Below are 44,864 nucleotides of genomic sequence, written 5' to 3'. Positions count from 1 at the left end.
CACGATCCACGGCCGCGACTGACGCTTCCCCACGACCCGACCAACGAGCAGACAAGCCGATAGTCACTTGATCAACAACTTCTGTTAGGACCCCTTAGTGCCACCGCCTGCCTGCTCCGCGGACGCGTCGACGTCTGCCTGGGGGATCGTGTACGAACCGTCGCAGGTCGTGTGCTCGACGGGTGCGAGTGTCGTCTCGTCACAGGTGACGGGGCTGATTCGGTCGTCCTGTACCTGCACGTCGTGCAGGTTGAAGGTGCCTGTGTTGGTGACGGTCGAGCTGCGGGAACGGCCGGAAGGTTTGACGACGACGTTGCGGATGAGGTGGACGTCGGTGAACAGTCCCGTCGAGGCTGAGAAGCCGAACTTGGAGGTGTCGGGTACGGGTGTCGGCGCGGGCGTGCTGAGCACCTGCTGGGAACCGCGTCCGTCGTTGAAGTCGATGGACACGGTGAGCTGAGGGTCAGGTGCCCTGAGTGATCTCGACGTGCACCCGACGGCGCGACGGTTCGAGGGCGTTCTGCGCCTGCTCGGGGGTGAGGCCCGGCGACAGCTCGGCCAGGGACCGGCAGGCCGTGCGCGGTCAGGGCGGCACGCGACCGGGCCTCGCCGGGGCGAACCCGTCGCACACGAGTGGCAGCATCCCGCACTCAGTGGGCCAGGACGCGGATCAGCCCGCCGCGGGAACCCCGAGTGCCGAGCAAGACCAGGGCTGCCAGCGCGTCCGTCCTGCCAGGCAGCACCTTGAGGCCACGACACCTCCCTGCCCCATCGGCTGCGGCGGGGGCGCCTGGCGCGGGGACCGTTCGGTGTCAGAATGAATGAAGGGAGTGCAGGTGAGTTCATGACCGACGCAGACGGCCCTAAGACCGCCCTGGGGCTGAACGACCAACTGCTGGAAGCACTGCTCGCCGATGTCCACGCGATCATCCCCTACCGGCTGCCCGGCCTGCTGGACCGCTGTGCCCGGGCGATGGGACTGGGGGGCGCCACCATCTACCTGGTCGACCTGCAGCAACGCGTCCTGGTCCCCGTTGAGGACCAAGACGCCCGGCTGCCGGTGGACGGCAGCATGGCCGGATGGGCCTACCGCACCACGTCGGTGCGCATCGAGGACGCCCAGGACGAGCTGGTGGTGTGGGTCCCCCTGGTCGACAGCGCCGAACGTCTGGGCGTGCTGGGCGTACGAGCCGCCACGATGGACGCTGCGCGGCTGCGCCGATGCCGGATGCTGGCTCACACACTCGCGATGGTGGTCACCTCCAAGCGCACCTACAGCGACTGGTTCGTGGCCCGTACCCGCACCCAGACCATGCGCACGCACACCGAGATGCTGCGGGCCTTCCTGCCACCACGCAGCGTCGGCACCACTTCGGTGATCTCGACCGGGGTGCTGGAACCGGCCTACGAACTCGGGGGTGACGCCTTCGACCACTCACTCACCCGCAACATCCTGCACACGGCCATCTTCGACTCCATGGGCCACAACCTCGCTTCCGGGCTGACCACCGCGGTGGCCCTGGCCTGCTGCCGCAACGCCCGTCGTTCCAGCGCCGACCTGCCCTACTTGATCAACGACGTTGACCAGGAGCTCGCCCAGTGGCTGCCCGACCAGTTCTGCACCGGTGTGGTCTGCCAACTGGACATCGACACGGGCGTGCTGCGCTGGTGCAACTGCGGGCACCCCGCACCCCTGCTGATCCGCAACCAGCGCGTTCTCGACAAGGCACTCGAACGCCCCGTGCAGCCGCCGATGGGGCTGCCCTCCCTGCTCGGCCCAGGCACCGAACGCCAAGTGCACCGGACGATCCTGGAACCCGGCGACCGGGTCCTGCTCTACACAGACGGCGTCACGGAGGCCCGGCGGGGCGGTGACGAGTTCGGCCTCGCCCGATTCACCGACTTCATCATCCGCTCCGCCGCGGCCGGACAGCAGCCCGCCGAGATCCTCCGGCTGCTCATCCACGACATCCTCGACCACCACGGCAACAAGCTGAACGACGACGCCACCATTCTCCTGGTCGAATGGCGCCCTCACGGCCGGACGCCGACCTGACGATGACGCCTTGTCAAACGGACAGCAGCCAGTGCGCGGCAGCCCGTCGAACACCGGTCACGATCGCGCGGTCGGAAAGGGCGCGAGGCCCGCAGCGCGGCGAGCGCCGCAGTGGCAGCCGTGGAAGTAGGTGATGCCGTGGGTGCGACGGTAAGTCGCCGGCAACCGCTCCGGATTCGACCGGGGAGCCCGGCATGATCCCGCGGTCGGGCGGATGCCGAGCGGGCCGAACTCGTCCAGGGCGAACGCCCGGTCCGGCCGCTCGGTGAGCGCGAACTCGATCCTCGAGCTTGGCGTCGAAGTTCGGGTCCGGAGGCTCCTTCCAGGTCTTGGTGCGCTGGAAGGAGGTCCCGCGGCGGAGCAGGAGGCAGCGCAGGGCCTCCCTGCCGATCCTCACCAGGCGGGCGGTGTCGCGCCGCAGGTGCTCGGCGAGCTTGCGGATTGACCAGCGGGTGAAGGGCTTGCCCAGCGCCGTGGGCCGGGTGGTGGCCGTCTCGAGGACGAAGTCTTCGTCCTCGATGTTCAGCAGGCGGGGACGGACTCCCGCCCGCTGAGGGTCCAGACAGGTCCACCCGATCTCGTTGAACCGGTGGATCACGCGACATCGTCACCCCCGCCCTGGCCGGCTCCCCGGCTACCGTCCACACCCAGCGCCTGGCCCGGGTAGCCCAGATCAACACCCTGCTGGAGGCCCACGGCGCACACGCACCCCGCGGCGGAAACCGGCAGCGCAAATGCGCCATGTTCCTCCCCGCCTTCGCCTGCATGAACGCCGGCATAGAGGCACCCCCGGGCGCTGACGCGCCCATGAAAAACCTGGGGGATTCGCGAGGAGGGGATGATCACCACTCAGGCCACCGGGGTCGCCGGAGCTTCCGGAGCCATGGAAGTCCGTCCGGACTCACGCGCAGTCGACACCGTGCGCCACGATCGGCGTCCCAGTGGGGAGTCGGGACCACGCGGATGGGGAATTGAGCCGTGCCGAATCCGCCAATGGCGGGAATTGAATGTTCGTCGACAATGAGTGATCAGTGAAGGGTGGACTCTTGAAAGATGCTTGCCCACTGCGGGAATATCTATGACAAGTAATGTTCAGCCGTAGTCGATCCCGGTTACTCAGGCAGGTGGGGCTGGCATGCTGATCAGCGGGACTACCCTGCGCGCCGCACGGGTGGAGGCAGGGATTTCGATGCGGGGAATGGCCCGACGTATTGGAATTTCCTACAGTCATCTGTCCAATGTGGAGCGTGGTGATCGCGCGGTCACTCCGGCGGTGGTGGAAGCGTACCGGCGGGCGCTGGCGGACAAGGGCCGGATCGTGGATACCGGGCGCGAGGATGTGCAACGCTGCGCGGTGTCGGAACTGCTGCGCGGTGCCGGTCTGCTGGGTGCGGTTCCCGCGCTGACGGCCGTCGAGGCGGTCCGCGCCGGTCTGCACAATGCGGTCAGCGGTCGTTCCCGCGCCGAGTGGTGGCGGCAGGCGATAGCCGACTATGGAGCCAGCCACTACCTGACGCCGCCCACCGAGGTGTTGCGTGATCTGCTCACCGACGCTGCCCTGCTCGAAAAGCACCTTGCCGAGATTCCTGCTGCCGATCGGCGGGGCCTGTTGCGTTCCGCGGGACATCTGGCCGGGGTCACCGCGTTGACCTGGTCGAATCTGGGCGAGCGCCGGCTGGCCCGGCGCTGGTGGCAGACCGCCATTGATGCCGCAGACCAGTCCGAGGACCCGGCAGTGCAGGTGTGGGTGCGTGCGTGGGCGGTGATGAACGGGCCGAGCATCGGCCGCCGTTCCTCCGAGATCCTCGCCTTGGCTCAGGAGCGGCTTGGCGAGCGGCTTGCGCCGGACAGCGGGTCGTGCGCGTTGTTGGGCGGGCTCGCTCAGACCCAGGCCGACCTCGGCGACCCGGCGGCCGTGACGACCTTGCGGCGACTGGCGGAGCTGACCGAGCGAGTTCCCGGTGAGGTTGCGGCCGATCGCGGGTCGTTGTTCGGCTGGCCGGAGGTGCGGCTTCGGTATACCGAGTCCTACATACACACCGCCCTTCGCGACACGGCCGCCGCCTATGCCGCTCAGGACCGCGCCCTGGAACTCTACGGCACCGATCTGTCCCGTGATCGGGTCAAGATGTTGCTGCACCGTGCCCGTTGCCTGATCGTCGACGGCGACATCACCGGCGGCGCCACCTACGCCACCGACGTGCTCGACAACCTGGATGCCACCGTGCGGTTCGAGAGCGTCGACGCGTCCGCCCGCGCAGTGCTCGCTGCCGTCCCTCCCCAGGGCCGCAAGCTGGCCGCCGTCTGCGCCCTGCGTGGCCTGTTGACTGCCAAGTGACCACAGAGGACCTCGCACGCGGCGGGCGGGCCGACTCGCACCGGCAGCATGAGCGGTTGCCGACCGGCTACCGCGAGAGGCCGGCGCCGACCGTGCGCGTGATCCGTCTTCCAGCGCGCCCCGCGATGGCGATCGCCTTCAGGGACTCACTCCTCCTTGGCGGGTGCGGGTGAGGCAGGCGCGGAGCGGTCCGCCAGGGAGCCGACCACACGACGACGTCACCGACGAGGTAGTCGGTGCTGTCCTGCGCGTTGCCCGGCTTCGGCCGCGAGGACGTTGCCGGTCGCGGCGCGTGGCCCTCGAAGACGTACTGCGCCAATCCGGAACCGGGCGGAGCCGGCGGTGGTGTCTTGGCACCGTTGTGCGTTGGGCGTGGGCGGTGACGGCAGCCCACGCCCGACGTCAGTTGCTGATCGAGGGATGACCGTCAGGCGCCGCTGGTGCCCAGGTTGAGCGTCCACGAGTCGATGAACCCGGCCACACCCTGTTTGGCCATGTCACGCGCGACCAGCTTCCAAGTGCCGTTGACCGTCTCACCCGACAGGTTGAGCGTGTAGACCCGGTCGATGTCGACGACGTTGAGGCCCCCACGGTTGTGCAGCGTGTACACCGTTCCCTTGGGTGAGACCAGGGTGATGTCCAGGTCGCTGATCTCCCCGTGCTTGATGTGCACGTCGACCGTGCTCGCCCCGAGTGTCCCCGTGCAGCCGGAGACGGTCACCGGGCTCTGCACGGCCGGCTGGCTGCTTCCTTCGGCGATCGGTACATCGGTTCCGTTGGTCGCCGAGCAACCCGGACGGGGGGTGACGGTGAAGGTGAACGTGGCGTTCTGGGCGTGGGGGGTGCCGATGCCGATGACGGTGACCTTGTACGTGCCCGGTGCCGTCGCCGACGTGGTCGCGATGGTCAGCGTGGAGTTCGCCCCGGAGGTGACCGTGGGCGGGCTGAAGCTCGCTGTCGCGCCGGTCGGAAGACCGGCGACCGACAGTGCGACGGGCTCGGCGGCGCCGGCGGTCGTGGTGGTGCTCACGGTCGTCGACAGCGTGCCGCCGATGCCGACCGTGCCGGATCCCGGCGTCACCTTCATGGCGAAGTCCTGCGAAGGCCGCTGAACGTTGCTGACGTTGAGCAGACTGTTCGGGGAGCCGGGGCCGGGGTCGGTGATCTTGTTGTAGGTCGCGGTGTTGACGGCGAGTTTGTCGCGCACCTGCTGCGGGGTGAAGCCGGGATTGGCGACCAGGGCGAGGGCGGCGGCTCCCGTCACGTGCGGTGTGGCCATCGATGTGCCGCTGATGGTGCTGGTGGCGCTGTTCGAACCGGTCCACGCCGACGTGATGTCGCTCCCGGGCGCGAAGACGTCCACGCAGGGGCCGTAACTGGAGTACGAGGCGCGCGCGTCGGTGTTCGTGGTCGCACCCACGGTGATCGCAGCGCGTGCGCTGGCAGGGGAGAACTCGCAGGCGTTGCCTTGGTAGTTGGTAGCCGCGACGGTGAAGACCACGCCGTCGTCGATCGCGCCGGTGATCGCGTCGTTCAGTGCCTGGGAGAACGGGCCGCCGAGGCTCACGTTCGCGACGGCCGGCGCGCCGGCGGCATGGTCGGCGGCGACCCAGTCGACGCCGGCGATGACGTCCCCGTACGCGCCCGCTCCCATGCAATTCATGACGCGAACGCCTACGAGGGTGACGTCTTTGGCCACCCCGTAGGAGGAACCGCCCACGGTCCCCGCGACGTGGGTGCCGTGCCCGTGGCAGTCGGTGGCGGGGCTGCCCTGGGCCAGGATGTTGATTCCCGAGATCGCACGCCCGCCGAAGTCCTGGTGGCTGAAGTTGATGCCGGTGTCGATGATGTACGCCTTCACGCCCGCGCCGTTGTTCCCGTACGTGTAGGAGTTGTCCAGCGGCAGGGCCCGCTGGTCGATCCGGTCCAGACCCCACGACGGGGTCGGCGACTGCGTTCCCTCGATCGATATCGTCCGGTCCTGTTCCACATAGGCCACGGCCGGATCCGCCGCGAGCCGTTGGGCGGCGTTCTCCGACATGCCGGCGGAGAAGCCGTGCAACGCGCTGTCATAGGTCCGTTCGACACTCCCGCCGTACCGGGTGGCGAGGCCTCTGGCCGTCGAGGCGACGGCATTCACGCCGACCGTGTCCTTGAGGACCACGATGTACGAACCGGCAATCGCGGTCGCGTCACCGGCATGCTGGATCCGGCCGCTCGGCTCGGCCTGCACGGCCTCGGCGGCCTGGCCGAACGTGGTCACGGAAGCAAGCACGGCGGTGAACGCGGTGACCGCGGTGACCGCCAACCTGGGTAGTAAGCGCTTGGGTGCCATGTCACTCCTAGGGTGCGCGTGCCGCACCGCCGTGGTCCGACGCCTGCGTTGCGGTGTGGCAGCGGCCGGATATTCCGGCGGATGTGGTCGGGTCCACGAAGAGTCGGACCGACCATGCGCGAGGTCAAGGGCCCCCATCCCGCTCCCCGGCCCTCCTCGGGAATGCTCCCGCAGCTCAGCAGGGTGAATACGGCTGAATACGGGCCGCCGTCGAGAACGGTCCACATGGGCCCGGAGGGTCGATAGCCTCTCCGCCGATCGACCACCCGTGCGACCACTGGCGACGTCCCGGCGGCAAAACCTCAGCCGTGTGGGCGCCGTGAGGCCACGAAGGAGAGGACGACAATGAGATTGGGCATAGGAGCGAAAGCCGCCGGCGCGTTATTCGTCGCCTGCGGTTTCGCCATCACCCTCACCGTTCCGGTCGCGGCGAAACCCGCCCCGCCGAACACCCCGGCGGCTGTCCTCGCCGACAAACCGGCTTTCCTGCACGCGAGCGCGTACGACCGCTTCAGGCAGCGCTCGGCAACCGACTTCGAAGGCAGGACGTACACGGCCTACGACCGGACCTACAAGGGCCTGCCGGTCGTCGGCGGCCAGTTCGTGCTCGTCACCGACCGCGACAACAAGGTGATCGACGAATCGGTCGCGCAGACCAGGAGCATCGGCGAACTCCCGGTCACGCCGAAACTCGGCGCGGCCGACGCCGAAAAGGCCGCCAAACGTCAGCTGACCTCGGTGAGCAAGGTCGAGGACACGAAGCTGGCCGTCAGCGCTCTCGGTGACACGGCCCGGCTCGTGTGGCAGACCACCGTCACCGGGACCGGTACCCAAGGCCCCAGCAGCCTCACCGTCCAGGTCGACGCGCTGACCGGCGCGGTCCTCGACAAGCAGGAGAACATCCACTACGGCACCGGCAACTCCGGCTGGAACGGCAAGGTCTCCCTCGACACGAAGCTGTCGGGCGGCGTCTACAGCATGGACTCGCCGAACACCAAGAACATGCCCTGCCAGCAGTCGTACGCCGACACCACGTGGTCGGGTCCCGACAACGTGTTCGGCAACGGCGACCCCGCCGACCTGGAAACCGGGTGCGTGGACGCGTTGTACGGAGCCCAGGGCGAAATGCGGATGCTGAAGGAGTGGCTCGGCCGCGACGGCATGGACGGCATCGGCGGCGCCGTCCCGATCCGCGTCGGCCTCAATATGGTCAACGCCTTCTACCAGGACGGGAAACAGGTCCAGATCGGGCACAACAAACTGAACGGGCAGTGGATCGGTGACATCGACGTCATCGCCCACGAACTCGGCCACGGGGTCGACTACAAGACCGGCGGCGGCCTGTCCGCCTGGGGAACCGCGGAGTTCATCGGCGACGCGTTCGGCGCTGCCACCGAGACGTACCTGCGGGGCAAGACGGACTGGCTCGTCGGCGACAAAGTCAACCTCAAAGGCGACGGCGCTCCCATCCGCAGCATGTACGACCCGCCACTGAAGTGCTATGACGGCGGGTACTACGAGGAGCACTACGCCGCAGGTGTCGGCAACCACTGGTTGTACCTGCTGTCCGAGGGATCCAACCCGAGCAACGGCGGCCCGGTCAGCCCGACCTGCAACGGCACCACCACCACCTCCGGGATCGGCATCAAGAACGCCCTCAAGATCATCTACGGGGCGATGCTGTCGAACGCCTGGAAGTCCAACTACATGACCTACCGCGCCGGGACCGTCAAGTCGGCCAAGGCCCTCGACCCGACAGGGAACCTGTGCCGCGCGACCAAGGCCGCATGGGACGCGGTCTCCGTCCCGGTCCAGCCAAAGGAGGACACCTGTTGAACACCTCTGGAGCGGCCCCGGGAGGGGCCGCCCCACGGTGCGCGAAGCACCCATGGCGGACGCCTGGAAGGAGCCGGACGATGACAAGCTCGCGAGCACGACGAGCCGGCCTCCCGGCCGTACGCGCGGCGATCGTCGCCGCCGCTTCGACCACCCCGGCCCTGGTGGCACCCGCCGCGGGAGTGATCCTCGGCGCCGGTGACGCCACCGTGATCGGCGGATCCTGCATCGTCGTGCTGCGCGATTCGGCCGTCACCGCCGACACCGTGCCGGCCAAGGCCCATTGCCTTGCCCACCGCTGCGGCGGAACCATCGGCGGGCCGGGGGCTTTCACGGGTGGCCCCCCAGACGGCGCCAGTGCTATGACCGCATAGGTTCGCCGGGTTGGCGGTCGTAGCAGTTGGATGTGCGGTGACTTCCGATCCGACCACTGGAGGCGCGGTGGCCGAGCCCGTCCGTGTGCGCTGACCGACCGACCAGGAGGGCCAGAAGCTGCAGCAGCCCGTGCGCCGGGGCAGCACCAGCCCGGTTCGCCACCGGCGGGCGATGAGGCTGCTGGCCCCGGCCGGCGGGAACCGAGTGCCGGTGATTGCCCAGCTGCAGGCGGGGGCCTCACCGAACGAGGAGTCCCGAGGCTGGCGCTCCGGCCTCCCTCTGGCGGCAGTCGTGGTGCACGCAGACCTGCCCCTCGTCGAACTGCTTCTCAGGCACGGGGCCGATCCGCTCCTCCGGAATGAGGGCGGCAGTACGGCCCTTGATCGGGCGCGAGGGTCGGACGAGGATCTCGCCGCGCACCGGGCGGTCGAGGAACTGCTCATGGCGTCCCGCAGGCCCAGCTCCTTCTTGTAGTCGCCGAGGGCGACCGGCGCCGTTCTAATCCCTGAAATCCATCGTGCACTACAGGAACAGGAATCATGCAGCGCTGATCAACTGGGTTGCCTTCAGAACAGACAGAGTTTCCATCGCCATGTCAGCTTCACGCAGGAGACGAAACCAGTGTATCGGCAGCATTCACCAGGCGTGGTGGGCCGTCGCCTCGCCAGCCTCTTCCTGGCATTTGCCATAGCCCTCGGTTTGGTGCAAGCCGCATCAACGTCGGCACACGCCGACCCGAGCGGGTCGCTCACGAAATTCGACTGGGAGATCGGCTCTCTGGTCTATGGTGGCACTGATGCTCATAATGAGTACTGGGCCTTCATCGACCGCCTCCACCAGACCAGTGGCCATGACATCCCGAACCACCCCGAGGTCGCCAGCACTCTGGACGAGACCACCCTGCTGCCGACCCGGCTGCTCGAAGCGCGCGTAGTCGAGGACGGGGAGTACTGGGGATCACTGTACTTCTGGGCGGACAACCTGTACCTCGCCGGCTTCTACCAGCCCGGCTACACCGCGAACGGGGTCACTCACCCGGGCAGGCACTATGCCTTCCCGGACGTCTGGCCGACCGAGTTCCAGCAGGTCCTGGGCGTTTCATCGGTCACCCGGCTCCCTTGGAACGGCAACTACGCCAACCTGCCGGGCGGAAGCACCGACGCCCGGGCCGCACGGGCCATCACCCAGAACAACATCGCCGACGCCCTGGAGGCCATACGGCGCGCACCCGACCGCCTCGCCCAAGACTCGAACGCTTTCGGAAGGCAGCTTGTGCTCCTCATCCAAGCCACCTCCGAGGCGGCGCGTTTCGGCCGCATCTTCGACAACATCAGGGGCAATATCCGCGATTACACGTCCAACCCCATGACCGCCCAGAACGTCGCCCTGCAGCAGCAGTGGGACAGCCTTTCCAGCTGGGTGTACAGGCGGCTGGGCGGCAGCAACGAGCCCTACACCATCAACAACATCGCCTTCCAGACGCTGGCGGCCTGGCTCGCGTATGTGGGCTATATGGAGCTGCACGCCAAGGTGCCCCGCTGAGCACCGTCCTGGAACTGCCGGGCGTGTTCAGGTGATCTTGTGGTGGCTGGTGTGACCACGGTGTCGGAGCCGTCCTGGACGGCCCTGCGCACCGGGTTGAGCCCGCGGCGGTTCGGCGAACTGATCACCTGATCGAGCGGCTGCTGCCGCCCTGGTCGGAGCGGTCCCCGGGGCCACGACCGGGGTGGCGGATCGGCTCTGCCGCGGCCAACGTCGATTGGCAGGACCACTAGCCCGAGGGGTGCGCGCACCGCGGCAGCGCCGGGTGGTCCTTCGTCCGGACGGCGGGGAGCCAGGCCGTCGCCGTGGGGACCGCCCGGGGCACGCGAATCCGGAACCAGAGGGTGGACCGGTGGTCCTCCTCGTCGATGATGACCTGGCCGCCGGGCAGTTGACACTGCGCTTCGAGGACGTCGCCGTGCCACACCCGGGTCGGTACGACGTTCTCCGCCGTGTACGGACGGAACGGGTCGACCGCCAGGCCGAGGCTGCACTGCCGGTCGCGGTCGGCGCGGCCCTGGCAGCCCCGCTCGGCGTTGAACACCCGAATGCGGGTCGGGCCTTCGGCGGCTCCCGGTGCCGGGCCGCCACGGGATCCGTCGCCTCCCGTGTGCGACCAGAGCGCGACGCCCGCGGCCGCGCAGACGGCGACGGCGACGGCGAGGAGGGCGGGGTACGGGCGGATCCGCCGGCGCGCGGGACGCCCGGACTCGTGGGCCCGGATCCGTTCGAGCAGGCGTTCGGCGGTGTGCGGGGCGCGGGCGGCGTGGGTGGGGGCGAGACAATCGGCGGCCAGGGTCCGCCAGAACTCCGGCACGGCCTGGTCCATCCGTAAGGACGCGCGCCCCTGCGCGTACTCCTGCACGGCGGCCCCGCGCGCCGCCGGGGTGGCCCCGGGGAAGGGGGAGACACCGGCCGCGAACACCTCGTGGATCACGATCCCCAGGGCCCAGATGTCGGCGGTCGGCCGGACCACCACGCCCCGCTCCCCGAGGGGCTCCCTCCACCGTTCGGGCGGGAGGTAGTCCAGGGTGCCCATCGGGGCCGTGTAGCCGTGGGTGCCGGTCAGTTCGATGGCGAACCCGAAGTCCGAGAGCCGCACCTCGCCGTCGCGGCTGATGAGGATGTTCTCGGGCTTGAGGTCGGTGTGCACCCAGCCGGCGGTGTGCAACCGGGCGAGCCCCTCGCAGATCCCGGCGATCAGCCGGCCGCCCTCCGCCTCATCGACTCCGCTGTCGAGGAGGTCACGGAGGCTGCACCGGGCCCGCTCCATGACGAGGACGATCGCCCCGTCGAGGGCCGGCTGGTCCGGTGCGGTGAGCACTGTCGAGTCGAGGAGCCGGATCAGCCTGGGGTGCCGCGTCCTGCGCCCCAGCTCGACCTCGCGCCGGGCCGCCTCGGCCACGTGGCGGGCCTGGCGCGGCGCGAGGCCGGCGGTCGGCATCACCTTGAGGGCGACCTCTTCCGCGTCCGTACCGTCGGCCGGCCGGCCGGCGTAGACGGTCGCCCAGCCACCGGCACCGATCGGCTCCTCGACGATCCAGTCGCCGATCCGGTGGCCTCGGGGCAGTGGTTGCGGCCGACCGCTGCCCCAGGCGACGGCCCGGTCGTGCGCCTCTCCCACGCCTCCTACCTCCCGTGCCCGGCCGGGTCGGTCCGCGGCGGCAACAGGGCGAGATGCTCCTCCCGCACGATGCCGAACTTCAGGGCGAGGCCGACCACGGCCTCCCGCTTGCCGTTCCTCCGGTCCGCCCGGCCGGCCTCGTCCGGGCCGGGGACACCGATCCGCAGTTTCTCGTCGGCCAGGTAGTCGATGTGCGAACTGACCGCGCGAGCCGTCAGCCTGGCACAGGCCGCGTGGGCGCGGAGCCGCTCCACGACCTGGGGCGTGGTCGGCACGGCGACCGGCGAACGGTCCCGCAGCCATGGTTCGCAGAGCGCGACGAGCACGAGGAAGTAGGTGGCGGTCTCGTCCAGGGAGTACGCGCTCAGGGTGCGGCTCTCCCAGGAGCCGCCCAGGGGGTGCGGGTCCAGATAGATGTGGTCGGGCGCGAACACCTGGAAGAACACCGGCGTGTCACGGCGCGTGGGCAGCACCACCCGGGAGAACTCGAACGGAATGGGCGCGCCGACCCGGCGCGGCGGCACCCGCAGGTACTCGCCCGCCCCTTCCGGGTTCTCCACCAGATAGCCATGGGCGGTGCTGAGGTTGCTCAGCTGCCAGTGGTCATCGGTCGCGCGGATCTCCCCCGCCAGGCGGGAGACCGCCTCGTCGGCGAGGCGGAGTTCGACCGGGGTGCCCGGCGCCCCGCGACCGAACCGTGCGCGTTCCCCCGGACCGAGCCGCAGGGTCACCGCGTCGCCGCCGCTCCCCTCCGGCACGTGGACGACAATCCCGCTCACCGTACCCCCGTTCCGACCGATGCCCGACACCCCGAACGTTACCGCTTGCACATGGTGATTCACCGCGTGTACGGGTCACTTGGGGGTGGATCAGGGGGTCGGGCCGCGGGTCGGCAGCGGGAAGCCGGGCGCATCCGCACCCCGGTCGAAGCGTCCCCCCGCCGGGCGGGGTGACTACGACGATCCGGGCGGCGCCGTTCGTCGGCGGCAGAGGTCCGCCGGTCCGCGGCGGCTCCCTGCCGGAGTGCCGACGACCGGCCGGCCGGTTGAACGGGCAGGCGGAGGGGGAGCCTCCCGGCCGGGCAGGGGGCGGGGCCGGCCGGGCGGGTTCAGAGGGCGACCGCGCCTGAGAGGAGCGCGGCCACCGGGCGGTCGCCGAACGCGGTCCAGGGCCGCCAGCCGCCGCCCGGCCGCAGCTGCACGCGGGTGCGTACCCGGCCGTCGGTGGTGACGGCGAAGACGTGCACACGGCCCGTGGCGTCGGCCGCGGCCGACGGCGCGGCGGCGAGCACGACACCCGGCTCGCCGAAGTCCTCGCCGGCGTCCCAGCCACCGCCCGGCGCGACCTGCCGGCGGTGGGCGAGCCGGTCGCCGCCCGGGGAGAGCGCGAACGCCTCCAGGCGGCCGTCCGCGCCGGGGACGAGCAGCGGGGCCGCGGCCGACCAGCCGAACAGCGGCTGCCAGTCGTCCCAGCCGCCGCTGGGCGCCGACTGGCGCCGGTGGAAGGCCGCCACCCCGGAAGGGGCGATCGCGGCGACAGTGAGCCGTCCGCTGCCGTCGCGGGTCACCCGGGGCGCGGCACCGGCCGCGGTGCCGAAGCCGCTCCACGGGCCCCAGGCACCGCCCGGCGCCTCCTGCCACCGGTGGTGGATCGCGGTACCGCCGGGGGCGAGGACGAACACCTCCAGCCGGCCGTCGGCGTTGACCGCGACGACCGGCGGCGCTCCCACGGGACCGCCGAAACCGGCGTCCCAGGGGTCCCACGTCAAGGCTCCCGGCGACGACTGCCGCCGCCGGGCGATGACGGTACCGCCGGGGTTCGGCGCGAAGACCTCAAGCCGGCCGTGCGCGTCGCGGGCGACGGCGGGGGCGGCTCCGGCCGGGCCGCCGAACTCCTCCCAGTCGTACCAGCCGCCGTCGGGTCGCTGCACCCTGTGGTGCAGGTTGGCTCCGCCGGGGGCGAGCGAGAACACCTCCAGCGCGCCGTCGGTGTCGCGGCCGAGCGTGGGAGCCGCCCCCGCCGGGCCGCCGAACGGCTCCCAGTCGGACCACGTGTCGGCGTCCGGGTCGAGCTGGACGCGCCGCAGCATGGAACGGTCCCCGGCGTCGAGGGCGAACAGGGTCAGCCGGCCCCGGACGTCCAGGGCGGCGACCGGGTGGTCCGGGCTCTGCCAAGGGGGTGGTGTGTCCTGCCAGTTCAGCGGTGCCAGGTACAGGCCGCGCCGGAACCAGCCCGCGGCGCTCGCGTACCACCGCTGTCCGTCGGTGACCGGCTCGACGGCGTGTCCGGGCACGTGGCCGGCGTAGCCGTCGAGGGTGAAGCGGAAGGGGTCCCGGGAGGCGAGGACGTCGGTGCCGTCGTAGCCGCCGCGGGGCCCGAGGAACAGGTGGTACCAGCCGTCCCGTTCGACGACGAAGGGCGACTCGGTGACGGAGACGCCGGTCTGCTCGGTGGACTCGTCGGCGTACGCGATGCCGGGTTCGCTCCAGTGCAGCAGGTCGGCGGACCGGCGGTAGCAGACCAGGTGGCGGCCGTCGACGGCAGACGACTCGGTGTAGTACACGACCCACTCGCCGCCGATCCGCACGACCATCGGATCGCGCGCCGCACGCCCGCGGAACAGCGGTCCTGACGGCACACGGGTCCAGGTGAACAGGTCGGTGGAGGTGGCCAGGTTGATCGCGGCCCCGCCGCTGCCGCCGGCGGCGTAGAACATCCAGTACGTGCCGCCCGCCTCGATGACGTGCGGCGCCCACAGGTGCTGCTCACCGTGGTAGGCCGGGTCGACGGTGAGCGCGTCGGCGTGGGCGGTCCACGGGCCGTACGGGTCGGGCGCGGACGCGTGGGTGAGGGAGATCTCTCGGGCGCTGTCGGGGGCCTGACCGGGCGCGGCGCTGTCACCGACGATGCCGAACAGGTGCCACCGGCCGTTCGCGGTGATCAGGGTGTGGTCGTTGAGGTAGCGCCGCCGGCCGGGGAGGGACGGGTCGTGGACGTGGGTGAAGGGACCGGCGCCGATCCACCGGTGGGACGGGACGTCCCCCGGGGACCCGCCGACGGCGGACGCGGACGCGGACGCGGTACGGTCCCGGAGCGGGAGCGCGAACGCTCCCGCTCCGGCCGCACGCAGCAGGGACCGCCTGCTGATCGGATGCATGACTCTTCTCCGCGGGGACCCCGAGGGGTCAGTCGACGGCGGGACCGGCGGTGTTGTTGAGCCAGGTCCATTCGGACCAGGTGGCGAATCCGGTCTGCCATTTGTGGTGGATACCGGCGTGGCTGGTGCCGAAGACTTCGATGCGGCCGTCGGCGTTGGCCGTGGCGGTGATCTCGGTTCCGGGGCCGCCGAAGGTGTCCCATGGGCCGTAGGGGGCGTTGACGCCGGTCTGCCAGAGGTGCTGGGCGACGCTGCCGTTGATCGCGAACACCTCGACCCGGCCGTCGGGCGAGCGTTCGCTGGTGAGCTGGGAGCCGGCCGGGCCGCCGGTGGGCTCCCAGCCGGACCAGTTGGTCGGGCTGGTCTGGTATTTGTGGTAGACGCCGGTGGGTCCGGAGGCGAAGACTTCGAGTCGTCCGTCCTGGTTGTGGTCGACGGTGAGGTCGTGTCCGCCGCCGCCGAAGGTTTCCCACGGTGACCAGCCGCCGTTGACGGCTGTCTGGTAGAGGTGTTGGAAGGTGTCGCCGTTGAGGGCGAAGACTTCCAGGCGTCCGTCGTTGGACTTCTCCATCTCGATGGTGCTGTCGGCGGGTCCGCCGCCGGCTGGTTCCCACTGCGACCAGTTGCTGTTCGCGGCGGTCTGGTATTTGTGGTAGACGCCGACGGGTCCGGAGGCGAAGACTTCGAGTCGTCCGTCGCCGTTGGCGCCCACCGCGATGTCGTGGCCGCCGCCGCCGAAGGGTTCCCAGCCGGACCAGGCGCCGGATGGTGCGAGTTGGTAGCGGTGCTGGAGGATGTTTCCGTTGATCGCGAAGACTTCGAGGCGTCCGTCGGCGTTGGGTCCGATCGCCAATTGCGCGCCTGTGGGTCCGCCCAGGGGTTCCCAGTCCGACCAGCCGCTGTTGACGCCTGTCTGCCAGGCGTGGTGGATACCGTCGGGCCCGGCGGCGAAGACCTCCAGCCGTCCGTCCGCGGAACGTGCCGACACCACCCGGCCGGACTCCGCCGGATACACCAGCGGGGCGGGTCCGGGCTCGTGGTGGCCGAGACGGTTGACCGCGGCCTGCGCCTCGTCCATGTGCCGCCAGTGCATGCCCTGGTTGTACGTGGACCAGGGCTGCCAGTTCGTGCCCCCGGAGGAGATCTCGAAGGCCGCGTTCGCGTTGCACCGGGCGTCGTAGGCGCAGGCGTCGTCGACCTCGGGGTGCCAGTAGTCGTTGATCTGCCACAGACCACGATCGCGGGAAGGGGGCGTGTTGTTCTGGACGTTGGTCGCCGACGGATCGCAGGAGGACTCCGCGAGGGCGACGGCGACGGCGGTCACCAGGCTGTCCCCGCGGAAGCCGGCGTCGTACCCGACCTGGGCGCACAGGTCGCTCGGGGCGGCGTACGCGGGCGAGGCACCGGCGAGGACACCTGCGGCGAGGAGCAGGGAGGCGAGCGACGAAAGGATGACGCGATGGGGCGCTCCACGGGAGCGGGAGCGCTGAGCGGTTCTCACCTGCTGTCTCCTCAACCGACGGCGGGACCGGCGGTGTTGTTGAGCCAGGTCCATTCGGACCAGGTGGCGAATCCGGTCTGCCATTTGTGGTGGACACCGGCGTGGCTGGTGCCGAAGACCTCGATGCGGCCGTCGGCGTTGGCCGTGGCGGTGATCTCGGTTCCGGGGCCGCCGAAGGTGTCCCATGGGCCGTAGGGGGCGTTGACGCCGGTCTGCCAGAGGTGCTGGGCGACGCTGCCGTTGATCGCGAACACCTCGACCCGGCCGTCCGCGGTCCGCTGGCTGGTCAGCTGGGAGGCGGCGGGACCGCCCGTAGCCTCCCACTCGGACCAACTCGTGGTGTTGGTCTGGTATTTGTGGTAGACGCCGGTGGGTCCGGAGGCGAAGACTTCGAGTCGTCCGTCCTGGTTGTGGTCGACGGTGAGGTCGTGTCCGCCGCCGCCGAAGGTTTCCCACGGTGACCAGCCGCCGTTGACGGCTGTCTGGTAGAGGTGTTGGAAGGTGTCGCCGTTGAGGGCGAAGACTTCCAGGCGTCCGTCGTTGGACTTCTCCATCTCGATGGTGCTGTCGGCGGGTCCGCCGCCGGCTGGTTCCCACTCCGACCAGTTGCTGTTCGCGGCGGTCTGGTATTTGTGGTAGACGCCGACGGGTCCGGAGGCGAAGACTTCGAGTCGTCCGTCGCCGTTGGCGCCCACCGCGATGTCGTGGCCGCCGCCGCCGAAGGGTTCCCAGCCGGACCAGGCGCCGGATGGTGCGAGTTGGTAGCGGTGCTGGAGGACGTTTCCGTTGATCGCGAAGACTTCGAGTCGTCCGTCGGCGTTGGGTCCGATCGCCAATTGCGCGCCTGCGGGTCCGCCCAGGGGTTCCCAGTCCGACCAGCCGCTGTTGACGCCCGTCTGCCAGGCGTGGTGGATACCGTCGGGCCCGGCGGCGAAGACCTCCAGCCGTCCGTCCGCGGAACGTGCCGACACCACCCGGCCGGACTCCGCCGGATACACCAGCGGGGCGGGATGCGGGCCGCTGCCCGGCATGCAGGGCATGTCCACACCGCGCTCCGCCAGATAGGGGATCGGGTCGGTGCGCACGCTCGCGCCCGCGTCCCCCCACACCCTCAGGTGCAGGTGCGGGCCGCTGGACTGGCCCTCGCTGCCCATCAGCGCGATCTGCTGGCCGGCCACGACGTGGTCGCCCACCTGAACGTCCCGCTGGTACATGTGGCCGTACTCGGTGATGGTCCCGTCGGGGTGCAGGATGCGGATCCACTGGCCGTAGCCGGATTCGTACCCGGAGATGGTCACCTCGCCGTCGCCCACGGCATGGATCGGGGTGCCGTAGTCGTTGGCGATGTCGATGCCGTTGTGCTCCCAGCTGTAGTGCTGGGAGATGTAGCCGGCCGCCGGGCAGGCGGCGGCGAAACCGGCGGCGGCCCGGGCGGGGGACCCGGCGGGCGCGGAGGAGGCCCGGGCGGGCGCCGCCGCGGCGGCCGGGGAGGTCACCGCCAGGCCGGGCACCAGGACGACGGCCGCCGCGAGCGCCCCGCACAGGGCGCGCCGAGAGAGAGCGAGCAACACGTCAGGCCCCCGTCATGCCTTGCGCAGACGGCCGATGATGCCGTCGATGTCGCGCTGCATCATGTCGCGGCGGATGAAGTGGCCGCCGGGCAGCTCGTACGACTCGTGCGGGATCCCGGCCCCGTCGAGCAGGGAACGGAACTCCCGCTGACCGGCGAGCACCTGGGTCTCGTTGACGGTGTCGAACCAGTTGACCGGGTCCGGGCTGGTGCCGGCGACCAGGAAGACCCGCTTGTTGCGGTAGCTTTCGATCCGCTGCACCGGGTTGTCGGCGCTCACCCGGGCCTCGTCCCAGAACGGCGCCCCGTAGATCGTGCCGCCGTTGAGGTCCAGGGCCGCGGCGGAGGCGTTGGCCCAGTGACCGACGAGCCCGCCGTCGCGGCGCAGGCTGGCCGGACCGGAGTGAGCGCTGACCGAGGCGAAGTGGCCGTAGTACTTGGCCGCGTACTTCAACGCGCCGAAGCCGCCCATGGAGAAGCCGGCCACCGCCCGGCCGTCGTACTCGGCGTACGTCCGGAAGTTCGCCTCGACCCAGGGCAGCAGCTGGTTGATGTGGAAGTGCTCCCAGTTGCGCGGCCCCGCGTTGGAGCTGACGGGGTTGGAGTACCAGCCGGCGTGCCCGCCGTCGGGCATGACCACGATGATCGGCCGGCCGGCGGTCCAGTCGCGGACGCCCTCGCGGTCGAAGGTGATGAAGTCCTGGTCCGTGCCGCCGCCGTGGAAGAGGTACAGGACGGGGTAGGTGCGTCCGCTCCAGTGGTAGTCGTCCGGCAGCAGCACGTTGACGCCGGGGTTCCAGCCGATGGCGTCGGTCTGGAAGCGGTAGTACCACATCCGGCCGTCACTCTCGTTGCGGTCCACGATGCGCAGGCCGAAGCCGTCGCCGGCGGCCGAGGCCGCCGGCGCTTGCGCCAGCACTCCCGCGCCGCCCAGGGCGAGCGCGGCACCGAGGCCGCCGGCGGACTTGAGGATGCTCCTACGGGTGGGGTGGTGCGCGGTCAAGGTGACCTCCTGGGGCGCGTGGCAAGGCCGATCCGGCCGCCGTGAGACGAGCGATTCGGAAAGTAGCGACGCGCGGTCCCGCCGGGGAACCCGGAACCTTACGGACTGACAGATGCCGCGCCCGTGGGCTAGGGGTTTTCCCCTTCCCCGTCCGGTACCGGTCAGCCCGCGGTGATCCGCAGGACGCCGGTCTCCGTGCCCTGGTAGTAGACCCCGCCCGGCGCCGCCGTACCGGCCATCTGCAGGGTGTCGTACAACGCGCCGACGCCCACCCGGTGGCTGCGGATGACCGCGCCGGTCTCCGGGTCGATCTCGGCGTAGCGGTACGGGTCCAGGATCGAGGAGGTGGTGGTGCCCGGGATCACCGGGTCGCGCAGCACGGTGTGCAGCTTGCCATCGGCCGTGGACAGCTTCGGTACGGCGGCCGACCGGGTCTTGTTGTCCCACACCAGGTCGCAGCCGGAGCCGTCGGCCTTGACGTCGACTCTGGTCAGACCACCGATGAAGTCGGCCGAGGACGGCACGCTGGTCCCGGCGTCGTCCGGCAGCGCCGGGTAGGGGTAGCCGTAGGTGCTCGCCACGAAGACGCTCCGGCCCGCCCCGATGGGGGAGTTCTCGCTGCCCGAGCCGCCCGCCAGCAGTACCGGGACGGAGCAGATCTGCCGACCCGTCGAGGTGACGTACACATCGAGGTTCACCTTGCCGTCGGCGTTGTCCACGATGGCCACGTAGTCCGTGCCGTCACCCGGCCCGAAGAAGGTCGGCGTGGAGCCGCTGCCCCAGCTCAACTGGCCCGGCTTGCGCGCCGATCCGCGGTCGTAGGCCTGCCGCCAGGCGACCGTGGGAGTGCCGTCCGCCGAGGCGGTCAGCAGATAGGTGGCGTGGGTGGTGGTGACCAGGGTGCCCTCGGGCGCGGTGGAGATGCTGTTGGCGACCGTCTCGCCGGCCGGGAGACGGAGGGTGCGGACGGTGCCGGTGCGGTCGTCGGCGGTGCCGACCGCCCCGTCATGCGTGGCGAACCAGACCCGCCCCTGATAGTCCGGCGCGATCCCGGTGACCGAGTCGCTCTCGCCGATCACCGAGGTCAGCGACAGGCTCTGGTCGATCGAGAGGGACCAGTCGCCGTCGGCGTCCCGGTGGTGGCCGATCCGCAGCAGCCGGCGGCTGCCGTCGACGACCACCAGCCGGTTGCTCTGGTCCAGGTAGGAGTAGACCCCGCCGAGCAGCGAGCCCTTGGTAAGAGTGAACTCGGCGATCGAGCCGCCGTCGGAAGGGTTGAGCAGATGGACCGTCGGCACCTGGGTGAAGATCGGGGTGCACAGTGCCACCGGGAAGCCGTCGCCACCGACCAGCACGGTCGGGCAGGCCGACGCGAGCGCGATCCGGTTCGAACGCAGGTTCCCGGAACCGGGCCCCGGCAGCGGTGTGGTGTCCGAGGAACCGGAGTCGCCGTGCATGGTGGCGGTGCCGTCGGGGCCGGCGTACGGGTTGTGCGGCTGCTGAGGTGTGAACACCGAGCCGGTGGCACTCGCGGGGGAGGCGGCGCCGAGGGTGGTGAACACCGCGGCGGTGAAGGCGGCGGCGGCCAGCCGGCGCAGTCCGGGGCGGCCGGGAACGGCGAAGGGCATAGGGGGTCCTCGAACGAGAGGGCGGCACGGCGCACATCTGGTGCTGGGGCCGGTGAGCCCTTGTGGTCACAGCGCCAGGGACGCGGGCGCGAGCCGCGGATGGGGGACAGCCGCCGGGCAGGGGACGCGCGGCGGCATTCTTGCCGGGGCGTCCACCGGGAGTGGGGGACGCCGAAGCAGCGGACTCAGGGGGCCGTGCGGGTGCCGGGCGCCCGGACCGGCCGGGGCGCGGCGGACGCGCAGGGCCGGTTACGGCCTACAGAGGCTGGTGGAGAGCCGAACGAAGTCGACGTACCGCCGCGCCGTGAGGAGAGGTCCCGGCTGCATGCCCGAAGAACATCAAGAGGAATGTGCTCATGTCAATATCGGGACCAGCGGATGAGATACCGGTACGGGGCCCGCCGGCCCTCCGAACCGGCAGACGAGACACCCGTACGGAGGCCCACCGGCTCTCGGCCGAGGACCACCGGCCCCTGTCCGGCCGGACCTGGACCGCGAGGCTCTCCACCAGACGCCCAATTAGTGGGCAAGAGCCACGCCGGGTTCAGCCCCAGGTCTTGCCGGCCGGTTCCTTGATGGTGCGGTTGATCCGGTTGAAGAAGTTGGTCAGCGCGATCTCCAGGTTGAGCGCGCCGATCTGCTCCTCGGTGAAATGGGCGTTGACCTCTTCCCAGATCTCGTCGGTGACGCCCGGCGCACCGTCCTGCAGCCGGGTGGCGGCCTCGGCCAGTGCCAGTGCCGCCCGTTCCGCGTCGGTGTAGAACGGCGCCTCACGCCACGCCGCTACGTTGTGCAGCCGCTCGTCGCTGTCACCGGCCTTCTTCCCACCGGCGACACTGGCGTAGACGCACGCCGAGCAGCTGTTGATCTGGCTGGCGCGCAGGTGGACCAGCGCGAGCAGCTTCGGGTCGACACCGCCGGCAGCGATCGCCTTCTGCAGGTGCCGGACCGCGGTCCACACATCGGGGTTGTCCGTGTTCTTGTCCTTGAGCCGGTTTTCCATGCGGGAGTGCTCTCCTTCAACGGGTTACGTTGCGGCGCCTGTGCGCGTCATCCCTATGACGGAACAGCTCCCACGGAGGTAACACCATGACCGGCACCCACCCCGCGGACCCGATCGCCGAAGCCTTCGAGTCCCACCGTGACCGGCTCCGCGCCGTCGCCTACCGCATGCTCGGATCACACGCCGACGCGGAAGACGTGGTCCAGGAAGCTTGGCTGCGTCTGTCCCGCCAGGACACCGGCACCATCGACAACCTCGGCGGCTGGCTGACCACCGTGGTCGGCCGCATCAGCCTCGACACCCTGCGGTCGGGCCGAACGCGCCCAGAAGTCTCCTCCGGCGACCGGCTACCCGAATGCACCGTGACGCTCGACGACGCTCCCACTCCGGAAGACCTCGCGGCACTCGGGGACTCCGTCGGCCTCGCCCTCCTCACGGTCCTCGACTCGCTGCGCCCTGACGAACGACTGGCGTTCGTGCTGCACGACGTGTTCGCCGTGCCCTTCGCGGAGATCGGCACCATTCTCGGCAAATCCGCCGACGCGGCCAAAATGCTCGCCAGCCGCGCCCGCAGGAAGGTACAGGCCGCACAGCAGCCGGTACGCGCCGCACGAGAACAACGCGAGGTGGCGCGAGCCTTCCTGGCCGCAGCACGCGACGGCCGGTTCGAACAGCTGCTGCAGGTCCTCCACCCGGAAGTGAAGTTCACCGTCCACACCACGAACGGCACGTTCGTCACGCTCGGGGCCACCGAAGTCGCCACCCGCGCGCGCGTGGCCGGCAGCGCGGCACGCGGACACGCGGCGATCGTCAACGGCCGCCCCGGCGTCATCTCCTGGAGCGAAGACGGCACCCCGCTGTCCCTCCTCGTCTTCACCGTCGCCGACGGCCGCATCACCGAGATCACCGCCGTGGTCGACCCCGCCGAACTCGCGCTCATGGACCTTCCGGACCCGGTGCGACCCCCTGCCGGCGACGGCCACGCGTAACCGAAGCATTCCGCGCCCGGCCTGCGGAGACGATGAACTCAGCCTCTGAGAAGACCTCACTCGCTCGGAAATTGGATCCACCCGCTGGCGACCGTGCCCGCCACACCCTCACACGGCTATGGCAGCCTTCGTCGCGGGACCTTCTCAACATCGACCTCGGCCACCTCCGCGACGACTTGATGCGCCCGAATTCGGTGGTCGGGCTTGGGCGCCGCGTGATGGCTCACCGCCACCTGGAGTGCGTCGACGCCGCGGCAGCGGCCAGAGCACGCGTGGTCGCCCGTGCACCGAGCAGGTGAGGGTTCCTGCCGGGGCTGCCTGGAGAGTCATCGAGTCGGCCGCTGCTCGTCCATGGGGCAGTGACGCGGTGGCGGTGCGCCCGTAGTCGCGTGAGCAACTGGGGAGAGGTTCGTGTTCCGGGCCGCCGCATCCGGCCGCCTCCACGGGCGGTGGATCGGCGGATCTGTGGAGCCGGCGGGGCCGCACGCCGCGCGGCCTGCGTCGCCGCCGGGTCACGGCCGCCAGGGCCAGGTGTTCTCCGGTCCCACAGGTCGGCACAACCCGAGGTGGAGGCGGGGGGCGCTCCGTGCTGCGTCGTCCTGGATCAGACAGGCGTCGCCCGAGACCAGCTGGCCACTGCGATTCATCCGCCACCGCTGGTCGGGGGCCGTGCTGGCGCATGGCGAGACACGCGGGGACGGCGCGGCGGTCAGACAGCTTCCGTGGACCGTTCTGGACTGCCACCGGCCTGCGCGGAGATGATGCCAGGACTGTTGGGGACTGCCGTTGCAGCGGGCGGTCCGCACGGCGCCTTCTGCCGTCCTCGGCGGCTTGTTCGCAACCTCCAGGCAGAGCTCCGCGCCGCCCGTCTGGGAGATGATCGCGCCGCGACGGGCATGCTGCTGGGGGCGGGGGTACTGCCGGTGCACCCAGTTCCGGTATGCGGGGGTGATCGAGGAGAACTCGTTGCAGCGCAGCGGCTCGCAGTGGACCGTGTGCAGGTACGTTTCGAAGATCCGCTGCTTGGCCCGGGCCTGTGCCGGTGCGAGGTTCTCCGGGAGGAGCGCCACAGGGTATCCGCGGTATGCGACGGTGCCGCCTCGCACATGCAGAGTGAAGCCCGCCATCCGGAAGTACCGCGCTGTCACTCCGTGGTCGCTGTGGTCCGCGCCTCGTGTGTGCGGGTGGCCGAAGGAGGCATTGTCAAAGTCCAGGGTACGAATGCGCTCGGTCTTCCACCGCCTGGCCAGACCGGTGATTGTTGCGACGAGAGATCGCTCCGTGTACCGCGCCGGGGAGCCGACCGTGCTGATGCCGGAGATCTCGCCACGGAAAAGTTTCAGGAGACTCTCGTGCCCGGTAGGCGGGGCTTCCTTTCCCTGTCGGAAGCCCGTCGGGCAGCCGGAAGAAGGCAAGTCGAATTTCGGGTCGTTCACGGAAGGAGAAGAAGGTGATGTCGTGGTTGTTGACGGTGATGGTCTTGGCGACGGTGTGCCGCCGGGAACCCGCCATTGCCGCATAGGCGGCGATCACGCCGTATTCGCGACTCTTCGGGTAGGGGTTGCGGCTGAAGGATTGCCCGGCGTCCCCCGCGGTCAGGCAGACCACGTCCAGGGGGCATCTCGCGGTGATGAGCTGCGGGTTGATGAAGAGGAGGTCATCGTCCTCGTGGGCCACACCGATCATTTCCCGCAGGCAGGAGCCCGATGGCTTTCCGTACGCATCACGTAGGGCGGCATCCCCGGAGTGACCGGTTCGTCGAGGCGGTTGAAGGGACGGCACACCGAGAAGGGCCGGCCCTGCGACGAGAATGAGGCATAGGACGGCCGCGGAAAGTGCTGTGGGAGCGGAGACTGCGCTTTCCCGTCCGAGGCTCCTGCCCACGTGTCCACCCTCTCCTGAGCGCGGTCGCCACCGCCGTCTCCGGCCGCCCGTCAAGGATGCTCGGACGGGGCCCTCCTGCTCGCGCGCTCCGCACCGGCTCGAGGCTTGCCGGTCGCGTTGGTGATGTTCTGGACCCTGTAGTAGCGCGCGACGCAGAGCGCCGGCCACGTATCGTGACCATCCTGGCCGAACGGCTCGGTCATCTTTCTGATGGGGAGCCGCCTGTACGGAAGAACCCGGGCCCCCGCTGCGGCCTGGGCCCGCATCCGCGTGTCCTGCTGGTCCCATGCGCGGGCGCGTGCGGCCATGTCGGAGTTCAGGACCGTGAGCGATGCCGCCAGAGCGAGACAGACGACGCAGTACACAACCATTGCTGCGACGAGGGCGGTGGCTACGTGTCGGCCTCGGCGGTGCCACGCGCGGGCGGCCAGCGCACCTGCATAGACGAGGAACAAGACGTACAGCAGCAGATAGTCGTTCCACAGGCGCGTCGATGTCATCACGCCGGTACGGAAGACGGGGTAGGTGATGACGGTGCAGGCGTAGCCGGCGACCAGGAGAACCACGACGCATGAGCGGAGCAGCAGCGCCTCGTTGTTCGCGCGGGTGACACGCTCCGGAGACACGCGCGCGAGGAGGCAGCCCAGGACGAGGCCGCCGGCGAACGCTCCGAGGTACGGCCAGGCCGTGAGACACCTCAAAGTGATGTAGGCGAACCCGTGCCCGGACTCCCAGAGGGACGCGGGGTCAAGCATGGTCGAGGCGTTCTTCGTCTGGCGCCGGTGCTGTGCACCGGGCGACGTGTAGAGGATCAGCGTTCCGATCACGAGGCCGGCGATCGCGACCGCGCACCACAAGCGGACGAAGCGCCGCCGCGCGGCGGGGACGGCACGGCCGCTGATCACCAGCGTGCACCCGAGGGCGACCAGTGCGACCACGGTGGTTTCCTCCGACAGCATCCCCAGTGCTGTTCCCGTCGCGCCGGCGATGCACAGGGCGAAGGCGCGGCCCCGCAGTGAGGTCGCCCTCATGACCGGGACGATGGCTGCACAGGCGAACACCGGGGGCAGCGTGTGGGAGACGGATGCCGCCGGCCAGTAGAACGTCTTGTAGGTGTTCAGGGAGCCGAAGAGGAAGACGGCGGTCACCGTGGCCGCCGTGAACAACGCTGTTCCGCGCGGCAGCCTTCCTTCCGTGGCAGGCAGCGCGGCGGCGCAGAACGCCCACAGCAGAAGAAGAGTCAGCACTCCGCTGGCCGGCGCGAACCACTGCTGTCCGTCGATGCCGAAGCGCGCGTAAGCCCATACGAGCACGGCGTTGACGACACGCCCGTTGTCCTTGAGATAGAACTTGTCCACCATGGCGGACAGCCCGCCGTCACGGACCACGGGCAGGAAGCACCAGTCGTCCCCGCTGGGCCGCACCCAACGGGCGCTCCAAGCCGCGTAGGCGAGCAGAGCCAGCGGCATGACACAGAGCAATACCGGCCACCAGCGTCCCCGCTGCACCGGCGTTTCCGCGTCCAGGGCACCTCTGGCCCGCTGCCCCCGGACAGTTCTTCCGGGTAGGCGTTCCACGCCCACGCCCGTTCTCCCTTCCGACGGGTATCGCACGTGACGCCCGTTCACCGGCACTTCCGGAGCGTTGCAGGAAAAGAGGAGGAGTGCGGCAGGGAAACGCCTGGTGCATCCAGCCTGCCACTCGGCGCTGGGAAGCGCAGCCCACTGTGGCACACGGGTGAAATGGACAGACAATTCATCCGCTCGGCCCCGAGGAGTCGCTGGGCGGCTCGGAGGAGTGCATGGTCGTTTACGGCAATGTGACTTTTACGAGGCAGGTCTTCGCTCGAGACGTGGACGGGGCGCAGGAATCGGTCTTGAGGCTGCCCCGACTCGCCGGGAATCCGTATGCCAGAATGCAACATCTCCATCGTCGTCCCGTGCTACAACGAAGAAGAGGTGATCAACGCATTCCACGCCACCCTGCTGTCCGCCTTGGAGGCGACACAGCAGAACTTCGAGATCTGTTATATCGACGACGGCAGCAGCGATAACACCCTTCGATGCCTTTGCGCCCTCGCCGCCGGGGACCATCGCGTCCGCTACACCTCCTTCAGTCGAAACTTCGGAAAGGAAGCGGCGATCCTCGCCGGACTGCGCATGTCCCGCGGTGAGGCCGTTGTCCTCATGGACGCCGACCTTCAACACCCGCCCAGTCTCGTCCCGTACATGCTGCAACTGCGCCAGTATGGTTACGATCAGGTCGTGGCCCGTCGCGACCGTGCGGGAGACGGCGTGCTACGCAGCCTGCTCAGTTCCGCCTATTACCGGGTGATGGGCCATGGCATGGACGTCGACATCATCGATGGAGAGGGAGACTTCAGGCTGCTGTCGCGATCGGCTGTCGAGGCCGTACTTTCCATGCCGGAGACGAACCGGTTCTCCAAGGGAATCTTCGCCTGGATCGGCTTCGAGACCGTCAGTTTCAGGTATCACAACGTCGATCGCGCAGCCGGCCGGTCTAAATGGGGTGGCAGGCGGCTTCTCAACTACGGGATCGACGGTCTCATTTCGTTCAACAATCGTCCGTTGCGGCTGGCCTTCTACGCCGGTTTCGCGTTGTCTTTCGCTGCGGCCGTCTATGCGCTGTGGACCATCGTGAACGTTGCCCTGCACGGCGTAGAGGTTCCTGGTTACGCCACCCTGCTGACGGTGGTCATCGCGCTCGGCGGAATCCAGCTCGTCACGGCGGGCATCGTCGGGGAGTACGTGGGACGTATCTACTACGAGACGAAAGGCCGCCCACCCTATGTAGTGCGGGCGACGTCCGACGCTCCGCCACCCTCACGGCCCGCCGACGCGACCGTCGTTTCGCGCCCAGGGGCGCACCGGCTGGATGCCCGATATTCACCGGTCGGACCGAGGGGGAGGGGCAGGGCGCGCACGATGCGCCAGTTTCTCACCTTCGCGGCGATTGGAATCGTCAACACGTCCGTATATCTGACCGTCTACATCGCTCTCAACAGCTGGCTGCCGTACCTCGCCGCCCATTCAATCGGTTTCGCGGTGAGCGTGGTCGGATCGTTCTTACTCAACACGTATATCACCCTTCGCATGAGACCGACTTGGCGTGCGTTTGTCCGTTATCCGCTGTCGAGCGTCGTCAATATGCTGGTCAGTGGGTTCCTGCTCTTCCTCGCTGTGGACACGCTGGGATTGAACAAGAACGTCGCCGCGGTGATCGCCGGAATCATTGCCACCCCGCTTTCCTTCTTTCTGGCCCGCTGGGCGATCGTCTCCGGTGCCCGGGGCCGCCGGCCCTTCACCGCACCGTACAACCCCAAGGCCGGCACAGAGCACGAACAGACGGTTGATGCGCAGCACGATTAAAGGCGCGCAGGCCACGGACGGCGACCGGGGTCGCCGCACACCTCGAAGCCGTCGAGCTTCGGCAACAGCACGTCGAGCACGATCACGTCATACGAGCTGCGGATTGGCTTGACGGTGTCGGCACTCCTGGCCTGCTGGCGGCTTGACCGCGATGAGATGACCTTCAGGGCTCCGGGCGGTAGCCGTGTCCCCGCAGGCGTTCAGGATGTGTTCAGGCGGCATCCGACAGGGTCGAACGCCTCGGCGGCCCGCACTCGGCGCGTCGGCCCGGCAGGAACAAATCCAGCAGGCGTGACACCTGCCTCCAGCTGGGTACGCAGCTCGCGGGACAACTCTCCGGTCAGCTGCTGCTCGTGACGCAGCACCGCGCGTGTCCGGTCCAGCAGGGCGTCGAGGGAGGTGCCCAGGGCTGCGAGTTCGGCCGGGTGCTCCGCGGAGCCGAAGCGGTCCATGGCGGTCACCGCACTCCACTGGGCGGCCTGCTCGGTCATGGCCCGCACGGGGTGCAGTGCCCGGCCCACCGAGAGTCGGGTCAACGCATAGGTGCGGATCAGCATCACGGTGTCCAGGCCGAGCGATCCCAGCAGCAGGGTGTCGGCCGAGTTCCGGTACGGGGCGAGGTCCAGGGCCGTGACCACCATGGCGGCCGTTTGGCGGCCGGATACGAGCCGGGAGCACAGGCGGACGGAGCGTGGACGGGCGGCGCGGACGGTCGTGCAGTCACGGCCGCCCTGTGCGGCGAGCCGGGCGGCAGCCCGGGTCAGCGGACTGTCGGCCGCGGCGGAGGCCGGCTGTTCGAGTAGATGCGTGCCGGCGTGGAACCAGACGTCGCTGTCGAGGAACTGGTCGTCTGCGGTCTCCCGCACGCGCGCCCGTGAACCGCTGGTGTCGACGGTCGTGGCCACCGCGTCCGCACGGGTGCGCAGCTCGTCGTCCGCCTGGTGCCGCTCCACCACCGAGTCGAACACCACGGTCAGGACCGTCACCCCGTCTACAACCTGGTAGACGGTCTACAGAACTGTAGACGATCGTGAGGTGAGGATCGTTCCCATGGGCGACACAACGGGCGACCGTCGGCCGGCGGGTGAGCTGGAGGCCGCCGTGATGGCGGCCCTGTGGGCCGCGGACAAGCCGCTCACCCCGACCCAGGTCCAGGCCGAACTCGCCTCCGGCCTGGCCCGGACGACCGTGATGACGATCTTGACCCGCCTATATGAGAAGGGGACGCTGGAGCGGGAGCGGCGGGGCCGCGGCTACACGTACCGGCCCGTACAGGATTCGCACGGTCTGACGGCACTGCGCATGCACGGTGAACTCGCCCGCGACAGCGACCGGGAGACGGTCCTCGCACGCTTCGTCGCCCAGCTCGGCCCGGACGACGAGCAGGTCCTGCGGCGACTGCTGGAGGAGGGCCTATGACGATCACACTCCTGCTGATGCCGCTCGTCCTGCCCCGCCTCGCACCGGCCCTGGCCCGCCGGATCATCGACCACTGCGCGCCGGCGGCCGCCCTGTGGAATCTCACCGTCTCCGCGCTTCTCCTCGTGGGCGGTTCCGTCACGGCACTCGGCACCCTCGCGCTCGGACGTTCGGTCGTGCGCCAGGCCGCGGGTCTGCGCACCGTCCGTTCTCAGGCCGGACACCGGTCCACCGCGGGCGACCTGTGCGTCATCGACTCCCCGCACCCCGACGCCTTCGCCCTGCCCGGCCGCCCGCACCGCATCGTCGTCACCACTGGGATGCTCCGTGCCCTGCGTCCGGACGAACGTGAGGTGCTCTTCGCGCACGAGTGCGCACACAACACCGGTGGCCACCACTACTTCCTCGCCGCGGCGGAACTCGCCGCCCATTGCCACCCCGCCCTGTGACCGGTCCGCGGGGCCGTTCGGCTCGTCGCGGAACGCGCCGCCGCCGACAAAGCCGCGGTCACCGCCGTCGGCGACCGGCGCCTGACCGCCCGCGCCATCGCCCGAGCGGCTCCGGCCGCGCACGCGGCGGACTCGGGTCGCCCCGCGTTCACACCGGCGGCGACCACGGGACCAGTGCCGCAGCGCGTCGCCGCCCTCCTGTCCCCCGCCGGGCGCGCATCGCGCATCATGCCGTGGATCGCCGTTCTCCTGGCCGCGTGCGCGCTGTTGTCCTGCGCCACTGCGGCGACCGGAGCGCTCGGCGTCCACCGGGACATCGAAGCCGCCCAGGGGGAGACGGGCCGCTGACACGGGGGAGCGCCCGCCGGCAACTGCGTCGCTGTCACACTGAACTGACCTCACACATGCGTCGGACCCGCACGCCAACTGGGAACCCCTGACGGGGTCGTGGACCCCGCGACCCGTGCAGCGAGGCATGGCACGGCACCCTCTCCAACGCATCTGTCAGCCAAACCTCCAGCGGGCGCGTGGAAGTGAGCCCTCGTTGGACTGAGTTCATTATTGAACCGAGTATGGTTACTATGGCCTGAGTGGCAGGCCTTCGTGAGCGTAAGAAGCAACAGACCAGGCAGCGGATCGCCGCGGTGGCGTCGCGGTTGTTCGCCGAGCGCGGTTTCGATGCAGTGACGGTCAACGAGATCGCCGAGGCCGCCGAGGTGGCCAAGGCAACGCTCTTCGCGTACTTCCCGACCAAGGAATCACTCGCTCTGGACGGCGTGGGCGGCGACAACCTGGCCGGGATCGTCGCCCGGCGCACGGCTGACCAGAGCTTCCTGGACGCGCTGCGAGCGCACTATCGTGCGTTCGCCGCCGGACGGACATCAGATGCGGGCCTTGACGCGCTGCTCGCCCGCGTGCGTGTGATCCAGGAAAGCCCGGCCCTGCTGAACGCGGCGAACGGCTTGCTGTACCAGCAACGCCAGGCATTGGCACAGGCCTTGACCGACGAGTACGGCCCCACGGCAGCCGCGCTCATGGCCGCCCAGATCGCGGCGTCCCTGCTCACCCTCCAGGAGACATACTTCCGGCGCCTGCTCGGCGGCACCTCCGCCCAGGACGCCGGCCGTGCTCTGGCCCGGGACGTCGAGCTGGCCTTCGACCTGCTGGAACACGGATTCACTCACGCGGAAGGGTACTGACGTTGCGTGCTCGAGGCATCAACTACGACACCGGAACCTTCCCTGGCCGCCTGCTCACCCGAAAGACCTTCGATCCTGAGCAAGTCCGACACGAGATGGCCGCGATCGCCGACAGCCTGCACTGCGACGCCGTGCGCGTCTCCGGCGGCGACGCCGAACGGCTGAGCATCGCAGCCCGGCACGCAGCCGATGCCGGCCTCGAAGTGTGGTTCTCCCCTTTCCCGGCCGACCTTCCCCCGGGGCGGATCCTGCCGTTCTTCGCCGACTGCGCGCAGCGCGCGGAGGCCCTGCGACAGGAGGGCGCCCAGGTGGTGCTCGTCGCCGGCTGCGAGCTCAGCGCCTTCGCCCACGGCTTCCTTCCCGGCGACACCTACCTCGACCGCCTCCATGCCATGGCCACCGCAGACATCCAGTGGTGGGCCTCGCTCGGGCCGGTCCCCGAACGCCTCAACGCCTTCCTCGCCCAAGCCGCGACGACGGTCCGCGCCCACTTCGGCGGGAGGATCACCTACGCGTCCGGCCCCTGGGAGCCCGTCGACTGGGGCCCGTTCGACCTGGTGGGCATCGACGCCTACCGAACCGCGCAGAACGCCGGCACCTTCCGCACCCACCTGCGCGAGGCCCTCTCCCACGGCAAGCCTGTCGCTGTCACCGAGTACGGCACGTGCGCCTACCGCGGCGCGGGCGACCTCGGCGGCATGGCCTGGCAGCCACCGCAAGGAGCGATCCCGGACGAGGACGAACAGGTCCGCTACCTCAACGAACTCCTCGACACCTTCGAGGAAGAGAATGTGGATACCGCGCTGTGGTTCTCCTTCGCCAACTACGACAAGCCGCGCGACCGTGACATCGCCTCCTGCGGTGTCGTGCGCATGCTCGACGAGACCCGCTGGGAACCGAAGAAGGTATTCCATGCCATGAGCGCCAGACATCAACGGCCGAACGGCCGCCCCGACTGACATGACTCTCCGGGACGGGGGACCTCCCTCACCCGATGAACCGCCCTGCGCCGGGGGTCGGCAGCAGAAGCAGGGAACTGAGCCGTCCGGTTGTCGCTCGCTGCGGCTCGGCGGCCCTCTACGATCCGGTCGTGCTGGATCCTGAGCCGCTGGAACGGATCACCGCGCGGCGCGCGGAACCGGATGACACCGGGAGAACCGCAGTTACGCCCGCCGCGCACCACTCCGGGCGAGGCGATGACGTCCCTGGTCGCCGAGGGCCCCTGCCCGCTCGTCCACGAGCGCTGCGGTGATCGTCCTGGCCGTACTGCGTCACGACCGGGGTCTGGCCGACATGCCGTCGCCGGCGTCAGACTCCTGAGCGGAGGATGCGCCGGCAGGCATTCTCCGCCCGCTTCTCCAGGTGCTTCCGCTGGGCGGCGGACCACAGCCCTGTTGCCGGAGCCCACGCGCGCTCATCAACTGATGACGTCGACCTTTCCCTCGCCTTAAGGCGCACGGAATACTGCCTGTACGGTCACCTTCATGGATTGGTCTTTACCTCCCCTAATTTCAGCCTTTTCGATCGGCCCCGCCGCTATCCATATTGCAACATGAACGTAATGACGCCATGGTGTCACGAACATGAGGACACAAAACATCTCCAAAATGGGTCGACTCTGGATGTGCGGAAAGCGCTCAGTACGTATGTTCGGAAAGCGCCCAGTAATGGCGCGTCGAAAAGGTGCAGCAGACCCCAGGAGGACCCATGACCGTTTCCGTCAATCGCACTGCCAAAGTCACCATGCTTACCTGGACCCGGACCGACGACCCGCAGAGCTGCATCGCCCAGGCCGTCGAGAGTGGACACCTGGAAGCCGCCCTGACCGTCCTCGGCCTGCAGGACTACCGCGAGATGGCGAGCCTGCCCAAGGCCCAGCGTGCCGAGTTGCTACGGCATACCGCCGCCCTCGCCGACGCGTTGACCCGGCGTGTACGGCACCTGACCGTCGCCCACCGCCATCACGGCGCGTCCTGGGCGGAACTTGCGTTACTCCTGACGAACGACTCCGAAGCCCACGACACCGCGCGCAGCACCTATGACGCGGGCCTGCAGCAGATGGGCCTCACCAGCGCCGACGCCGGCTCCGCCAACCCCTGATCTTCCGCAAAGCCGGACCTTCGCGGCTCTCGCTGCTCCACTTCGCCCGCCGGGTGGACCTGGGGCTGATCCCTGCCGCCCGTGCCACGCGGCTACGGCCAAGGTTCCGTGCGCTCGTCTCTTGGCTTCGAGGCCCGGATCTCCCTCCTTGATGGCGCGGCGGCGGGCGTCGGCCGCGCGGATGAAGGCGGCGAGCCGGTCCAAATTCTGCGGTGTGCGCGGTTACGTCGCCGGGTCGGTCGTACGGCCCTCCGGGTACTCCTCGTGCATCGCGGCCTGCTGCTGGGTGTGGACGGCGGCCCGCTGTGCCGGGGTGAGGGCTGTGCCCCGGTTCGGGTGGTCGACGGTGTGCGGCGCGGCCGACCGGCTGGTCGGGGTGTTGGTCTTGGTAGTGGCAGTGGCGGACGACGGTCTGGAACAGATCGCTGCCTTCCTGAACTCACCCTGCCGGGCGGCTCATGCGGGGGGTGCGGCCTTCAGGCGGCTCAGTGCGCGCATGGCGTCGTGTTCGATCCGAGAGAGGTCGTCGAGGATCGAGCCGGCCTGGTCGAGGTACTGCGCATCGCCCGTTTCGCCGGCCTTCGCGATCAGTGCCGCCGTGTGCGTCCACAGGCCGGCCGCCTCGGTGTACAGGGTGTGACCGGTGCGCAGGTGGCGGCTGTCGAGCACCTCGGTGCACTCGGCGAGGAAGTCGCGGTAGAGGTTGCGGAACAGGGCCCCTGCCGTGCCGGCCTTCTCCATCAGCGAAGCGGCTCGGGGGAGGTCCCGCTGTGGGTGGTCGGTGCGCTGAAGCCAGGTGCGCACCAGCCGGCCGGCCTTCTCGATGCCGCGGTGACCGAGGTTGGCGATGGGCGGATGCAAGAACGCGTCGGCGCAGGCGGTGATGGCGGGGACGATCTGGCCGTACGGGGTGGGACATCCCGGTGGGACGGTCAGGGTGAAGGAGCGGTTCCGGGCGGTCATAGGGCCCCGCGCCGCCCTGGCCCGGGCGAGGCCGGCCAGGCTGACGGAGACCGCCCCGCCCTGCTGGTCGGTGTCCACCAGGTAGGCCCTTTGGCCGTCGTAGCCGTACATGGCGACGATGTGGCCACCGAAGTGGACCTTCGGGTGGAAGTAGTCCAAGTGGTAGCTGTCCAGCTGGAGCCCCAACGGGCGGCCGGTGTCGAGCGCGGCCGTCACGTGCTCCCATGCCTTGCGCGGGGAGGTGGTCTCCTCGACCAGCAGTTCCAGCCCGAGTCTGCCGGCCAGGTTCCTGGTGAGGTCGAAGGGCTTGACCCGTCCCCCGAGGAAGGGGAAGTCCATGGTCCTGCCGTCCCAGTAGAGGAAGGACAGGCCGGAGCCGAGACCGAACAGCATGGGTTCCGACAGGTCGAGTCCCTGGTGCCTGAGCAGTACCCCAAGGGCCGTCGTCTCGCAGTGCCGCATGCCGCGAGTGTCGATGTCGGTGACCGTGGTCATGCCGTGCTCTCCTCGATGGGGACGATCAGCCGGGTTGTCAGCTCTCCTGGCGGTGCCTGCCCCGGTCCGACGAGGTACGCCTCGCGCACGGGTGCCAGCGGGCGCAGGCCGCGCTCGTGGACGGCGGCAAAGAGTGCGTGGTAGGCGAGGGGCAGTTGGGCGTAGGGCCCGATGTGCAGGGTCTCGGCGACGGGCCCGCCGGGCAGTACCTCGCATTCCGGACCGGGTACGCCGGCCCCCTGCGGCAGCTGTACTCCGACGCCGATCTCCATCCGCTCCTCCAGGTCGAGCGGGTACAGCCCCCACAGCGGTGTCCGCACCGCGATCCCCCTCTCGCCGAGCCCGGTCAGCAGCCGGTCCATGCTCTCCTTCACTGTGGTGCCGATCTGTGCCGTGCTGCACACCGCGCGCACTGTCGCCAGGTGTCGCTCCGGCTCCCTGCCCAGCGTTACCTCGTAGCCGGACCATCCGTCCTGCGCGAGCCGCTCCAGCACCTCGAGCCGGGCCTGGTCCGCACGGATCCGCTCCGCCAGCCGGTCCCGCTCGGCGCCCAGGATCCCCGCCCTGCCCTCGGGTCCGGCAGCCAGCGCCCGGGCGATGACGGCCAGCGGGAGATCCATTTCGCGCAGCAGGGCGATCGTCAGGGCGTCGCGCGCCTGCTCGGGGGCGTAGTAGCGGTAGCCGGAGCCGGCGTCCACGCGGTGGGGAGTCAGCAGCCCCAGGTCGTCGTAGTGCCGCAGCTGCTTCACGCTGAGGCGGCACAGCCGGGCGAACCGCCCGACGGTGAGGAGTCTGTCGTGCATGCCGTCATGGTGGACTCTCCCCCCGTGGGAGAGTCCAGCGCCGAGCCGCGGCGCGGGGCCGCAGCCGGCTCACTGGACTCCATGTCGCCGACCTTCAACGGCGACTGGAACGTCCACGAACATCGGGTGGTCGGCGCCGAGTTCTGCGGCTCGGGACGGACTGCTGGACACCGCCGGTGACTTCACCCGCGCTCGCGTACGCCGCGAGGACGTGGGCGCCTGCTTCGCCAGTGCGGCGCGCGGAGCGCGGCCGTCAGGCGCCGTCCTGCCGCCGCAGGACGGCTCGGGTTCGCCGTTCCGGTGCCGTCGAGCGGCCCTCCGGCTCCCCGCGACGGTGCGGTTCCCCGGCTCCTGGCCGGGTGGGCCACCACACGCGGTCCCCGGCGTCCCGCACGAGCGCCGGGACCAGCAGCGAGCGCACCACCAGGGTGTCCAGCAGCACGCCGAAGGCGACGATGAAGGCGATCTGCACCAGGAAGGCGAGCGGGATCACGCCGAGCGCCGCGAAGGTGGCGGCGAGCACCACACCGGCGGAGGTGATGACCCCGCCGGTGGTGACGAGTCCGCGCCGAACGCCTTCGAGGGTGCCGTGCCGCAGGGTCTCCTCGCGGACCCGGGACATCAGGAAGATGTTGTAGTCGACGCCGAGGGCGACCAGGAAGACGAATCCGTACAACGGGACGGACGGATCGGTGCCGCTGAAGCCGAACAGGTCACGGAAGACCCACGCTGCCACGCCGAGGGTCGCGGTGAAGTTGAGGGCGACGGTGAGCACCAGCAGGACGGGCACGGCGAGGGAGCGCAGCAACAGCACGAGGATGGCCAGGATGACGACGAGCACCACCGGGACGATGACGGTCCGGTCGCGTTCGGCCGCGCGCAGGGTGTCGTACTGCTGCGCGGTGTAGCCGCCGACGAGGGCGTCCGCGCCGGGCAGCGCGTGCAGCGCGGCGCGCAGCCGGGCCACGGTGTCGCGGGCGGCCTGCGCATCGGGCGGCGCGTCCGTGGTCGCCTCGAAGCCGACCCTGCCGTCCACCGCGCGCGGACCGGACGCCGGACGGCCCCGGGCGCCGGTCGGGGTCACCGCCGCGATGCCGGCGGTGCCGCGCAGGGTGCGCTCCACGCGGTCGGCGGAGGCGGCGTCGGCGAGAACCACCACAGGAGTGCCCGCGCCGGCCGGGAAGTGCCGGGCCAGGGTCTGCTGGGCGGTGACGGACGGCACGTGCCGGACGAACGTCTCGTCCAGCGGCACACCCCGCGAGTCCAGGGTGAGCGCCCCCGCGGAACAGGCGAGCAGTCCGGCCAGGGCGAGCGCCCACACCCGCCGCGGCGCCCGGTCGACCAGGCGCGCGACGCGCTGCCACAGCCCGGTGGTGCCGGCCTCACCCGCGGGCCTGGCCGGCCAGTAGGCGCGGTGGCCGAGGACGGACAGGACCGCCGGCAGGAAGGTGAGCGCGCTCAGGGCGGCGCAGGCGATCCCGGCCGCGCCGACCGGCCCTAGGGCCCGGTTGTTGGTGAGGTCGCTCAGCAGCAGGGCGATCAGACCGAGGGCGACGGTGCCGGCGCTGGCGAGGACGGCCGGGGCCGAGCGGCGCAGGGCGGCGCGTGCGGCGGTGTGGCGGTCGCGTCCGGCGGCCAGTTCCTCCCGGCAACGGGCGGTGACCAGCAGCGCGTAGTCCGTCGCGGCGCCGATGACGAGGATGGACAGGATGCCCTGCACCTGCCCGTCGACGCGCACCAGACCGTGGTCGGCCAGGGCGTAGACGACGGCGCACGCCAGCCCGAGGGCGAACACCGCGCCGCTGATGACGACGAGCGGCAGCAGCAGGGAACGGTAGACCAGGAGCAGGATGACCAGGACGGCCGCCAGGGCGACCGCGAGCAGCACCCCGTCGATGCCGGAGAAGGCGTCCGCGAGGTCGGCCCGGGTGGCCGCCGGTCCGCCCAACTGAACCCGGGTGCCGGGCACCGATTCGGCTGCCGTCCGCACCCGTTGCAGTGTGGGTGTGAGCCGGTCGCCCAGATCGGGGCGCAACGGCACCACGGCCTGCAGGGCGGCGCGGTCCTTCGAGAGGAGAGCCGGGGAGGGGGGTCCGGCGGTCCCGGGCGTGCCGGCGAGCGCGGCCATCGCCGCGGTGGCCGCCCGCTGCCGCCCGCTGACGGCACTCCCGCCGTCGCCGGTCCACACCACGATGACCGGCAGGGTCTCGCGCTGCTGGAAGGCGGCCTGTTCGCGCAGGACGCGGGTGGACTCCGCGCTGCGGGGCAGGAAGGCGGCCTGGTCGTTGGTGGCGACTTCACCGAGCCGTCCGGCGAAGGGCCCCAGTAGGGCCCCGACCACCAGCCACACGGCGATCAAGGCGAACGGGACGAGCTTGCGTGCCCGGCGGTGCGGGGGCGTCATGGGACTCCTCGGGGCGAACGGCGGAAGAAAACTCGACCATAAAGAATCTCAATGGTTGAGTAATCGTAGGAGGTACTTCTCCCTCACCGCTTCTTGCCGCGCCGGTGATCCGGATGCGGGTGCCGCCGGGTGCCGCCGCATCCGGACGCCGGACGGCGCCTCAGCGGTCGGCGGGCTCCCCGGGCACCTGGGCCAGGGCGTCGTTCAGCGCGGTCAGGAACCGCAGGGCCACGGTCATCTCGTGGGCGTCGAAGTCCGCGCCGGCCCGGCGCAGGGCGTCGGCGAGGGGACGGAAGTGGGTACGGGCGGCGGCGCGGGCGTCGTCGGCGTAGTGGAGGTGGACCACGCGGCGGTCGGTGTCCTCGCGCACCCGGCGGACATGACCGGCGCGCTCCAGCCGGTCGACGCAGGCGGTGACCGCGCCGGAGGTGAGGCCGAGCATGGCGCGCAGCCTGGTGGGGGTCATCGGCTCGGGGGCGTCGAGGATGGCGGCCAGCGCCTGCACGTCGGTGGCGTGCAGGTTCTGCCGGGCCGCGTACTGCTGGATGACCCGGCCGACCTCGCCGTGCATGCGGCGCAACTGCACCGCGAAGGCGGACAGGTCGCCCGGGAAGGCGGGCAGGTCACCGGGTCCGGCGGCCACGGTGCGCCGGCCACGGGCGGCAGGGGACGCTTCCTCGGCGGCCCCTCCGCGCCGCCGCGTCGGCTTGCCTCCGCTGGTCTGCGTGTTCACCGGCGCATCGTACCGGGGTGCTCGCGGGTTCTGGCCGGTCGCACCCGCGTACCGGGTGCTGCGGCCGGTCGAGGCCCGCGGTCACTTCCCCCACGAGCGGGCAGCCCCGAAGCGCGTCTACAGGGCGGTCCTGTCCCGGCCGCGTACGAGAAGGCCGCGCTCAACGCCCGCCTGCGGCACCACCTTCGACGGCCGCCTCTCCGCGACCCGCCGGTGACCGCGACCACCCCGGTGACGGCGCTCATCCGACCGACCCCGTCGCGGACGTCTTGTCCGGTCCGCCTGCCGATCCGGACGAAACCCCTCGGCGGCTGCTTCCCGCACTACCGCTCCGTGACGGTGGGGGAGCCGGCACCGCGGTGATGGCGCCGATGACCCGATGAGGGTGTCCACTCCGGCCGTGGTCGGCATCCGCCGCACAGGTCGAGTCACCGTCTTTTCAAACACACGAGTGCACGTTCCCTCGTTGTGGTGGATCGTGGCCCCGGCCCGCATGGTGCCGGTGGTCTTGGCTCATGTCTTGGGCGTGAGCGTGATCCCCCGTATCACCGCGGCCGCCCTGTCCGCTGCGGCCTTCGCGTCGGGGGGATCACCGGACGAGGAAAGGGAGGACAGTACATGGCCACGTACGACACCGAGATCCACACCGGAGGCGGGGGCTGGCAGCGGGACACGCCGTTGACCTTGGCCATCGCCAATCGCGACCAGGCCATCGGCGACGGCGGCGCACCGCCCACCGGTACCACCGTCACCTGGAGCACCCCCCACGCCGGTTCCGGCAGTGTCACCTTCTTCGACGAAGGCACCCGCTTCGAGGGCACCGCCCAATTCCCTGGTGAAGGCCCCGTCGGTTACCGCGGAACCCTCACGAGCTGATTCCCGGTCCGCTCACCAACCGCATCATCGTGCCGGCCGGACAGGGCTCGGGGCCACGTCTGCCGAGTACGGTCACAGGGGCTCGGGGCTCGGGGCTCGGGGCACCGGGCCGGAGCAGTGCCATCCGGGTCGGCGATGACCAGGTGAGAACATGCCCCGGCCGCAGCCATGGCCGCCCGGGTGCGGCCCGCGCCGGACTGTCCGCGCGGGCCGCATGCCGTCGAGCACGCCTTCGCCCCGACACCGGATCCGCCGTCCGGCCCGGTGTCGCGAGTGCGTCTCCCGGCTGTCGCACGGGCCCTCGCTCCCCGGGCGCGGCCGAGGGTGGAACCGTCCGCCGACCTCTCCTGCCTGCGACGAGATCACCGCGAACCCCGCCCGCCACGACGGCGAGGCCGCCGCCGCTGATACACAGCGATGCCCCCGAACAGCAAGCAGGCGTCTGAGCACTTTTTTGGGTGCCCAGGTGGAGGTCACACGGTGAGGGCGCCGCCGACGAAGGTTCGTTCCGGCGGTGACGCCACGAGCTCGACCATGGTGCCGGAGCGGAGGTCATCGCCGGCGACGCGTGTGATCGCGTCGGTGAGCGCGGTGCCGAGGCGCGCGGTGATCCGGGCGGCGTCGGGACGGTCGAAGACGCCGGCGCGGACGCCCAGGATCACCGAGGCGTTGGTGTCCACGGCCTTGCCGCCCTGCGCGAAACGGCCGGCGGGGACCCCGGCCAGGCGGATGCTCACGAGATCGCGGGCCCACTCGCCATAGACGTCGACGATCGCGTCGGTCAGTGCGGCGACCAGCATGGATTCCTTGCCGGTCAGCCTGTTCTCTGGAAGGTGGACGGTCAGGTGCGGCATAGTGGACCTCGTTCCCTTTGAATCCAAAGCCTTTATATTCAAAGGTATCTGGAAGAGGTCACCGATGTCCATGCAATCGGACGGTCCAGCCGTCGAAGAGGCCGTCCGCACCCTGCTGTTGCTCATGCCCCGGCTCGTCGGCCGCGCCAAGCGCCTGCCCGTCCCCGCGGCGCTCCAGGGACTGGACCTGGCACCGAGACATCTCGCGCTGCTGGCCCACTTGGAGTACGACGGTCCCACCGGCGTCAACGACCTGGCCGCCCGGCTGGAGGTGGCCCCGACGACCGTCAGCCTCATGGTCAGCGAGCTGTCACGGCTGGGCGTCCTGCACCGCACCGCCGATCCCGCCGACCGCCGCCGCCGCATCGTCGCCATCGCGCCCGCCTACGCCGCGCCGATCGGGGAATGGCTTTCCGGCAGCGCCTCTGCCTGGGAGTGCGTCATGCGCGCTCTCGCCCCCGCGGAACGCGCCACGGTCATCACCGCCCTGCACGCGTACGAAGCCGCCTTGGAGCAGGTGGGCGACCGGCATCGGAACACGCAGCCGCGTTAGCGAGCGACAGAGCCGGCGCAGCGCGGCCCGCTGCCCAGCCGCTCCCGCTCCCGTTCCCGCTTCACCGGCAACCGGCGCCGTGTCGTGCGTGTAGGGCGACGGATCAGCGGTTGGTCCCGGAGGGAGGAGTTCATTCGGCCATGCGAGTCCCCAGGCGCCGAGCGGGCGTCCCCGTCAGTGTTCAGCCGTGCCGGGCGCATCGACGCCCAGCCTTTCGCGAGCGGGCTCGAGGCCGTCGTTGACGAGTCCGGGAGCGGTCCACTCGACGACGAGGGAGCAGGAGCGGTCGTCCAGCCTCCGCAGGCTCAGCGAGACCGGGCGGCGTTGCGGGGAGACGGGCCGTGGCAGTTGCGGCATTCGGGCCCAGTCCGAATCGTTCAGGGAGAAGGAAATGGGCTTCCCACCCGCCACGGTGGAAGTCACCAGGACAGTCGCCCCGGCGCAGCCGTCGGCCTTGACGGTGCCGCTCCAGCCCAGGATGGAACGGCCGTGCGGGTTGGACGGCAGCAAGAGTGTGTGGCGGGACGATCCCTGAGGAAGCTTCCACGACAAGATGCTCACCCACGCACACACGCCGTCGGGTGGGCAACCCGCTGTGTCGGACCGGGCCCCCGGCTCGTCCCCCGAGTGGTATCTCAACTCGACCTGCGTGCTCTCGGAGTAGGCCATGGAAACCACTCCGAGGCTCCCCAGCGTGGCGCCGATCTGTACCAGACTGGCGAAGACGGGCAAGACCGGTCTCCAGCGTCGCCATGTGTCGTTCCACTCGCCGTAGACCGACCGCGACGGCTTCTTGGTCACTTCGCCGGCCAGTTTCCTCAGGAGCCGCTCGTGCCGGAACTGGTAGACCACTCCCATCTGACGCAGGACACCGAGGTCGTGGGCGTTCTCGAGGAAGGGCAGCGGTCGCATGGGAAGTCGGCCGGTAACCCAGAACCAGAGGCGGGAGACCTGGTACGACCCCCAGGGCGAGCCGAGTAACGTGGCGGCGCCCGCGGCCGCGCCGACGAGCGTGCCGTAATGCCAGGCTGTCGGCGTGTCCGCTCTGAGGACCCTTGACAGCCACAGTGCCGCCGAGGCTCCCGTGCTGCCGGCGGCCGCGAGCGCCGTTGCCGACCCGATGAGCGCGTAGCGGCCTATGAGGGCCTTCGGTCCGTGTACGGCACCCTTCGGTACATAGACCTGCTTCAGTTCGGATCGCACCGCGGCATGGGCCGCCCACCCCCCGAGCCCGGCCAGGGCCCCGGTCAGGATCCCTGTCACCGGGCCGAACAGCGCCTGCATGAACCAGCCCCACGCGGCGCAGAACGCCAGTCCGACCAGTGGCCCGGTCGGTCTCGCGTTGAGCTGCCACCAGGCGAAGTCGACGGTTCCGTCCCGAAACATCTGCCTGGCTATCAGGCGCAAGTAACGCTCGGCCTTTTTGGCCTGGTAGTTACTGGGTGGATCGTCTGTGTAGACGGCCGGAAGGTACCGGTCGAGCAACGTTTCCTCGATGTCCTCCTTGGAGCGTGTCGTCGACACCAGCTCCGTGGGTTCGGTGTGGTGCTGCCGGTAAGTCTCGCGCGTCAGGTACAGCATGAGGGGTGAAGCCATGATCTGGGCCGGTACCGACTCCGGTTCCCTGCGCAGGTGGTCGAAGAGCGTGTCCCAGCGGTCGTCACCGGTCACCCTGAACTGTCTCAGGTAGGTGATCGCGGCTCCTACGCTCACGGTGTCCATTTCCACGACCGCGGCCTTGGTCAAGTGGAAACCGGCCCGGCATACCGCTTCGTACTCGTCACCACGGCAGGTGACCAGAAGCCAGCACCCTTCCGGGACGGCCCCCTCGACTGCCTCGACAGCCTTGGCGCGCAGCGGTTCGGGCAGCTCGTCCAGTCCGTCGAGCACCGGCATCACCATGCCGGCGGTGAACAATTTCGCCGCCTCGGCCCTGAATCGCCAACGGCTGAGGAATCCCGTGCTGTTCTGCCTGATCTGACGGATGATCCACTCCCTCATGGGAATGGCCGGACGCCATGAGGACAGGGGCATGAGTACCGGAATCGGGTCGCCGGGTTCGGGTTTCTCCAGCATTTTCTGAACGAGGTGGATCGCGAGGACGCTCTTGCCTGTCCCGGGATTCCCCAGGACCACCAGCTGATGCCGGGGAAGCCGCCTGCACAGGCCGGGTACCCGGGTCACTGTGCCGCTCAGTTCCTCGGGGACGATGCCAAGCACTTCCGGCGACGGCTGGACAGCAGGACGGCTGCTGCCCTTCCAGGAGATATCGATCAGGGCCGGCTGGTGCAGACCGAGACGGGCCACCGTCTCCTGCACCCGGACGGTGACGCCTTCCCGTAACTGAGCCGCCGCACGGTGCAGGCCGCCGACGGCCCGTTCCCCGCCGGTGACAGGTCCCGGCGCGGTGCTGCCACCGGCGGGCAAAGGGACTTGTTCGAGGTCCAGGGGATTGCCGGCGTCCTGCACGGCACGGGCGAAGCCAGGACGGCCGGCAAGCGTGGCTATGGGCACGGCGACGAGCTGGTCGCCGGAGTAGTACAGCGCCCGGTCTGTCGTCAGGATCCCGGTGAGCAGGTTCCCGCAGAACAGGGCGGCCCCGGACGCCCCGGACCAGGACGACTCCCCGCCGACCGCGCCGGGGGTGGTGGACTGATCGATGTTCGCGGTGATCAGCCCGGACTTCAGACCGCTCAAGGTCTCGATGTGTCCCTGTATGTGCTTGGTGTCGCGTTCCCCGTCCCGTTCCTCGGCCTGTGGGAAGCCCAGCGCGATACAGGGGACGCGGGTGGCACCGGGAGAGATCGCGGGCAGGCGCCCCCAGCGCACGGGGGACGCGGAAGCGGGAGGATGCCACGGGCGGCCGGTGATCAGGAGCAGGGCGGCGTCCGCGTGCGGGTCCTCCTCGAAAGGGGCCGGTTGTTCGGGCCAGAGCACCTTGGCTTCCACCCACCGAGCCTGTTCCTCCCTGTGAAGGGCGAGCCGCCGCACCTCGACCACACGCCCCGGACGGGCTCCGGCTCGCTGGATGTTGTGGAAGGCGGTCAGGACCAGGCGCTCAGCGACGAGATAACCGGTTCCTGCCGTCTTGCCTGCCGGATCCCAGACCTCCACTACCCTTCGCACATCCACCGGCGAATTCCTGTTCCGTGTCTCTCACCAGGCGAGGACTGGGCGGGCGCTAACGAGGGCGTTCGGAGGTGCGAGCGCCGATCCTCTGATCCTTGCCGTGCTCGTCGACGGGCTGCAAAGTGATCTTCAGGCGGGAGGTGGTCCCGGCTGCGTATCCGGCCTTTGCCTCGGCGCTGACGCTCCATGGCAGGACCGATACCTTCGCACCGGCTTGGCCGTCCTTCTTGATGTCGACGGCGAACTCCATCTCCACCGGCCCGGTGCGGAACTGGATGGCGTGCCCGTGGCCGTCGGTCACCGCCTGCTCCAGCTCGGCCCGGATCGCGCTGATCGCCTCGGACAGTCCCACCCATGGCTCCTGCGGCATGCCTGGCCCCCCGGTTCGGCTGAGAAGACGTGACGGAGGCAGGGTAACGCGACCACCCCGCTCTGTGAGAGACATCCGCGTGTCCGGAGAACCGTCCCACTTCGGCCCGGCGCCCACCCGGTGGGCAGGGCGGGGCTGTCCACGGCCACGGTCGGCATGGACCGGGGCAAGGCGGGCGGGGCGCCGCGGGGACGGGGGGGGGGGGGGGGGGGGGGGGGGGGGGGGGGGGGGGGCCGGGGGGGGGGGGGGGGGGCCGCGGGAGGGGCGGGGGGAGGGGGGGGTGCGGG

Annotated in this window: 35 protein-coding genes and 3 pseudogenes; 16 read left to right on the top strand and 22 right to left on the bottom strand. The window is 70.0% G+C overall.

The window, feature by feature from the left end; translation table 11 throughout:
• Nucleotides 1–84 precede the first annotated feature (84 nt).
• A complete protein-coding gene (locus ACZ63H_RS31895) occupies nt 85–450 on the bottom strand; it encodes a DUF7507 domain-containing protein (protein WP_469871067.1) in 366 nt (121 codons plus the stop codon).
• Nucleotides 451–844: 394 nt separating this feature from the next.
• On the opposite strand from ACZ63H_RS31895, the gene ACZ63H_RS31890 reads away from it, so the two are divergent.
• Nucleotides 845–2,056 (top strand): PP2C family protein-serine/threonine phosphatase, encoded by a 1,212-nt coding sequence (locus ACZ63H_RS31890; protein WP_469871065.1) that lies wholly within the window; start codon nt 845–847, stop codon nt 2,054–2,056.
• Nucleotides 2,057–2,167: 111 nt separating this feature from the next.
• Here ACZ63H_RS31890 and ACZ63H_RS31885 read toward each other — a convergent pair.
• Nucleotides 2,168–2,654 (bottom strand): annotated as a pseudogene (locus tag ACZ63H_RS31885) (helix-turn-helix domain-containing protein); the annotation flags it as partial.
• Between ACZ63H_RS31885 and ACZ63H_RS31880 the strand changes: the two are divergent.
• Both ACZ63H_RS31880 and ACZ63H_RS31875 read left to right on the top strand, forming a co-directional pair.
• Nucleotides 2,648–2,830: pseudogene (locus tag ACZ63H_RS31880) on the top strand (IS110 family transposase); the annotation flags it as partial. The pseudogenes ACZ63H_RS31885 and ACZ63H_RS31880 sit on opposite strands and share 7 nt — an antisense overlap.
• Before the next feature lie 361 nt (nt 2,831–3,191).
• Nucleotides 3,192–4,394, top strand: coding sequence for a helix-turn-helix domain-containing protein (locus tag ACZ63H_RS31875; protein WP_469871063.1), 1,203 nt, complete (start codon nt 3,192–3,194; stop codon nt 4,392–4,394).
• Between the two features lie 427 nt (nt 4,395–4,821).
• Here ACZ63H_RS31875 and ACZ63H_RS31870 read toward each other — a convergent pair whose 3' ends face one another.
• Nucleotides 4,822–6,729, bottom strand: coding sequence for a S8 family peptidase (locus ACZ63H_RS31870; RefSeq protein WP_469871061.1), 1,908 nt, complete (start codon nt 6,727–6,729; stop codon nt 4,822–4,824).
• Nucleotides 6,730–7,074: 345 nt separating this feature from the next.
• Here ACZ63H_RS31870 and ACZ63H_RS31865 point away from each other — a divergent pair, with 345 nt between their 5' ends.
• From ACZ63H_RS31865 to ACZ63H_RS31855, 3 genes are all read left to right on the top strand, one after another.
• Nucleotides 7,075–8,565 carry a M4 family metallopeptidase gene (locus tag ACZ63H_RS31865; RefSeq protein WP_469871059.1) on the top strand — a complete coding sequence of 497 codons (1,491 nt, stop codon included), beginning with the start codon at nt 7,075–7,077 and terminating at the stop codon, nt 8,563–8,565.
• 80 nt (nt 8,566–8,645) lie between these two features.
• The gene (locus ACZ63H_RS31860; RefSeq protein WP_469871057.1) at nt 8,646–8,939 is read left to right on the top strand and encodes a hypothetical protein; all 294 of its coding nucleotides are present in this window, start codon (nt 8,646–8,648) and stop codon (nt 8,937–8,939) included.
• Between the two features lie 622 nt (nt 8,940–9,561).
• Nucleotides 9,562–10,482 (top strand): ribosome-inactivating family protein, encoded by a 921-nt coding sequence (locus ACZ63H_RS31855; RefSeq protein ID WP_469871055.1) that lies wholly within the window; start codon nt 9,562–9,564, stop codon nt 10,480–10,482.
• 229 nt (nt 10,483–10,711) lie between these two features.
• Here the strand turns inward: ACZ63H_RS31855 and ACZ63H_RS31850 are convergent, their stop codons facing one another.
• From ACZ63H_RS31850 to ACZ63H_RS31815, 8 genes are all read right to left on the bottom strand, one after another.
• Entirely contained in the window at nt 10,712–12,106 is a 1,395-nt protein-coding gene (locus ACZ63H_RS31850; RefSeq protein ID WP_469871053.1) for a serine/threonine-protein kinase, read from the bottom strand.
• Nucleotides 12,107–12,111: 5 nt separating this feature from the next.
• A complete protein-coding gene (locus tag ACZ63H_RS31845) occupies nt 12,112–12,885 on the bottom strand; it encodes an FHA domain-containing protein (RefSeq protein ID WP_469871051.1) in 774 nt (257 codons plus the stop codon).
• Nucleotides 12,886–13,214: 329 nt separating this feature from the next.
• Nucleotides 13,215–15,263, bottom strand: a complete 2,049-nt coding sequence (locus tag ACZ63H_RS31840; RefSeq protein WP_469871049.1) for a DUF8189 domain-containing protein — start codon at nt 15,261–15,263, stop codon at nt 13,215–13,217.
• Nucleotides 15,264–15,291: 28 nt separating this feature from the next.
• A complete protein-coding gene (locus ACZ63H_RS31835) occupies nt 15,292–16,764 on the bottom strand; it encodes a DUF8189 domain-containing protein (protein ID WP_469871047.1) in 1,473 nt (490 codons plus the stop codon).
• Between the two features lie 11 nt (nt 16,765–16,775).
• The gene (locus ACZ63H_RS31830; RefSeq protein WP_469871045.1) at nt 16,776–18,335 is read right to left on the bottom strand and encodes a DUF8189 domain-containing protein; all 1,560 of its coding nucleotides are present in this window, start codon (nt 18,333–18,335) and stop codon (nt 16,776–16,778) included.
• Nucleotides 18,336–18,347: 12 nt separating this feature from the next.
• A complete protein-coding gene (locus tag ACZ63H_RS31825) occupies nt 18,348–19,337 on the bottom strand; it encodes an alpha/beta hydrolase (RefSeq protein ID WP_469871043.1) in 990 nt (329 codons plus the stop codon).
• Nucleotides 19,338–19,498: 161 nt separating this feature from the next.
• On the bottom strand, nt 19,499–20,965 hold the full coding sequence (locus tag ACZ63H_RS31820) for a hypothetical protein (RefSeq protein WP_469871042.1): 1,467 nt from the start codon (nt 20,963–20,965) through the stop codon (nt 19,499–19,501).
• Nucleotides 20,966–21,509: 544 nt separating this feature from the next.
• Nucleotides 21,510–21,968 carry a carboxymuconolactone decarboxylase family protein gene (locus ACZ63H_RS31815; RefSeq protein ID WP_469871040.1) on the bottom strand — a complete coding sequence of 153 codons (459 nt, stop codon included), beginning with the start codon at nt 21,966–21,968 and terminating at the stop codon, nt 21,510–21,512.
• 86 nt (nt 21,969–22,054) lie between these two features.
• On the opposite strand from ACZ63H_RS31815, the gene ACZ63H_RS31810 reads away from it, so the two are divergent.
• Complete coding sequence (locus tag ACZ63H_RS31810) at nt 22,055–22,957, top strand: sigma-70 family RNA polymerase sigma factor (RefSeq protein WP_469871038.1); 903 nt, start codon at nt 22,055–22,057, stop codon at nt 22,955–22,957.
• A 512-nt stretch (nt 22,958–23,469) separates the two neighbouring features.
• On the opposite strand, the gene ACZ63H_RS31805 is transcribed toward ACZ63H_RS31810, so the two are convergent.
• The 3 genes from ACZ63H_RS31805 to ACZ63H_RS31795 all read right to left on the bottom strand — a co-directional run bounded on the left by ACZ63H_RS31805 (nt 23,470) and on the right by ACZ63H_RS31795 (nt 26,310).
• Nucleotides 23,470–24,084 carry a ricin-type beta-trefoil lectin domain protein gene (locus ACZ63H_RS31805; RefSeq protein WP_469871036.1) on the bottom strand — a complete coding sequence of 205 codons (615 nt, stop codon included), beginning with the start codon at nt 24,082–24,084 and terminating at the stop codon, nt 23,470–23,472.
• A 76-nt stretch (nt 24,085–24,160) separates the two neighbouring features.
• Nucleotides 24,161–24,643 carry a hypothetical protein gene (locus ACZ63H_RS31800; protein WP_469871034.1) on the bottom strand — a complete coding sequence of 161 codons (483 nt, stop codon included), beginning with the start codon at nt 24,641–24,643 and terminating at the stop codon, nt 24,161–24,163.
• Nucleotides 24,644–24,891: 248 nt separating this feature from the next.
• Nucleotides 24,892–26,310 (bottom strand): DUF6056 family protein, encoded by a 1,419-nt coding sequence (locus tag ACZ63H_RS31795; protein ID WP_469871033.1) that lies wholly within the window; start codon nt 26,308–26,310, stop codon nt 24,892–24,894.
• Between the two features lie 438 nt (nt 26,311–26,748).
• Here ACZ63H_RS31795 and ACZ63H_RS31790 point away from each other — a divergent pair, with 438 nt between their 5' ends.
• Nucleotides 26,749–28,230 carry a glycosyltransferase gene (locus tag ACZ63H_RS31790; protein WP_469871031.1) on the top strand — a complete coding sequence of 494 codons (1,482 nt, stop codon included), beginning with the start codon at nt 26,749–26,751 and terminating at the stop codon, nt 28,228–28,230.
• A gap of 200 nt (nt 28,231–28,430) precedes the next feature.
• Here the strand turns inward: ACZ63H_RS31790 and ACZ63H_RS31785 are convergent, their stop codons facing one another.
• On the bottom strand, nt 28,431–29,216 hold the full coding sequence (locus ACZ63H_RS31785; RefSeq protein ID WP_469871029.1) for a hypothetical protein: 786 nt from the start codon (nt 29,214–29,216) through the stop codon (nt 28,431–28,433).
• 64 nt (nt 29,217–29,280) lie between these two features.
• Here ACZ63H_RS31785 and ACZ63H_RS31780 point away from each other — a divergent pair, with 64 nt between their 5' ends.
• The 5 genes and pseudogenes from ACZ63H_RS31780 to ACZ63H_RS31760 all read left to right on the top strand — a co-directional run bounded on the left by ACZ63H_RS31780 (nt 29,281) and on the right by ACZ63H_RS31760 (nt 33,397).
• The gene (locus ACZ63H_RS31780; protein WP_469871027.1) at nt 29,281–29,649 is read left to right on the top strand and encodes a BlaI/MecI/CopY family transcriptional regulator; all 369 of its coding nucleotides are present in this window, start codon (nt 29,281–29,283) and stop codon (nt 29,647–29,649) included.
• Nucleotides 29,646–30,446, top strand: a pseudogene (locus ACZ63H_RS31775) (M48 family metalloprotease). Before ACZ63H_RS31780 ends, ACZ63H_RS31775 begins: the two are co-directional and overlap by 4 nt.
• A 242-nt stretch (nt 30,447–30,688) precedes the next feature.
• Nucleotides 30,689–31,297, top strand: a complete 609-nt coding sequence (locus ACZ63H_RS31770; protein WP_469871025.1) for a TetR family transcriptional regulator — start codon at nt 30,689–30,691, stop codon at nt 31,295–31,297.
• A gap of 2 nt (nt 31,298–31,299) precedes the next feature.
• Nucleotides 31,300–32,256, top strand: a complete 957-nt coding sequence (locus tag ACZ63H_RS31765) for a hypothetical protein (protein ID WP_469871023.1) — start codon at nt 31,300–31,302, stop codon at nt 32,254–32,256.
• A gap of 748 nt (nt 32,257–33,004) precedes the next feature.
• Nucleotides 33,005–33,397, top strand: coding sequence for a hypothetical protein (locus tag ACZ63H_RS31760; protein ID WP_469871021.1), 393 nt, complete (start codon nt 33,005–33,007; stop codon nt 33,395–33,397).
• 456 nt (nt 33,398–33,853) lie between these two features.
• Here the strand turns inward: ACZ63H_RS31760 and ACZ63H_RS31755 are convergent, their stop codons facing one another.
• Nucleotides 33,854–34,855: a BtrH N-terminal domain-containing protein gene (locus ACZ63H_RS31755; protein WP_469871019.1), complete on the bottom strand. Its 1,002-nt coding sequence runs from the start codon at nt 34,853–34,855 to the stop codon at nt 33,854–33,856.
• Nucleotides 34,852–35,658 (bottom strand): MerR family transcriptional regulator, encoded by an 807-nt coding sequence (locus tag ACZ63H_RS31750; protein WP_469871017.1) that lies wholly within the window; start codon nt 35,656–35,658, stop codon nt 34,852–34,854. The genes ACZ63H_RS31755 and ACZ63H_RS31750 overlap by 4 nt, the downstream gene beginning before the upstream one ends.
• A 24-nt stretch (nt 35,659–35,682) precedes the next feature.
• Here ACZ63H_RS31750 and ACZ63H_RS31745 point away from each other — a divergent pair, with 24 nt between their 5' ends.
• Nucleotides 35,683–35,838 (top strand): hypothetical protein, encoded by a 156-nt coding sequence (locus ACZ63H_RS31745; RefSeq protein WP_469871015.1) that lies wholly within the window; start codon nt 35,683–35,685, stop codon nt 35,836–35,838.
• 73 nt (nt 35,839–35,911) lie between these two features.
• Here the strand turns inward: ACZ63H_RS31745 and ACZ63H_RS31740 are convergent, their stop codons facing one another.
• A complete protein-coding gene (locus ACZ63H_RS31740; protein ID WP_469871013.1) occupies nt 35,912–38,062 on the bottom strand; it encodes an MMPL family transporter in 2,151 nt (716 codons plus the stop codon).
• A gap of 160 nt (nt 38,063–38,222) precedes the next feature.
• The gene (locus ACZ63H_RS31735) at nt 38,223–38,705 is read right to left on the bottom strand and encodes a MarR family winged helix-turn-helix transcriptional regulator (protein WP_469871069.1); all 483 of its coding nucleotides are present in this window, start codon (nt 38,703–38,705) and stop codon (nt 38,223–38,225) included.
• A 708-nt stretch (nt 38,706–39,413) separates the two neighbouring features.
• On the opposite strand from ACZ63H_RS31735, the gene ACZ63H_RS31730 reads away from it, so the two are divergent.
• Nucleotides 39,414–39,671 carry a hypothetical protein gene (locus ACZ63H_RS31730; RefSeq protein WP_469871011.1) on the top strand — a complete coding sequence of 86 codons (258 nt, stop codon included), beginning with the start codon at nt 39,414–39,416 and terminating at the stop codon, nt 39,669–39,671.
• Between the two features lie 473 nt (nt 39,672–40,144).
• Here ACZ63H_RS31730 and ACZ63H_RS31725 read toward each other — a convergent pair whose 3' ends face one another.
• On the bottom strand, nt 40,145–40,525 hold the full coding sequence (locus tag ACZ63H_RS31725) for a tautomerase family protein (RefSeq protein WP_469871009.1): 381 nt from the start codon (nt 40,523–40,525) through the stop codon (nt 40,145–40,147).
• Between the two features lie 64 nt (nt 40,526–40,589).
• Between ACZ63H_RS31725 and ACZ63H_RS31720 the strand changes: the two genes are divergently transcribed.
• Nucleotides 40,590–41,078 (top strand): MarR family winged helix-turn-helix transcriptional regulator, encoded by a 489-nt coding sequence (locus tag ACZ63H_RS31720; RefSeq protein ID WP_469871007.1) that lies wholly within the window; start codon nt 40,590–40,592, stop codon nt 41,076–41,078.
• A gap of 174 nt (nt 41,079–41,252) precedes the next feature.
• On the opposite strand, the gene ACZ63H_RS31715 is transcribed toward ACZ63H_RS31720, so the two are convergent.
• Together ACZ63H_RS31715 and ACZ63H_RS31710 are read right to left on the bottom strand one after the other, a co-directional pair.
• Nucleotides 41,253–44,210 (bottom strand): trypsin-like serine protease, encoded by a 2,958-nt coding sequence (locus ACZ63H_RS31715; RefSeq protein ID WP_469871005.1) that lies wholly within the window; start codon nt 44,208–44,210, stop codon nt 41,253–41,255.
• 49 nt (nt 44,211–44,259) lie between these two features.
• On the bottom strand, nt 44,260–44,559 hold the full coding sequence (locus ACZ63H_RS31710) for a trypco2 family protein (RefSeq protein WP_469871003.1): 300 nt from the start codon (nt 44,557–44,559) through the stop codon (nt 44,260–44,262).
• Nucleotides 44,560–44,864 lie beyond the last annotated feature (305 nt).

Source organism: Streptomyces sp. NPDC104831, assembly GCF_055583025.1.
This window is presented reverse-complemented; position numbering and strand designations above follow the sequence as displayed.

What these genes read in the sequence shown, in the direction of transcription:
- ACZ63H_RS31755 (WP_469871019.1), bottom strand. Translation starts at nt 34,855, where the DNA reads ATGACCACGGTCACCGACATCGACACTCGCGGCATGCGGCACTGCGAG.
- ACZ63H_RS31870 (WP_469871061.1), bottom strand. Translation starts at nt 6,729, where the DNA reads ATGGCACCCAAGCGCTTACTACCCAGGTTGGCGGTCACCGCGGTCACC.
- ACZ63H_RS31740 (WP_469871013.1), bottom strand. Translation starts at nt 38,062, where the DNA reads ATGACGCCCCCGCACCGCCGGGCACGCAAGCTCGTCCCGTTCGCCTTG.
- ACZ63H_RS31840 (WP_469871049.1), bottom strand. Translation starts at nt 15,263, where the DNA reads ATGCATCCGATCAGCAGGCGGTCCCTGCTGCGTGCGGCCGGAGCGGGA.
- ACZ63H_RS31730 (WP_469871011.1), top strand. Translation starts at nt 39,414, where the DNA reads ATGGCCACGTACGACACCGAGATCCACACCGGAGGCGGGGGCTGGCAG.
- ACZ63H_RS31725 (WP_469871009.1), bottom strand. Translation starts at nt 40,525, where the DNA reads ATGCCGCACCTGACCGTCCACCTTCCAGAGAACAGGCTGACCGGCAAG.
- ACZ63H_RS31805 (WP_469871036.1), bottom strand. Translation starts at nt 24,084, where the DNA reads ATGGCGGGCTTCACTCTGCATGTGCGAGGCGGCACCGTCGCATACCGC.
- ACZ63H_RS31795 (WP_469871033.1), bottom strand. Translation starts at nt 26,310, where the DNA reads ATGCCGCTGGCTCTGCTCGCCTACGCGGCTTGGAGCGCCCGTTGGGTG.
- ACZ63H_RS31890 (WP_469871065.1), top strand. Translation starts at nt 845, where the DNA reads ATGACCGACGCAGACGGCCCTAAGACCGCCCTGGGGCTGAACGACCAA.
- ACZ63H_RS31810 (WP_469871038.1), top strand. Translation starts at nt 22,055, where the DNA reads ATGACCGGCACCCACCCCGCGGACCCGATCGCCGAAGCCTTCGAGTCC.
- ACZ63H_RS31865 (WP_469871059.1), top strand. Translation starts at nt 7,075, where the DNA reads ATGAGATTGGGCATAGGAGCGAAAGCCGCCGGCGCGTTATTCGTCGCC.
- ACZ63H_RS31860 (WP_469871057.1), top strand. Translation starts at nt 8,646, where the DNA reads ATGACAAGCTCGCGAGCACGACGAGCCGGCCTCCCGGCCGTACGCGCG.
- ACZ63H_RS31820 (WP_469871042.1), bottom strand. Translation starts at nt 20,965, where the DNA reads ATGCCCTTCGCCGTTCCCGGCCGCCCCGGACTGCGCCGGCTGGCCGCC.
- ACZ63H_RS31760 (WP_469871021.1), top strand. Translation starts at nt 33,005, where the DNA reads ATGACCGTTTCCGTCAATCGCACTGCCAAAGTCACCATGCTTACCTGG.
- ACZ63H_RS31800 (WP_469871034.1), bottom strand. Translation starts at nt 24,643, where the DNA reads ATGATCGGTGTGGCCCACGAGGACGATGACCTCCTCTTCATCAACCCG.
- ACZ63H_RS31750 (WP_469871017.1), bottom strand. Translation starts at nt 35,658, where the DNA reads ATGCACGACAGACTCCTCACCGTCGGGCGGTTCGCCCGGCTGTGCCGC.
- ACZ63H_RS31815 (WP_469871040.1), bottom strand. Translation starts at nt 21,968, where the DNA reads ATGGAAAACCGGCTCAAGGACAAGAACACGGACAACCCCGATGTGTGG.
- ACZ63H_RS31790 (WP_469871031.1), top strand. Translation starts at nt 26,749, where the DNA reads ATGCCAGAATGCAACATCTCCATCGTCGTCCCGTGCTACAACGAAGAA.
- ACZ63H_RS31875 (WP_469871063.1), top strand. Translation starts at nt 3,192, where the DNA reads ATGCTGATCAGCGGGACTACCCTGCGCGCCGCACGGGTGGAGGCAGGG.
- ACZ63H_RS31780 (WP_469871027.1), top strand. Translation starts at nt 29,281, where the DNA reads ATGGGCGACACAACGGGCGACCGTCGGCCGGCGGGTGAGCTGGAGGCC.
- ACZ63H_RS31720 (WP_469871007.1), top strand. Translation starts at nt 40,590, where the DNA reads ATGTCCATGCAATCGGACGGTCCAGCCGTCGAAGAGGCCGTCCGCACC.